The 55,754-nt window shown below is 70.5% G+C and carries 55 protein-coding genes and 1 riboswitch (1 of these 56 running past the window's edge); of the genes, 28 read left to right on the forward strand and 27 right to left on the reverse strand.

Going from position 1 to position 55,754, the window contains the following annotated elements:
* Nucleotides 1-207: 207 nt before the first annotated feature.
* Nucleotides 208-366: riboswitch (cobalamin riboswitch) on the forward strand.
* A 28-nt stretch (nt 367-394) separates the two neighbouring features.
* From ACFFQA_RS11190 to ACFFQA_RS11210, 5 genes are read left to right on the forward strand one after another with little or no spacing between them, the layout of a single operon-like run.
* Nucleotides 395-1,363, forward strand: coding sequence for an ABC transporter substrate-binding protein (locus tag ACFFQA_RS11190; protein WP_377851703.1), 969 nt, complete (start codon nt 395-397; stop codon nt 1,361-1,363).
* Complete coding sequence (locus tag ACFFQA_RS11195) at nt 1,360-2,409, forward strand: FecCD family ABC transporter permease (RefSeq protein WP_377851704.1); 1,050 nt, start codon at nt 1,360-1,362, stop codon at nt 2,407-2,409. The genes ACFFQA_RS11190 and ACFFQA_RS11195 overlap by 4 nt, the downstream gene beginning before the upstream one ends.
* Nucleotides 2,406-3,164 (forward strand): ABC transporter ATP-binding protein, encoded by a 759-nt coding sequence (locus ACFFQA_RS11200; protein ID WP_377851705.1) that lies wholly within the window; start codon nt 2,406-2,408, stop codon nt 3,162-3,164. The genes ACFFQA_RS11195 and ACFFQA_RS11200 overlap by 4 nt, the downstream gene beginning before the upstream one ends.
* Entirely contained in the window at nt 3,161-3,853 is a 693-nt protein-coding gene (locus ACFFQA_RS11205) for a hypothetical protein (protein WP_377851706.1), read from the forward strand. The genes ACFFQA_RS11200 and ACFFQA_RS11205 overlap by 4 nt, the downstream gene beginning before the upstream one ends.
* A 41-nt stretch (nt 3,854-3,894) precedes the next feature.
* The gene (locus tag ACFFQA_RS11210) at nt 3,895-5,529 is read left to right on the forward strand and encodes an ABC-F family ATP-binding cassette domain-containing protein (RefSeq protein ID WP_377851707.1); all 1,635 of its coding nucleotides are present in this window, start codon (nt 3,895-3,897) and stop codon (nt 5,527-5,529) included.
* Between the two features lie 47 nt (nt 5,530-5,576).
* Here the strand turns inward: ACFFQA_RS11210 and ACFFQA_RS11215 are convergent, their stop codons facing one another.
* Nucleotides 5,577-7,079 (reverse strand): glutamate-cysteine ligase family protein, encoded by a 1,503-nt coding sequence (locus ACFFQA_RS11215; RefSeq protein ID WP_377851708.1) that lies wholly within the window; start codon nt 7,077-7,079, stop codon nt 5,577-5,579.
* Nucleotides 7,080-7,297: 218 nt separating this feature from the next.
* Here ACFFQA_RS11215 and ACFFQA_RS11220 point away from each other — a divergent pair, with 218 nt between their 5' ends.
* The gene (locus tag ACFFQA_RS11220) at nt 7,298-8,152 is read left to right on the forward strand and encodes a TrmH family RNA methyltransferase (RefSeq protein ID WP_377851709.1); all 855 of its coding nucleotides are present in this window, start codon (nt 7,298-7,300) and stop codon (nt 8,150-8,152) included.
* Nucleotides 8,153-8,210: 58 nt separating this feature from the next.
* The gene (locus ACFFQA_RS11225) at nt 8,211-8,807 is read left to right on the forward strand and encodes a DUF2537 domain-containing protein (RefSeq protein WP_377851710.1); all 597 of its coding nucleotides are present in this window, start codon (nt 8,211-8,213) and stop codon (nt 8,805-8,807) included.
* Nucleotides 8,808-8,900: 93 nt separating this feature from the next.
* Here ACFFQA_RS11225 and ACFFQA_RS11230 read toward each other — a convergent pair whose 3' ends face one another.
* Together ACFFQA_RS11230 and ACFFQA_RS11235 are read right to left on the reverse strand one after the other, a co-directional pair.
* The gene (locus ACFFQA_RS11230) at nt 8,901-10,673 is read right to left on the reverse strand and encodes an ABC transporter ATP-binding protein (RefSeq protein ID WP_377851711.1); all 1,773 of its coding nucleotides are present in this window, start codon (nt 10,671-10,673) and stop codon (nt 8,901-8,903) included.
* Nucleotides 10,670-12,451, reverse strand: coding sequence for an ABC transporter ATP-binding protein (locus ACFFQA_RS11235; protein ID WP_377851712.1), 1,782 nt, complete (start codon nt 12,449-12,451; stop codon nt 10,670-10,672). The genes ACFFQA_RS11230 and ACFFQA_RS11235 overlap by 4 nt, the downstream gene beginning before the upstream one ends.
* Before the next feature lie 187 nt (nt 12,452-12,638).
* Between ACFFQA_RS11235 and ACFFQA_RS11240 the strand changes: the two genes are divergently transcribed.
* Together ACFFQA_RS11240 and ACFFQA_RS11245 are read left to right on the forward strand one after the other, a co-directional pair.
* Complete coding sequence (locus tag ACFFQA_RS11240; protein WP_377851713.1) at nt 12,639-12,836, forward strand: hypothetical protein; 198 nt, start codon at nt 12,639-12,641, stop codon at nt 12,834-12,836.
* A gap of 129 nt (nt 12,837-12,965) precedes the next feature.
* Nucleotides 12,966-13,418: a MarR family winged helix-turn-helix transcriptional regulator gene (locus ACFFQA_RS11245; protein ID WP_377851714.1), complete on the forward strand. Its 453-nt coding sequence runs from the start codon at nt 12,966-12,968 to the stop codon at nt 13,416-13,418.
* A 110-nt stretch (nt 13,419-13,528) separates the two neighbouring features.
* On the opposite strand, the gene sepH is transcribed toward ACFFQA_RS11245, so the two are convergent.
* The 6 genes from sepH to ACFFQA_RS11275 all read right to left on the reverse strand — a co-directional run bounded on the left by sepH (nt 13,529) and on the right by ACFFQA_RS11275 (nt 20,107).
* Nucleotides 13,529-14,467 carry a septation protein SepH gene (gene sepH, locus ACFFQA_RS11250; protein ID WP_377851715.1) on the reverse strand — a complete coding sequence of 313 codons (939 nt, stop codon included), beginning with the start codon at nt 14,465-14,467 and terminating at the stop codon, nt 13,529-13,531.
* A gap of 219 nt (nt 14,468-14,686) precedes the next feature.
* A complete protein-coding gene (serC, locus tag ACFFQA_RS11255) occupies nt 14,687-15,823 on the reverse strand; it encodes a phosphoserine transaminase (RefSeq protein ID WP_377851716.1) in 1,137 nt (378 codons plus the stop codon).
* A 114-nt stretch (nt 15,824-15,937) separates the two neighbouring features.
* A complete protein-coding gene (locus ACFFQA_RS11260; RefSeq protein ID WP_377851717.1) occupies nt 15,938-16,693 on the reverse strand; it encodes an alpha/beta fold hydrolase in 756 nt (251 codons plus the stop codon).
* Nucleotides 16,694-16,746: 53 nt separating this feature from the next.
* Nucleotides 16,747-17,367, reverse strand: a complete 621-nt coding sequence (locus ACFFQA_RS11265; RefSeq protein ID WP_377852246.1) for a response regulator — start codon at nt 17,365-17,367, stop codon at nt 16,747-16,749.
* Nucleotides 17,368-17,375: 8 nt separating this feature from the next.
* Entirely contained in the window at nt 17,376-18,629 is a 1,254-nt protein-coding gene (locus ACFFQA_RS11270) for a sensor histidine kinase (RefSeq protein ID WP_377851718.1), read from the reverse strand.
* Between the two features lie 344 nt (nt 18,630-18,973).
* Complete coding sequence (locus ACFFQA_RS11275) at nt 18,974-20,107, reverse strand: citrate synthase 2 (protein ID WP_377851719.1); 1,134 nt, start codon at nt 20,105-20,107, stop codon at nt 18,974-18,976.
* A gap of 236 nt (nt 20,108-20,343) precedes the next feature.
* On the opposite strand from ACFFQA_RS11275, the gene pdxH reads away from it, so the two are divergent.
* On the forward strand, nt 20,344-20,997 hold the full coding sequence (pdxH, locus tag ACFFQA_RS11280; protein ID WP_377851720.1) for a pyridoxamine 5'-phosphate oxidase: 654 nt from the start codon (nt 20,344-20,346) through the stop codon (nt 20,995-20,997).
* A 109-nt stretch (nt 20,998-21,106) separates the two neighbouring features.
* Nucleotides 21,107-22,432 (forward strand): MFS transporter, encoded by a 1,326-nt coding sequence (locus tag ACFFQA_RS11285; RefSeq protein ID WP_377851721.1) that lies wholly within the window; start codon nt 21,107-21,109, stop codon nt 22,430-22,432.
* On the opposite strand, the gene ACFFQA_RS11290 is transcribed toward ACFFQA_RS11285, so the two are convergent.
* The gene (locus ACFFQA_RS11290; protein ID WP_377851722.1) at nt 22,404-23,300 is read right to left on the reverse strand and encodes an arginase family protein; all 897 of its coding nucleotides are present in this window, start codon (nt 23,298-23,300) and stop codon (nt 22,404-22,406) included. The two genes, ACFFQA_RS11285 and ACFFQA_RS11290, sit on opposite strands and share 29 nt — an antisense overlap.
* Nucleotides 23,301-23,326: 26 nt before the next feature.
* Entirely contained in the window at nt 23,327-23,548 is a 222-nt protein-coding gene (locus tag ACFFQA_RS11295) for a hypothetical protein (RefSeq protein WP_377851723.1), read from the reverse strand.
* A gap of 36 nt (nt 23,549-23,584) precedes the next feature.
* On the opposite strand from ACFFQA_RS11295, the gene ACFFQA_RS11300 reads away from it, so the two are divergent.
* From ACFFQA_RS11300 to ACFFQA_RS11335, 8 genes are all read left to right on the forward strand, one after another.
* Nucleotides 23,585-23,914, forward strand: a complete 330-nt coding sequence (locus ACFFQA_RS11300) for a DUF2975 domain-containing protein (protein ID WP_377851724.1) — start codon at nt 23,585-23,587, stop codon at nt 23,912-23,914.
* The gene (locus tag ACFFQA_RS11305) at nt 23,915-24,142 is read left to right on the forward strand and encodes a helix-turn-helix domain-containing protein (protein WP_377851725.1); all 228 of its coding nucleotides are present in this window, start codon (nt 23,915-23,917) and stop codon (nt 24,140-24,142) included.
* Between the two features lie 99 nt (nt 24,143-24,241).
* The gene (locus ACFFQA_RS11310; RefSeq protein WP_377851726.1) at nt 24,242-25,633 is read left to right on the forward strand and encodes an APC family permease; all 1,392 of its coding nucleotides are present in this window, start codon (nt 24,242-24,244) and stop codon (nt 25,631-25,633) included.
* A 27-nt stretch (nt 25,634-25,660) separates the two neighbouring features.
* Entirely contained in the window at nt 25,661-26,578 is a 918-nt protein-coding gene (locus tag ACFFQA_RS11315) for an aldose 1-epimerase family protein (RefSeq protein WP_377851727.1), read from the forward strand.
* 75 nt (nt 26,579-26,653) lie between these two features.
* Complete coding sequence (locus ACFFQA_RS11320; protein ID WP_377851728.1) at nt 26,654-27,871, forward strand: amidohydrolase; 1,218 nt, start codon at nt 26,654-26,656, stop codon at nt 27,869-27,871.
* Nucleotides 27,868-28,806 (forward strand): carbohydrate kinase family protein, encoded by a 939-nt coding sequence (locus tag ACFFQA_RS11325; protein WP_377851729.1) that lies wholly within the window; start codon nt 27,868-27,870, stop codon nt 28,804-28,806. The genes ACFFQA_RS11320 and ACFFQA_RS11325 overlap by 4 nt, the downstream gene beginning before the upstream one ends.
* A gap of 468 nt (nt 28,807-29,274) precedes the next feature.
* The gene (locus ACFFQA_RS11330; protein WP_377851730.1) at nt 29,275-30,606 is read left to right on the forward strand and encodes a citrate synthase; all 1,332 of its coding nucleotides are present in this window, start codon (nt 29,275-29,277) and stop codon (nt 30,604-30,606) included.
* 75 nt (nt 30,607-30,681) lie between these two features.
* The gene (locus tag ACFFQA_RS11335) at nt 30,682-32,028 is read left to right on the forward strand and encodes a cryptochrome/photolyase family protein (RefSeq protein ID WP_377851731.1); all 1,347 of its coding nucleotides are present in this window, start codon (nt 30,682-30,684) and stop codon (nt 32,026-32,028) included.
* Between the two features lie 41 nt (nt 32,029-32,069).
* Here ACFFQA_RS11335 and ACFFQA_RS11340 read toward each other — a convergent pair whose 3' ends face one another.
* Both ACFFQA_RS11340 and ACFFQA_RS11345 read right to left on the reverse strand, forming a co-directional pair.
* Nucleotides 32,070-33,272: an ABC transporter permease gene (locus tag ACFFQA_RS11340; RefSeq protein ID WP_377851732.1), complete on the reverse strand. Its 1,203-nt coding sequence runs from the start codon at nt 33,270-33,272 to the stop codon at nt 32,070-32,072.
* Nucleotides 33,269-34,180, reverse strand: coding sequence for an ABC transporter ATP-binding protein (locus ACFFQA_RS11345; RefSeq protein ID WP_377851733.1), 912 nt, complete (start codon nt 34,178-34,180; stop codon nt 33,269-33,271). The genes ACFFQA_RS11340 and ACFFQA_RS11345 overlap by 4 nt, the downstream gene beginning before the upstream one ends.
* A gap of 142 nt (nt 34,181-34,322) precedes the next feature.
* On the opposite strand from ACFFQA_RS11345, the gene ACFFQA_RS11350 reads away from it, so the two are divergent.
* Nucleotides 34,323-34,820: an FBP domain-containing protein gene (locus tag ACFFQA_RS11350; protein WP_377851734.1), complete on the forward strand. Its 498-nt coding sequence runs from the start codon at nt 34,323-34,325 to the stop codon at nt 34,818-34,820.
* Here the strand turns inward: ACFFQA_RS11350 and ACFFQA_RS11355 are convergent.
* Entirely contained in the window at nt 34,817-36,397 is a 1,581-nt protein-coding gene (locus ACFFQA_RS11355; RefSeq protein WP_377851735.1) for a glycerol-3-phosphate dehydrogenase/oxidase, read from the reverse strand. The genes ACFFQA_RS11350 and ACFFQA_RS11355 overlap by 4 nt on opposite strands.
* Nucleotides 36,394-37,005: a TetR/AcrR family transcriptional regulator gene (locus tag ACFFQA_RS11360; RefSeq protein WP_377851736.1), complete on the reverse strand. Its 612-nt coding sequence runs from the start codon at nt 37,003-37,005 to the stop codon at nt 36,394-36,396. The genes ACFFQA_RS11355 and ACFFQA_RS11360 overlap by 4 nt, the downstream gene beginning before the upstream one ends.
* A gap of 16 nt (nt 37,006-37,021) precedes the next feature.
* On the opposite strand from ACFFQA_RS11360, the gene ACFFQA_RS11365 reads away from it, so the two are divergent.
* Nucleotides 37,022-38,677, forward strand: coding sequence for an FAD-binding oxidoreductase (locus tag ACFFQA_RS11365; RefSeq protein ID WP_377851737.1), 1,656 nt, complete (start codon nt 37,022-37,024; stop codon nt 38,675-38,677).
* Here ACFFQA_RS11365 and ACFFQA_RS11370 read toward each other — a convergent pair.
* A complete protein-coding gene (locus tag ACFFQA_RS11370) occupies nt 38,634-39,158 on the reverse strand; it encodes a VanZ family protein (protein ID WP_377851738.1) in 525 nt (174 codons plus the stop codon). The genes ACFFQA_RS11365 and ACFFQA_RS11370 overlap by 44 nt on opposite strands.
* A 37-nt stretch (nt 39,159-39,195) precedes the next feature.
* Between ACFFQA_RS11370 and ACFFQA_RS11375 the strand changes: the two genes are divergently transcribed.
* Nucleotides 39,196-40,398, forward strand: coding sequence for an amidohydrolase (locus ACFFQA_RS11375; RefSeq protein ID WP_377851739.1), 1,203 nt, complete (start codon nt 39,196-39,198; stop codon nt 40,396-40,398).
* A gap of 47 nt (nt 40,399-40,445) precedes the next feature.
* A complete protein-coding gene (locus tag ACFFQA_RS11380) occupies nt 40,446-41,348 on the forward strand; it encodes a GNAT family N-acetyltransferase (RefSeq protein ID WP_377851740.1) in 903 nt (300 codons plus the stop codon).
* 539 nt (nt 41,349-41,887) lie between these two features.
* On the opposite strand, the gene ACFFQA_RS11385 is transcribed toward ACFFQA_RS11380, so the two are convergent.
* The 4 genes from ACFFQA_RS11385 to ACFFQA_RS11400 form a co-directional block, all read right to left on the reverse strand.
* The gene (locus ACFFQA_RS11385) at nt 41,888-42,268 is read right to left on the reverse strand and encodes a hypothetical protein (RefSeq protein WP_377851741.1); all 381 of its coding nucleotides are present in this window, start codon (nt 42,266-42,268) and stop codon (nt 41,888-41,890) included.
* Nucleotides 42,265-45,054 carry an FtsK/SpoIIIE domain-containing protein gene (locus tag ACFFQA_RS11390; protein ID WP_377851742.1) on the reverse strand — a complete coding sequence of 930 codons (2,790 nt, stop codon included), beginning with the start codon at nt 45,052-45,054 and terminating at the stop codon, nt 42,265-42,267. The genes ACFFQA_RS11385 and ACFFQA_RS11390 overlap by 4 nt, the downstream gene beginning before the upstream one ends.
* Nucleotides 45,055-45,119: 65 nt before the next feature.
* Nucleotides 45,120-45,368, reverse strand: a complete 249-nt coding sequence (locus ACFFQA_RS11395) for a hypothetical protein (RefSeq protein WP_377851743.1) — start codon at nt 45,366-45,368, stop codon at nt 45,120-45,122.
* A gap of 7 nt (nt 45,369-45,375) precedes the next feature.
* On the reverse strand, nt 45,376-45,636 hold the full coding sequence (locus ACFFQA_RS11400; protein ID WP_377851744.1) for a hypothetical protein: 261 nt from the start codon (nt 45,634-45,636) through the stop codon (nt 45,376-45,378).
* A gap of 370 nt (nt 45,637-46,006) precedes the next feature.
* Between ACFFQA_RS11400 and ACFFQA_RS11405 the strand changes: the two genes are divergently transcribed.
* Nucleotides 46,007-47,749 carry a M14 family zinc carboxypeptidase gene (locus ACFFQA_RS11405; RefSeq protein ID WP_377851745.1) on the forward strand — a complete coding sequence of 581 codons (1,743 nt, stop codon included), beginning with the start codon at nt 46,007-46,009 and terminating at the stop codon, nt 47,747-47,749.
* Nucleotides 47,750-48,044: 295 nt separating this feature from the next.
* Here the strand turns inward: ACFFQA_RS11405 and ACFFQA_RS11410 are convergent, their stop codons facing one another.
* From ACFFQA_RS11410 to ACFFQA_RS11420, 3 genes are all read right to left on the reverse strand, one after another.
* Complete coding sequence (locus tag ACFFQA_RS11410) at nt 48,045-48,875, reverse strand: hypothetical protein (protein ID WP_377851746.1); 831 nt, start codon at nt 48,873-48,875, stop codon at nt 48,045-48,047.
* A gap of 69 nt (nt 48,876-48,944) precedes the next feature.
* Complete coding sequence (ahpD, locus tag ACFFQA_RS11415) at nt 48,945-49,481, reverse strand: alkylhydroperoxidase, AhpD family (protein ID WP_377851747.1); 537 nt, start codon at nt 49,479-49,481, stop codon at nt 48,945-48,947.
* Nucleotides 49,481-50,035, reverse strand: coding sequence for a peroxiredoxin (locus ACFFQA_RS11420; protein WP_377851748.1), 555 nt, complete (start codon nt 50,033-50,035; stop codon nt 49,481-49,483). Before ACFFQA_RS11420 ends, ahpD begins: the two co-directional genes overlap by 1 nt.
* A gap of 93 nt (nt 50,036-50,128) precedes the next feature.
* Between ACFFQA_RS11420 and ACFFQA_RS11425 the strand changes: the two genes are divergently transcribed.
* Nucleotides 50,129-51,124, forward strand: a complete 996-nt coding sequence (locus ACFFQA_RS11425; protein ID WP_377851749.1) for a hydrogen peroxide-inducible genes activator — start codon at nt 50,129-50,131, stop codon at nt 51,122-51,124.
* On the opposite strand, the gene ACFFQA_RS11430 is transcribed toward ACFFQA_RS11425, so the two are convergent.
* Complete coding sequence (locus ACFFQA_RS11430) at nt 51,057-51,518, reverse strand: hypothetical protein (protein ID WP_377851751.1); 462 nt, start codon at nt 51,516-51,518, stop codon at nt 51,057-51,059. The genes ACFFQA_RS11425 and ACFFQA_RS11430 overlap by 68 nt on opposite strands.
* A gap of 27 nt (nt 51,519-51,545) precedes the next feature.
* Between ACFFQA_RS11430 and ACFFQA_RS11435 the strand changes: the two genes are divergently transcribed.
* The 3 genes from ACFFQA_RS11435 (at nt 51,546) to ACFFQA_RS11445 (ending at nt 53,871) form a co-directional block, all read left to right on the forward strand.
* Nucleotides 51,546-51,830, forward strand: a complete 285-nt coding sequence (locus ACFFQA_RS11435) for a hypothetical protein (protein ID WP_377851753.1) — start codon at nt 51,546-51,548, stop codon at nt 51,828-51,830.
* Nucleotides 51,831-52,205: 375 nt separating this feature from the next.
* On the forward strand, nt 52,206-52,790 hold the full coding sequence (locus ACFFQA_RS11440; protein ID WP_377851754.1) for an RNA polymerase sigma factor: 585 nt from the start codon (nt 52,206-52,208) through the stop codon (nt 52,788-52,790).
* Nucleotides 52,783-53,871, forward strand: coding sequence for a CU044_5270 family protein (locus tag ACFFQA_RS11445; protein ID WP_377851755.1), 1,089 nt, complete (start codon nt 52,783-52,785; stop codon nt 53,869-53,871). The genes ACFFQA_RS11440 and ACFFQA_RS11445 overlap by 8 nt, the downstream gene beginning before the upstream one ends.
* Nucleotides 53,872-53,942: 71 nt before the next feature.
* Here the strand turns inward: ACFFQA_RS11445 and ACFFQA_RS11450 are convergent, their stop codons facing one another.
* The 3 genes from ACFFQA_RS11450 to ACFFQA_RS11460 form a co-directional block, all read right to left on the reverse strand.
* On the reverse strand, nt 53,943-54,734 hold the full coding sequence (locus ACFFQA_RS11450) for a transporter substrate-binding domain-containing protein (RefSeq protein WP_377851756.1): 792 nt from the start codon (nt 54,732-54,734) through the stop codon (nt 53,943-53,945).
* A 31-nt stretch (nt 54,735-54,765) separates the two neighbouring features.
* Entirely contained in the window at nt 54,766-55,392 is a 627-nt protein-coding gene (locus tag ACFFQA_RS11455) for a DUF4232 domain-containing protein (protein ID WP_377851757.1), read from the reverse strand.
* Between the two features lie 71 nt (nt 55,393-55,463).
* Nucleotides 55,464-55,754, reverse strand: the 3' portion of a protein-coding gene (locus tag ACFFQA_RS11460) for a gamma-glutamylcyclotransferase family protein (protein WP_377851758.1). The gene runs 762 nt beyond the window's last position; 291 of the gene's 1,053 nt are visible here — the last part of the coding sequence; its start codon lies off the right edge, out of view — the gene reads right to left on this strand; it ends in the stop codon at nt 55,464-55,466.

Here is a 55,754-nt window from a genome sequence, read left to right on the forward strand (position 1 = left end):
CGCCGATGATGGCGGGTTCCAGGGCTGAGTAGTCGTAGTCCAACTCCGGCAGAACGTACTGCGCCACGGTGGCCTCCGTTGTGCTTCGCTGTTGCCAGTCTCTCTTAACTGCAACTTACTTGCATCTGGATCGGCATCGCGCGGTGGGGCTAAACACGCCTGCGGCGGGAACAGCGGTCGTGCCGCTGGTCACGACTTTGTCCAGAGGTTTGACCACCTCGCCCCGGCTCGGGGAGCATCCGCTACGACAACCGAAAACACGTCTCCGGCAGGGGAAGACCGGTCGAAGTCCGGCGCTGACCCGCAACGGTGGGCCGCTGTGTCACAGCGGCAAGCCCGAACACCTGCCTGAGCACGTCCGGCTCGTACTCCGTCGAGGTCTACGGAAGGTGCCATGACCAGGTCTTATCAGCGCGCGCTCTGTGGTGTTGCGCTCGTTGCCGTGCTCGCGGCGTGCGCGGGGCAGCCACCCTCGGCGCCCACCCCGGCCGCCACCGAGGTGACCAGTTGCGGGCGGGCGCAGTCCTTCCCGACGCCGCCCAAGCGGATCCTCAGCCTGAACCAGCACGCCACCGAGATCCTGGTCGCGCTCGGCCTGACCGACCGGATCGTGGGGACCGCGTACCCGGACACGCCGGACGTGCCCGCCTCGATCGCCGCTGACTACCGGCGGGTCAAGCTGGTCGCGGAGAAGTACCCGTCGGCGGAGCAGGTGCTCGAAGCCGAGCCGGACGTCGTCGTCGGCGGGTATGCCAGCGCGTTCTCGGAGAAGGACGGTCGCGGCCGGGAGGCGTTGGAGCGCAAGGGAATTCGCACGCTGCTGCTCGCCGAGTCGTGCTCGACCGGCCCCATCGGGATCAGCACCTACACCGATGACCTCGTGTTGTTCGGCAAGGCGTTCGGGGTCGCTGACCGCGCGGCGAAGCTCGCCGAGGAGACGACGCGACGGGTGGACGCGGTCTCCGCCAAGCTCAAGGGCGTCGAGCCGGTTCCGGTGTTCTTCTACGACAGCGGCGAGAAGGTCGCGTTCACCGTCGGCGGCCACGGACTCGGCAACGACATCGCCAAGCGCACGGGTGGCGGCAACATCTTCGCCGACCTGCCCAAGGTCTTCGGTGACGCGAGCTGGGAGCAGGTCGCAGAGCGCGCTCCCAAGGCCGTGGTGCTGGTCGACTACCTCGGTGCCGGTGGGGTGGACGGCAAACGCACGTTCCTGCAAGGGCATCCGCTGGTCGCGAAGACTCCCGGTGTCGCGCAGGGCAGGTACGTCACGCTCACCCTGCCCGACCTCATCGAGGGCATCCGGCTGGCCGACGCGGTGGAGAAGCTCGCACGCGGTCTGCACCCCGGCGTCTCCTGGTGACAGTCCTGATCGGAGTGGCGCGACGTCGGCCGCCACTGCTGTTCACGCTGCTCGGGCTCGCCGTGGCGCTGGTGTCCGTGTGCGTGCTCGCGGTGTCCTTCGGGTCCGTGTGGCTGCCGTTCGGGCAGGTCTGGGGCATCCTCGCCGAGCCGATCGCGCCATGGCTCGTCGAGGTGACGTGGAGCCCGGTGCGCGCGTCGATCGTGTGGGACTCGCGCCTGCCCCGGGTGGCGATGGCGGTGGTGGTCGGAGCGGCGCTCGCGTTGTCCGGGGCCATCGCGCAGATCGTCACCCGCAACCCGCTGGCCGACCCCTACCTGCTCGGTGTCTCTCAGGGCGCGGGGCTGACGGTGTCGCTGATGATGGTGCTCGGAGTCGGCGTGCTCGGCTTCGTCGCGCTTCCCTCGGTGGCCTTCATCGGAGCGCTCGCGGCGCTGCTGGCGGTGCTCGCGGTGGCTGGGCGTTCCGGCTCCGTCAGCGTGCTGGTGCTCGCAGGGCTCGCGGTCGGTCAGGTCTGCGGTGCCGGGCTCTCGCTCGTGCTTTTCCTGCACGCCAAGGGTGATCAGGCCAAGCAGGTGTTGTTCTGGCTCGCGGGCGGAATGGGCGACGCGCGGTGGGACGCGTTGGCGATCCCGGCTGTTGTGCTCGTCCTGGCTGTCGTCGGCGGGATCGCGGCCGGGCGCCGGATCAACCTGCTGCACGCCGAGGACGACGCCGCGACCGCGCTCGGCGTGAACCCGCGCCGGTTCCGGTTGGTCATGCTGGTCGGAGTCTCGCTGCTGGCGGGCACGTCCGTGGCCGTGGCGGGCGGGATCGGTTTCGTCGGACTGGTCGTGCCGCACGCGGCGACCTTCCTGGTGGGCTCGGACGCGCGTCGTCTGTTGCCGGTCTCCGCCTTGCTGGGAGCGGTCTTCCTCGTCGCGGCCGACCTGCTCGGTCGGGTGCTCGCGGCTCCGTCGGAGCTGCCCGCCGGTGTGATCACGTCCGCGATCGGCGGCCCGCTGTTCATCCTGATGCTGCTGCGGTCCAGGCGGAGGATGAGGTGAGTCTTCGCGTCGAAGGTCTTCGCGTCCGGATCGGGAACCGGGCGATCGTCGACGGTGTCGACCTCGGGGTCGTGCCCGGCGAAGTCCTGGGGCTGGTCGGTCCGAACGGCAGCGGCAAGACAACGTTGCTGCGCACGCTCTACCGCGCGATCACGCCCGTGGCGGGATCTGTGCACCTTGGACAGTCCACAGTGGATGAGTATCCGCGAAGGGAGCTGGCCCGGCGGCTGTCGGCGAGCACCCAGGAGCCCGAGCACGCTGCCTCGCTGACCGTGAGCGAGGTGGTCGAGCAGGGGCGGGTGTGCCATCGCGGCTGGCTGGAGCCGATGCGCGCTGAGGACACCGAAGCGGTCGACGAGGCCGTTCGGTCCGCGGGGCTCGCCGAGTTGCGTGACCGCGATGTCCGCACTCTGTCGGGAGGCGAGCGACAGCGCGTGTCGATCGCTCGCGCGCTCGCGGTGCGGCCCGAAGTTCTCGTGCTCGACGAGCCCACGAACCACCTTGATCTGCGGCATCAGCTCGGAGTGCTGGGCTTGTTGCGCGAGCTCGCCGCCGACGGGCTCGCGGTTCTGCTGACGCTGCACGACCTTCGGCTCGCGGTGTCGTACTGCGACCGGCTCGCTGTGCTGGACGCGGGAAAGGTCGTCGCGGTCGGGCCACCGGCCGAGGTGCTGGACGAGAAGCTGCTGGCCGATGTCTTCGGTGTGCGCGGACGGATTCGAGAGTCCACTTTGGACATCATGGGGCCGGTATGAGCGAGCTGTTCGCGGCGTGCTGCCCGGAGGCGGAGGTCGTCATCGGACCGGCTCCGCCCGACGCGGTTCGCTGCGCGGATCTGGTCTACCGGCCGGACGTGCTGCGCTCGCTCGTCGACACGGAAGAGCGTTCGAGCGGGCACATCCTCAGGGCCTCGGCAGCGCGCACCTTTCTGTCCTGTTATGCGATTCGGTTGTGCCAGACAACCGTGTTGCCAACGATCATCGGTGACGTGCTTGTGCACCCGGACGGCGTCGCGCTGCGGGGCGACGGTCACGGCTTCGGTGTTGTTCACGTCGACCCAGAAGCGATTCAGCCGGTTCCGGAGTTCGCCAGTGGTCTGGTGATCGCGGCGGGCAGGGTGCTCGAAGGACATCTTCGCGCACTGGCGACGAGCCTTGCGGTGGAGCCGGGATGCGCGTGGAGCCCGTTGGCCGGGCAGATCGGCTTCGGGCTCGGCACCGCGATGGCACGGGCCCGCGCGCCCAAGGAGAAGCTGCTCGAAGCGCACCGCCTGCTGCTCGGGCACGTGCCGTGGCTCGCGGGGACCGGCCGGCTGCTCGAATCGTCCACACAGGACAAGCTGGTGTTCCTGCGGTCGAAGTGCTGCCTGTGGTGGACCATTCCGGTCGAGGACGAATGCCGCAGCTGCCCACGTCGCAGCGATGAGGAGCGGATCGCGCGATAATCCGGTTGCCGAGCGCGACCACCTGGTGCACCGTGGACCGGGTGTCCGTTCTGGTAGCGCGCGGTGTTTCGCTGTCATTCGGCCAAAGAACAGTTCTCGCGGAGGTAGATCTCGATGTCGCTGCTGGTGATCGAGTAGGGCTCATCGCCCCCAACGGAGTCGGCAAGTCCACGCTGCTGCGCGTGCTCGCCGGTGAGCTCCAGCCCGATGAGGGCACCGTCCGCACCCATCCGCCCGGTGCCGCGGTGGCGTACCTGACCCAGGAAACCGACCTCCGGCAGGGCGAGTCGCTGCGAGACCACCTCGCGCGCCGAACCGGTGTTGGCCGTGCGGAGCGCGAGCTGCAACGCGCGGCCGAGCTGCTGGCGGAAGACCCGTCGGGAAACGAGTACGCCGAGGCGTTCGACCGGTGGACCGCGCTGGGGGCCGCCGACTTCGACGAGCGCGCCGAGGCGGTGTGCCAACGGCTCGGGCTCCCGGCGGACCTGCTCGACGGTCGAGGCGCTGACGAGCTCTCCGGCGGTCAGGCCGCGCGGCTGCGACTGGCGTCGGTGCTGCTCGTGCGCGCCGACGCGGTGCTCCTTGACGAGCCGACGAACGACTTGGACACCAACGGTCTGGAACTCCTCGAACAGCACGTGGTCGGGAGTCGGGCCGCGACGGTGCTGGTCAGCCATGATCGTGAGTTCCTCGCCCGTACCGTGACCGCTGTTGGTGAGCTGGACGAGTTCACCAACGGCCTGACGGTGTTCGGCGGCGGCTGGGAGTCCTATGTGGACGAAAGGATCAGCGCCGATCGCCACGCGCGCGAGGCGTACGAGCAGTACGCGACCAAGCGGGACGCGCTGGTTCAACGCTCTCGCAAGGCAAAGGAGTGGTCGCGGACCGGGATGCGGCGCGCCACGAGCGCGAAGGCGCTCAACGACGAGCCGGACCGCAACGCCCGGACGGGGCGGAAGCTGGCCGCGCAGAACATCGCCGCGAAGGCCACCCTGGCGGAACGCCAGCTGGACCGGTTGGAGGAGGTGGAAGAGCCTCGCGAGGCATGGGAGCTGCGGCTCACACTGCCGTCGGCGGGACGGGGCAGCGACGTCGTGTTCACGTTGCGCGAGGCGGTCGTGCGGCGAGGCGAGGTCACCCTCGGGCCGATCGACCTCACCATCGGAGCCGGTGAGCGCTGGCGCGTCGTCGGTCCCAACGGCTCGGGCAAGTCCACGTTGATCGCGGCGCTGCTGGGCAGGCTGCCCCTGGTCTCCGGGGCGCGCGGCGGCGGGGCCAACGTGGTGGTCGGCGAGGTCGACCAGCTGCGCGAGTCCTTCGCCACCGACGAGCCGACGCTGGGCGTGGTCGCCTCGGCAGCCGGCCTGTCCGATGTGGACGCTCGAACGCTGCTGGCGAAGTTCCGGGTGGGGGCGGACGCGGTGCTGCGCCCGGCCCGCACGCTGTCGCCGGGCGAACGCACTCGTGCGGGACTGGCGGTCCTGCAGGCGCGGGGGACCACGTGCCTGGTGCTGGACGAGCCGACCAACCACCTGGACCTCCCGGCGATCGAACAGCTGGAGCAGGCCCTGGCGGACTACCCGGGAACGCTCATCCTGGTTACCCACGACCGCCGCCTGGCCAGCAAGATCCACACCGACCACGTGCTCGACATCACCGCGCTCCACGCCACCTGACTCGGCCCCGACGCGCATGCCGCGTCAGGGGCGTCAGGGGTGTGGGGTCACTGGCCGCCGAGAGGCCAGGTGTGGACCGGTTCTCCGCCGTGCATCAGCTCGATGTAGCGCTGGAGCATCCCGGTGATCGCCGCGTCCCGGTCAAGGCCGCGTTCTTCGAGCCTGGCAACCGTTTCGCGCTGCCAGGAGGCTCCGGTTCGGCGGGTCACGCAGCGCTGCTCGATGATGCCGAGGTAGCGCTCGCGGGCGTCGTCGGAGACACCGCAGGCGCGCAGGCCCTCGTGCGCCATGGGGAGCAGCCGCCGCAGGACCAGCTCGTCCGGGGGGATCCAGCCGATGCCGGGCCAGTACAGCTGGGCCTGCATGCCGTGCCGGGCGCCGGTGTAGAAGTTCTCCTCCGCCGCCTGGAAGGACATCTGGCTCCAGATCGGCCGCTCCTGCTCGCACAGCGCCCGTTGTGCGCCGTAGAAGAAGGCCGCGTTGGCCAGCACGTCCACCACCGTGGGGCCCGCCGGCAGCACGCGGTTCTCCACCCGCAGGTGCGGCACGCCGTCGACGATGTCGTAGACCGGGCGGTTCCAGCGCCAGATCGTCCCGTTGTGCAGGCGGAGCTCGCCGAGCTGGGGCGCGCGACCCGCTTCGATCGCCTCCAGCGGGTCCTCGTCCTCGGTCTCCGGCAACAGAGCGGGGAAGTACCTCGCGTTCTCCTCGAACAGGTCGAATATCGAGGTGATCCACCGCTCGCCGAACCACACGCGCGGGCGGACGCCCTGGTTCTTCAGCTCCTGCGGGCGGGTGTCGGTTGCCTGCTCGAACATGGGGATCCGGGTTTCCTGCCACAGCGCCTTGCCGAGCAGGAACGGCGAGTTCGCCGCGAGCGCGACCTGGACGCCCGCAAGGCACTGGGCCGCGTTCCAGTGCGCCGCGAAGTCGTCCGGGTCCACCTGCAGGTGCAGCTGCACCGAGGTGCAGGAGGACTCCGGCAGGATCGAGTCCGCGTAGCTGCGCAGGCGTTCCCCCGCCCGGCCGGGCATCGGCACGCCCTCCATGTCCAGCAGCATGTCCTCGCCCCGCTCGTCGAGGATCTGCTTGTTGAGCACGCTGTAGCGCGGGTTCGTCGACAGGAATCTTCGGTCGAAGTGCTCGGCTCTCAGCGTCGGCAGCATGCCGATCATCACCAGCCCGGCACCCGCGTCGTGCGCCTTGACGTCCGCGGAGTCCAGGACCGTCCTCAGGTCGTCCTCCAGCTCCAGCGCCTCGTCCCCGGCCAGTGGCCTGGGCGGGACGTTGATCTCCAGGTTGTACTGGCCGAGCTCGGTGGTGAAGAGCGGATCCGAGATCTTCTCGAGTACCACCGCGTTCAGCATCGCGGGACTGAGCGCCTGGTCCACCAGGTTCAGCTCGATCTCCAAGCCCATCTGCTGGCGGGGAAAGGAGAAGTGGTTCTCGGCGAGCATCCGGGCGAGGGCGTCCAGGCACCGCTGGACCTTCTCCCGGTAGCGCTGCCGGTCTTCCCTGCTGAACGTTCGATTCGACACGTCCCTACCCATGCCGCCCTCCCGTGCGGTCGGCTGGTTTCTGCGGGCACACCAGCGGCAAAGCGAACGCCCACCGTGGCATAGCGATTCCCGTGTCACCAGCGGCCAAACCGGTGCTCTCTGTCACATCGACATGACATTGGGTGACAAGGTGCAGGTCAAGGAAGTGCAAAGCGCAGATTGTTACTGGACGGTGTAGTCCATCATCTGGGAACCGGCAGAATGGGCCGGTGGCCAACGTGATCACCATCGAGGACCCGGCCGACCCGAGGCTTGCGGACTTCCGCGACCTGTCCACGGCCGACCGCCGACCCGACCGCCCCGGCGGCCGGGGACTGGTGATCGCCGAGGGTGTCGTGGTGGTCGAGCGCCTGCTCGCCTCGCCCTACCCCGTGCGGGCGCTGCTGGGCGTCGCCAGGCGGATCGAGGCGCTGGCCGACCGGCTCGCCCCGCTGGACGTGCCCGCCTACGTGGCCACCGCCGAGGTGATGGCCGAGGTGGTCGGCTTCCACCTGAACCGGGGTGTGCTGGCCAGTGCCGACCGCGCGGTGCTGCCGTCGGCGACCGAGCTGGCCGCCTCCTCGCGCAGGCTGGCCGTGCTGGAGGGTGTCGGCGACCACGAGAACCTGGGTTCGTTGTTCCGCAACGCCGCCGCGCTCGGGCTGGACGGGCTGCTGCTCGGGCCGGGCTGCTCCGACCCGCTGTACCGGCGCAGTGTCCGGGTGTCCATGGGGCACGTGCTCCGCGTTCCCTTCGCCACCCTTGACGAGTGGCCGGGTGGGTTGAACATGTTGCGGGACAAAGGGTTCACCATCGCGGCGCTGACGCCGAGGGCGAGCGCGGTCCCGCTCGCGGAAGCCGGGCTCGGCGAGGGCGGGGCCGCGCTGCTGCTCGGCTCGGAGGGGCCGGGGCTGACGGAGGAGGCGATCGAGGCCGCCGACGTCGTGGTCCGCATCCCGATGTCCGGCCAGGTCGACTCGCTCAACGTCGCCACCGCGGCCGCGATCGCCTTCTACGAGCTCGGTGTCGGCAGAAACCACGACACGTCAAGGAAAACTGACCCGACGGCCGACGCGGCCCGCTGACCGGCGAAGAGTCGTCGAGACGAGAACGTTCCCACGAATAGCCCTAAGATCCTTCGCCGTGGAGCTGCGCGCGCACCAGGGGCGAGCGGTCCTCGTCCGGTCCGGGGACGAGGGGCGCGAGGTCGACCCCGCCGACCTCGCGCTGCCTGCCGCCCTGGTCGCGGCGCTGCACGAGTGGGCGAACGTCGCCATGCAGATTTCCCTTCCCCAGCAGGACAAGAGCAGCCCGGCGCTGGAGCTGATCACGCATCGGGGCCGGTTGCTGGCAGGCAGGCTGGCCGCGCTGCTCGGCGTGCCCGTCGGCTACCGCGACCCGGTCGGCGGCGGCACCGAGCTGGTCGAGGTCCCGCGCCCCCGCGTCGCGGTCGCGCCGCCCCCGCCGCCGATCGGTGAACCGACGCCGTGGGCGACGGGCCTGACCGTGAGCCTGTTCGTCGCCGTGCTGGTGCTGTGCGTGATCATCGCACTGTCCAGCGGGCTGGCCGAGGCGAGCCTGTGGTTCGCCTTCGGGGCCAACGCGCTGGTCGCCGCGGGCCTGGCGCCCTCGATCTGGTTGTCCAGGTCCGTTCCGGTCTGGCGCTGGGTCGCACTCGGCACCACGGCGGGACTGCTCGCGGCCTGGGCGGCGCTGACGCTCGGGCTGCTCTTCGGCTAGCTCGCGCCGGGTCCGCGTGGGCCTGGCTGGCGCGGTCAGGAGGGGTGCCCGGGATGGTGAGGTGGTGGCACCACTTGCGGGACATGGCCCAGCTCACGCCAGCGAGGTGGTCCACGCCGTGTGCAGCGCGGCGAACTCGCCGCCGTTGCTCAGCAGTTCCTCCGGGGAACCGTCCTCGGTGACCACGCCCTTGTCCATCACCAGCACCCGGTCGGCGATCAGCACCGTGGACAGCCGGTGCGCGATGATCACCGCGGTCCGGTCGCGCAGCACGGTCTCCAGCGCGTCCTGCACGGCCCTTTCGGTTGGAATGTCCAAACTGGACGTTGCCTCGTCGAGGATCAGCACGGCCGGATCGGCGAGGAACGCCCGCGCGAACGCGACGAGCTGGCGCTGCCCGGCCGAGAGCCTGCTCCCGTGCTTGTGCACGTCGGTGTCGTAGCCCCTGGGCAGCGCGGAGATGAACTCGTGCGCACCCACCGCGCGCGCCGCGGCCTCGATCTCCGAGCGCTCGGCCGACGGCTTGCCCAGCGCGATGTTCTCGGCGACCGAACCGGTGAACAGGAACGACTCCTGGGTCACCATCACGATCGCCGCGCGCAGGTCGTCCTCGCCGAGCCGCCGGAGGTCGATGCCGTCGAGCGAGACCACGCCGGTGGCCGGGTCGTAGAACCTGGCGAACAGCTTGACCAGCGAGGACTTTCCCGCTCCTGTCGCGCCGACCACCGCGATGGTCTGTCCGGCCGGCACGTGCAGGTCCAGCTCCGCCAGCACGACCGGCGTCCGCTCGGAGTACCGGAAGGACACCGACGACATCCGCAGCTCACCCCGTGCCTCGCCCAGCGGTGTCGGCCGCGCGGGCTCGGGAACGCTCGGATCCTGGGCCAGCACCCCGGAGATCTTCTCCAGCGCCGCCGTCGCCGAGGCGTAGGTGTTGAGGAAGTTGCCGATCTGGTCGAGCGGGTCGTAGAACCGCCGCACGTAGATCAGGAACGCGGCGAGCACACCGACCGCGATCTCGTTCTCCGAGACCATCCAGGCACCGAGCGCGAGCACCGCGACGAACGACAGCGTGCCGACCACCCGCAGCACCACCAGGTACGCGCCCAGCACCGTCGTGGACCGGTTCTGCGCCAGCCGGTATCCGTCGTTGTGCTCGTCGAGGACCTTCGCGTTGCGCGCCTCGCGGCGGTACGCCTGCACCGCGCGGACCCCGGTCATCGTCTCGGTGAAGTGCGTGATCACCTTGGCGATCTCGGTCCTGGTGCGGCGGTAGCTCTTGGCCGACTCCCGCCGGAAGACCACCGTGGCGACGACCAGCGGCACGAACCCGGCGAGCACGATCAGCGCCAGCCGGTAGTCCAGCGCGAGCATCAGCGCCGTCACGCCGATGATCGTCAGCACCGAGGAGATCAGCCCGTCGAGCCCCTCGTCGATCAGGTCGCTGAGCGTGTCGATGTCGCTGGTGGCGCGCGCGATCATCTTGCCGGAGGTGTAGGACTGGTGGAACGACAGGGAAAGCCGCTGGGAGTGGGTGAACAGCCTGCCCCGCAGGTCGATCAGCACGCTCTGGCCGACCCCGCCGGAGACCAGCAGGAAGCCCCAGCGCAGACCGGCGGTGAGCAGCGCGCTCACCGCGTACCCCGCGACGAACCACACCATCGGCACCGGGTCGCCCTTGACCGCCGCCGGGATGCCGCTGTCCAGCGCGCCCGCGATCAGCAGCGGGCCCGCGAGGTGCGCGGCGTTCTCCCCGAGCACGAGCAGCATCGCGAGCGCGGCGCTGGCCCGGTGCGGGCGGAGCAGCGAGCCGAGCAGTCTCCTGGCCCTGCCGGGCTCGGCCTCGATCTCCAATGGGCGCGTCATCGCGCCGTCACCTCCATGCCGTTCACCGGCTCTGTGTCCATAGTGGACAGAAGTGTGCGGTAGACCGCCGAGGACGCCAGCAGTTCGCGGTGCGTCCCCGTGGCGACGATCCGGCCCTCGTCCAGCACCGCGACCCGGTCGGCGAGCTGCACGGTGCTCGGCCGGTGCGCGACCACGAGCGCGGTGACCCCGCGCAGCACGCGGCGCAGCGCCTGCTCGACCTCGGCCTCGGTGTGCACGTCGAGCGCGGACAGCGGGTCGTCCAGCACCAGCACCGCGGGGCGGCCGATCACCGCGCGGGCCAGGGCGAGCCGCTGCCGCTGGCCACCGGACAGCGACAACCCCTGCTCGCCGATGGGCGTGTCCAGGCCCTGTGGCAGCGCGTCGACGAACTCCTCGGCGTTGGCCACCCGCAACGCCTCGCGGACCTGCTCCTCGGTGGTCGGCCTGGCCGTGCCCATCGCCACGTTCTCCCGCACGGTCGCGGAGAACAGCACGGCCTCCTCGAACGCGACCGAGACCTGGCCACGCAGGTCGTGCAGCGCGAGCTCCCGGATGTCCACGCCGTCCAAGGTGATCCGCCCGGCCGACACGTCGTAGAAGCGCGGCACCAACGACGTCAGCGTGGTCTTGCCGCACCCGGTCGACCCGACGAGGGCGACGGTCTCCCCGGGACGCAGCACGAGGTCCACTTCGGACAGAACGTCCTTCTCGGCGTCGGGGTAGCGCATGCGCACACCCTCGAAGCGCAGCTCACCGCGCACCGGGTTCGGCAACGGCTTGGGCCTGGCGGGATCGGTCACCGTCGCCGCCGCGTCGGCCACCTCACCGAAGCGCTCGCAGGCGGCAGCCGAGGTGTTGAGCTCGGCGAGGAACCAGCCCAGCGACTCCACCGGCCAGGAGAGGTAGGTGGTGAGCGTGATCGCGGCGATCAGGGTGCCCAGGGTGAGGCTGCCGTCCGCGATGCCGAACGCGCCCGCTGCCAGCAGGGCGGCGATGGCGAGGCCGGGCAGCACGATGATCGTCGCCCACAGCGTCGCGAGGATGGACACCTTGCGCAGACCGGTCTGACGCAGCTCCTCCGCCTGGACGAGGTAGTGCGCGCGGAGGTGCCTGCCCCTGCCGAACGCCTTGAGCACCCGGATGCCCAGCACCGACTCCTCGACCGTGGTGGCCAGGTCGCCGGTCTGGTCCTGGGCGCGCCGCGCCACCACGCGGTAGCGGTTCTCGTAGAAGTAGTTGCTCACCATCACCGGCAGCAGGCAGACCGTCACCACCAGGCCGAGCACGGGGGAGAGCGTGTACATCACGCCCAGCCCCACGACGATCGTGGTCGTGTTGGTCACCAGGTAGATCACGGTGAAGGTCATGAAGCGGCGCACCGTCGCCACGTCGTCCACGCCCCTGGACAGCAGCTGCCCTGACTGCCACTGGTCGTGGAAGCTCAATGGCAGGCGTTGCAGGTGCGCGTAGAGCGCCGCGCGCATCCGTGCCTCGGACCTGGTGTTCGCCGGTCCGGCCAGCTGCCTGCGGGCCCACAGCAGCAGCGCCTCGGCGAAACCGAGTGCGAGCACGCCGAGCACCAGCCAGACCAGGGTGCCGATGTCACCGGTGCGCACCGGGCCGTCGATGATCCGCTGCGTCACCAGGGGGATCACCAGGCCCGAGAGCATCGCGCCCAGTGCGCAGAGCCCGGCCGCGACGAGGGGCAGGCGGGCGGCTCGGTAGTAGGGAAGAAGTCGGCGTAGCTCCCTCAGTGTCGATCCCCGATCGTCCACCGGTCGTCCCCCTTGATTCGCGCCGGAACTCTCGACGCTACGACCACCGTCGCGGTGTGGTCATCTGGTTTTCCGGCTTACGCATAACCCATTTGCCGAACAGGGGGGTGTCCCGCGCGGCCGATCGGAGCATGATCGAGGTGTGACGCGCGCACATTCACCGCGATTTCTGCGCACCGTTCCGACGATGGCCTTTCCCTCGGGACGGATACTCGCCGTACTGGCCGGCCGGGTGTACCTGCTGGCCTCGGACGGCTGGGACCCGCTCGCGAGTCCCCGCCCGCATTCCGCGCGGCCACTCAAGCGCGCCGACGCCGAAGCGCTCTGTCGACAACTCGGTCATCCGATCACGGTGCTGGATAGCGTTCCGGAAGCCGACTACTAGTCCTGGTCGTCCGACGCAATACGTAGCCGGGGCATGGCGAAGTAGCCCTGCAGTTGGAGGCGGAAGCGGGTCAACTGCGGTGAACTGGTGGTGACGTTTCCATAACGACCTCAGAAGGTGAGTGAGTCGGTGTTCGCACAACGAGCCATGCCGGTGTTGTTGCCGCCGATCCCGGCGGACCGAGAGCTGTGGTCCACCCTCACAGCCTTGTTCGGCCAGGTCGAGGCCGCGCTGGAGCGGGCATTGCAGCGGGGCTACGGCCTGAGCCTGTCGGAGTACCGCGCGGTGTGCGCTCTCGCCGAGAGCGACCAGGGCTACCTGCGCATGCAGGACCTCGCCGACGCGGTCGGGCTGAACCAGAGCTCCATCAGCAGGCTCGTCGCGCGGCTGGAGCGCTCCGGCCTGACCAGTCGCAGGCTCTGCGAGACCGACCGCAGGGGAGTCTGCACCGAGGTCACCGAACGCGGCCGGTCGGTCTGCGAGCGGGCCGTGCTGACCTACGAGGTCGTGCTCACCGCCGAGCTGGACCGCGCCGCCGCCGAGCCGCGCTTCGCCGACATGGTCGACCGCATCCGCGGCTGAGACCCACCCGCCGAGACCCGCCGAGACACGACGCGGCCCCCGCCGGAACCCGGCAGGGGCCGTACATCGTGGCTTCCCGGTCTTCTCACCGGACCCCGGTCGTCGCGGCCTCAGCCGCGCTGCGACCGGACGCCGAGCAGCACGTCCTCCCACGAGGGGACGATCGGGTGGTTCTTCCTCCCCTTGCGCGCCGCGGGCTCCGACCTGCGGTCGACGTCCGACTCCTGCTCGTCGATCTCGGTGGTGACCACCGCGTCCTGCTCGCCCGGCTCCGGGGCGCCCGGGTCGAGCTCGGCGGGCAGCGGCTCCGGCTGGTAACGCCCGTGACCGTTACCGGCCTCGTGCGGTGCCGCCTGCGCCGTCGGGTCCGCCGCCGGCGGCAGCTGCTCCTGCTGCGGGAGCTGCTCGTCGAGCTCCAGCGCCTGCCGTGCCAGCTGGGTCACCGGCCGGACCGTGCGCAGCGAGCGGTTGGGTGTCGGGTCGATCAGGTCGGCGGCGTGCTCGTCCAGCGGCGTGACCGTGCCGCCGTGCGCGCCGGGGTGGAAGATCCAGTGCGCCCTGATGTCCGAGCGCCCGGCCCGCCACAGCAGCTGGACGACCCACTTGCCGTCCTCGCCGCGCCAGGAGTCCCAGCTGCCCGACTCGTAGTCCTGACCGCGCAGCCCGAAGGCGTGCGCGACGACCTCGCCGAGGGTCTGCACGTCCGGGCCGTCCTCGCGCACCGGGTGGGCCCGCTGGGCGATCTCCGCCGTGCGCGAGCGCTCCAGCAGGACGGGGTAGGCGAAGCGCTCGACGCGCTGCGGGTCCATGCCCGCCGACGCGGCCAGCTGCTCGATCGACTCGCCGCCGCGGATGCGGGCCTGGATCTCCCGCGGCCGCAGCTGGCTCTCCAGCTCGATCTGGGCCTGGCCGAGCTTGGGCAGGTCCCCCCGCGCGGCGGCGCGCAGCCGGTCGTCTGCGGGCAGCGTGAAGCGCTCACCACGTTCCGCGTCCTCCAGCACGACGGTCTGGCCGTCCTCGCCGAGCCCGACGACTCGCAGCGCTCGCATCACTGCCTCCCCGATGTACTTCACCTCGCTGGAGGTCACGGTATGTCGGCGTGCCTACTTGACGGGTTAGGCGCGCCGACACTCATTCCGGTTCCCCATGCGATCTTGCCCGAAGCGGTGCCGGTTTCGCATCTGTGATCTTGTCACGAAGCGGAGCCGAAACGACCGCGCCGTGAACACTGCGTGATCATGACGCGGTCGCCCGCAACGGCAGGGTGCTCAGCCGAGCCGCTCCACAACCCAGTCGACGCACTGGGTGAGCGAGGTCACATCGTCCGGCTCGATGGCCGGGAACATGGCGACCCGCAGCTGGTTGCGGCCGAGCTTGCGGTACGGCTCCACGTCCACGACACCGTTGGCCCGCAGCACCTTGGCCACCGCGGAGGCGTCCACCGAGTCGACGAAGTCGATGGTGCCGACCACCCGCGAGCGCTTGGCGGGGTCGGCGACGAACGGCGTGGCGAACTGCGAGGCCTCGGCCCAGTCGTAGAGCCGCGAGGAGGAGTCGGCGGTCCGCGCGGTGACCCAGTCGAGGCCGCCGTTGCCGAGCATCCACTCGATCTGGTCGGCCAGCAGGAACAGCGTGGCGACCGACGGGGTGTTGTAGGTCTGGTCCTTGACGGAGTTGTCCAGCGCGGTGGTCAGCGACAGGAACTCCGGGATCCAGCGGTCCGACGCGCCGATCTCGGCGACCCGCTCCAGTGCGGCCGGGCTCATCAGCGACAGCCACAGCCCGCCGTCGGAGGCGAAGGACTTCTGCGGCGCGAAGTAGTAGACGTCGAAGTCCTCTGCCCGCACCGGCAGGCCGCCGGCGCCGGAGGTGGCGTCGATCGCCACCAGCGCGCCCTCGCTGTTGGCGGGGCGGGTCACCGGCACCATGACGCCGGTGGAGGTCTCGTTGTGCGCCCAGCCGATCAGGTCGACGCCCTCGTGGGCCACCGTCTCGGGGGCGTCGCCCGGCTCGGCCTTGACCACGACCGGGTCGGCGAGGAACGGCGCGCCCTTGGTGACCGTGGCGAACTTCGCGGAGAACTCGCCGTAGGTGAAGTGCTGGGAGCGCTCGCGCACCAGGCCGAACGCGGCGGCGTCCCAGAACGCCGTGGTGCCACCGTTGCCGAGCACCACCTCGTAGCCCTCGGGCAGCGAGAACAGCTCGCGCAGCCCGGCGCGGACCCGCCCGACCAGCGACTTGACCGGCTTCTGGCGGTGCGAGGTGCCGAGCACCGCGCCACCCTCGCTCGCGAGGCGGGCCAGCTGCTCGGGACGGATCTTGGACGGGCCGCAGCCGAAGCGTCCGTCCGAGGGCTTCAGCTCGGCGGGCAGCTTGAGGGTCGCGGGATCAGCCGTCTGGGTCATTACGGCGCCTCCGGAAGGCGGTGTCGGGGTCTGGCCTGACCGGCGCCGTTGCCGGGAGGCATCAGTGTTGCAGCCCGATGACGTGCGTGTGACCACCGGGTGGCCATCCCCACGTCAGCGGCTCGGCCGGGTCATCGTGAGGGACAGCGCGAAGTCCCGCAGGACTTTCGTGTAGTCGGGTGCGCGGTCCCAGTTCGCCATGTGCCCGGCTCCGGCCAGCACGCGCACGGCGGCCTGCGGCGCCGCGGCCAGCAGCCGGTGCTCCATCCGCCGGTTCATCCGGTCCTCGGCGCCGTTGAGCACCAGCGTCGGACCGCCGTAGCGGCGCAGGGCGGGCAGGTAGTCGACCCCGGCCAGCTCGCGCAGGATCTCCGGGCCCGCCTGCGGGCGCACGCCCACCTCCAGCACGGCGGCGGAGACCTCACGGCCCGCCTGCTCGGCGAAGCGCTTCGCGGCGGCCCGTCGCACCCTGCGGTCACCGGCCAGCCGGAAGACCAGGCTCAGCACGGCCGCGTTGATCCGGCAGCGCCAGCCGACCCAGCCGGTGTGGTCGCCGGAGGCGCCGGTGACCACCAGCCCGGCGACCCGCTCCGGGTGGCGCCCGGCGAAGCTCATCGCCACGTGCCCGCCGAGCGAGAGGCCGACCACCAGCGCGGGCCGGTCCAGCCGCACCTTGGCGACCTCGGCGACCGCCTCGTCCATCCGGAACCGCCCCGAGGCGAGCGGGCCGTGTCCCGGCAGGTCGAGTGTGATGACCCGGAATTCCTTCTCCAGCTCGGCGACCTGGGACAACCACATTTTCCGGTTCACACCCGCGCCGTGCAGGAGCACGATCGGCAGGGCGTCCTCCGGTCCGCTGGCCTCAATCATGGAATTCACTTCCCCGATTCCTGCTCCGGGAAAACCATTCCGTGATGGTCCGTTCAGTCGAACAGGCCGCGTTCCATCGCCGTGGTCACCGCGGCGGTGCGGTCGGAGACATCGAGCTTGGCGAAAACGCGAAGAAGGTGCGTTTTCACCGTGGCCTCGCTGATGAACAGCTCCTTGCCGATCTCGCCGTTGCTCAGCCCGCGTTTGACCTGACGCAGCACCTCGATCTCGCGCGCGGAAAGGCTCGGGGCCTGGCCGCCGCGCACCTGGCTGAACAACTTGGCGGCGACCGACGGTGTGAGCACCGTCTCACCGCGCCCCGCGGCCCTGATCGCGTGCAGCAGATCCCCGCGCGAGGTGTCCTTCAACAGGTACCCGGAGGCCCCCGCCTCCACCGCGCGGAGGATGTCGCTGTCGGTCTCGTACGTCGTGAGGACCACGACCCGGCTGTCAGGACACTCCGAACGGATGCGTGCGGTGGCGGTGACCCCGTCTCCCCCCGGCATCCGCAGGTCCATCAGGACGACGTGCGGCCGGTGCGCCACGGTCATCGCCAGCGCCTCGGGGCCGGAGGCGGCCTCGGCGACCACCGCCAGGTCCTGCTCGGCGTTGAGCATCCCGCGCAGCCCTTCGCGCACAACGGGATGGTCGTCGACCAACAGGATCTTGATCACTGGATCGCTCATACCGGTACCGCCACCTTCACCACCGTGCCTTCTCCGGGCGCGCTGCTCACCGCGAACGCGCCGCCGACCTGTTCGGTGCGGCCCTCAAGCCCTGGCAGCCCGAAGCCCTTCGGCTGGCTCGCCGGGTCGAACCCCGTTCCGTCGTCGGCGATCCGCAGCAGCACCGCCTCGTCGGTGAACTCCAGCGACACCGCGACCGAGCTCGCGTTGGCGTGCTTGCGCACGTTGTTCAGCGCCTCCTGCGTCGCGCGCAGCAGCACCACCTCGATGTCGGTGGCCAGCCGCCTCGGCTCGCCGGTGACCACGCACTCCGCCGGGACGTCCAGCTCGTGGCCGACCCGCTCGACCAGCCTGCGCAGCGCCTCGACCAACGACGAGGTCAGCAACGGCGCGGGGGTCAGCGCGCCGACCAGCGCCCGTGCCTCGTCCAGGTTCTCCCGCGCGGTGCGCACCGCGAGCCCGAGGTGCCGCCGTGCCAGCCGCTGGTCGACCGCACTGTCCATTTCGGACTCAGCGGCCTGCACCAGCGTCACGATGCTGGTGAACCCCTGCGCCAGGGTGTCGTGGATCTCGCCGGCCAGCCGCTCCCGCTCCGCCGAGACGCCCGCCTCGTGCGACAGCCGCGCCACCTCGGCGCGCGAGCTCTCCAGCTGCGCGATCAGCCGCTCGCGCTCGGCGTTCTCCGCGGCCGTCCGGTCCAGCCAGAAACCGAACGCCACCGAGTAGAAGGCGGTCATCAACGCGAAGATCCCGTAGGCCGCGACGGTCTGCCACAGCTCGCCGTCCAGGACCAGCACGACGACCGCGCTGAGGTCCAACGCGAGGATCATCACCGCGGCCAGCCCCAGCCGCACCGACATGAACAGCTGCGGGCCGAGCACGAACACGATCGAGCTCGCGTCCAGTGCCGCGGCCACCGCGGGGGCGTAGAGCACGGTGATGCCGACGACGTAGACGACGCCGAGCCAGCGCGGGCCCTTCCGCCCCATCGCCGCCCTGCCGACCAGGCAGTACCAGGCGGCGATCGCGAACAGCAACGCGATCGCCCTGTGCTTGTCGGAGTGGACGTTGTCCCGCCCGAGCAGGATGGTGACGACGGTCAGCACCAGGAACACGGCGAAAACCGCGTCCCAGACGGGAAAGACCCGCAGCAACGCGTTGTCCTGCCGGGCGGGGACGCGGTGCGTGCTGACCACACTGACCAGGTTCCGCCCGAGCCGCGTCCGCAGCGGTGTCTTCGGAGCCGTCATCGCCCGACCCGGGAGCCGGACGACCGACCACGCCGACAGCACGCACGATCATCCGGGCGCTTCGAGCGGGAGAGCCGCGCCGTTGTGACCGTGCCCGCGCGGACCGCATGTCCTCCTTGTGTCCCGCGCGTGCCGCCGACCCTGTTCGCCCGGCTCCCGGAGCCCCCTCCGCCGTCGACAGCAACGGCGGCCGTGAACGGGAGCGCGGTCTCGGCATGGGCTGTGCCGAGGGACTCGTTCCCGTTCATGCCCCGATGCTGCCGGTGCGGACCGGTGCCCCGCGACGAACGAGTGGTGGAACCGGCTGTCCACCGGCCGGTTGATGCGGCGCGGGCCATCGCGGCTCAGACGGAGGTGACGGTGGCCCAGCCCTCGACGTCCTCGGGAGAGCGCGGGTCGGGGCCGACGTACTGCGCGGACGGCCGGACCAGCTTGCCGGTGCGCTTCTGCTCCATGATGTGTGCGCACCAGCCCGCGGTCCGCGCGCAGGTGAACATCGCGGGCATCATGTGCGGCGGCACCTGGGCGAAGTCCAGGATCACCGCCGCCCAGAACTCCACGTTGGTCTCGATCGCGCGGTCCGGCCGCCGCTCGCGCAGTTCGGCCAGCGCGGCCTGCTCCAGTGCGGCCGCGGCCTCGTACCGCTGAGCCCCCAGCTCCTGACACGTCCGGCGCAGCACCCGTGCCCTCGGGTCCTCGGCGCGGTAGACGCGGTGCCCGAAACCCATCAGCCGTTCCTTGCGGTCGAGGATGCCGGTGACCACGCCGCGCGCGTCGCCGGTCCGCTCGACCTCCTCGATCATCGGCAGCACCCTGGCCGGGGCGCCGCCGTGCAGCGGGCCGGACATCGCGCCGATCGCGCCGGAGAGCGAGGCGGCGACGTCGGCGCCGGTGGAGGCGATCACGCGCGCCGTGAAGGTGGAGGCGTTGAGGCCGTGCTCGGCGGCGGAGACCCAGTAGGCGTCGATCGCCTTGACGTGGGCGGGGTCCGGTTCGCCGCGCCAGCGGGTCATGAAGCGCTCGGTGATCGTGCGGCACTCGTCGATGCGGTCCTGCGGGACGGCGGGGATGCCGATGCCGCGCGCGGACTGGGCCACATAGGACAGTGCCATCACCGAGGCGCGGGCGAGCTCCTCGCGCGCGGTCTCGTCGGAGATGTCCAGCAGCGGGCGGTATCCCCAGATCGGCGCGACCATCGCCAGCGCCGCCTGCACGTCGACGCGGACGTCGCCGGTGTGCACCGGGATGGGGAACGGCTCGGCCGGCGGGAGCCCCGCGCCGAAGCGGCCGTCGACGAGCAGCGCCCACACGTCGCCGAAGGTGACGCGGCCCGCGAGCTCCTCGATGTCCACGCCCCGGTAGCGCAGCGCGCCGCCGTCGCGGTCGGGCTCCGCGATCTCCGTGCGGAAGGCGACTACGCCTTCGAGGCCCGGTCGGAACCCGTTGTCGTGGTTCGCATCCTGCACCGCGTTGTGCATAGGTTCGCCTCCTGAGCCGTCTTCGACGGCAAGCCTCTTTAGTGGCCCCCGGGTGTGCTTTACAAGGTGGCCTTCTATCTGTTTCGGTGCAGTAACCCTCCTCCCCAACACTCGGTGGCAGCAATCACCTCGTGCGGTGGCGTGCATCACCGGCCAGGCGGTTTCGAAAAGTGTGCCGAGGCCGTACGGTCCGCTCTCACGGGCTTGGTCGGCCAGCAATTCCGGGAGGGAACGTCATGCCGGACGTGAACATCGCACTGCCAGCCATGAGGGTGTCCTACGAGGCCGGCGTGCTGGACGAGTCCTCGCTGGCCGGAACATGGCATGAGCAGCTGCGCCTGTGGCTTGACGAGGCGATCGAGGCCAAGATCCCCGAGCCCAACGCGATGGTGCTGGCCACCGCCGACCGAGAAGGCCGCCCCTCCTCACGCACGGTGCTCCTTAAAGGACTCGATGACCGAGGAGTGGTGTTCTTCACCAACTACACCTCGAACAAGAGTCACGATCTGTTGGCGACGCGGTACGCCTCCGCCACTTTCCCGTGGTTCTCGATGCAACGTCAGGTGAGCATCCGCGGCGGAGTGGAAAAGGTGAACGCCGCGGAGACCGCCGAGTACTGGAACAGCCGCCCGCGTGGTTCGCAGCTCGGCGCGTGGGCATCGCCGCAGTCCCGGGTGGTCACCGGCCGCAACACGCTGAACTCCGCGCTGAACTCGGTACGCAGGCGCTTCGCCGAGTCCGAGCAGATCCCGGTTCCGCCGCACTGGGGCGGCTGGCGGATCCGGCCGGAGATCGTGGAGTTCTGGCAGGGCCGCGAGGACCGGATGCACGACCGGCTGCGCTTCCGCGACAACCGCGACGGGTGGAAGGTCGAGCGGCTGGCGCCCTGAGCCCTTACGTCCTTGGTGTCGGGGGTTTGCCGGGACCCGGCCGCGCACTTCTGTCGGGTAACCGACAAATGCGTTCCCATGTCAGCTGATGCTTACCTAGCCTCAGTGCGTGGATGACGCGGCCGGTTCCCAACCCCAGAGCTCCGAGACCATCGATCCGCCCGCCCGCCGGGGGCGGCTGCGCCGGATCGTGATCGACACCGAACCGCTGCGCATCCCCGCGTTCCGGCGGCTGTGGCTGTCCGGCGTGGTCACCGCGGTGGGCAGCCAGCTCGGCACGGTCGCGGTGCCCAAGCAGCTCTACGACCTCACCGGCTCCTCGGCCTGGGTCGGGCTCGCGGGCGCCTTCGCCGTGGTCCCGCTGATCGTCTTCGGACTGTGGGGCGGCGCCATCGCCGACGCGGTCGACCGCCGCAAGCTGCTTCTGGTGACAAACGTTGGCGTCGCGCTGACCTCGGTGTTGCTCTGGGCCCAGGCGGCGACCGAGCTCAACTCGCCGTGGGTCGTGCTGGTGCTCCTCGGCATGCAGCAGGCGTTCTTCGCGGTGAACATGCCGACCCGCAGCGCGGTGATCGCCCGGCTGATCCCGGTGCACCTGATGCCATCGGCCCAGGCGCTGAGCTCGACCACGTTCTCCCTGTCCGCGGTCTTCGGTCCGCTGCTGGCGGGCGCGCTGCTGCCGATCGTCGGTGTGTCGGCGCTGTTCCTGATCGACGCCGTCGCCCTGACCGCCACCCTGTGGGCGGTCTACCGGCTGCCGCCGCTGCCGCCGCTCACCGACTCGACCTCGCGCCGTGCCGGGCTGCGCGAGGTGGTCGACGGCTTCCGGTACGTGGCGACCCGCAGCGTCCTGCTGGCCTCGTTCCTGCTCGACATCATCGCGATGGTGGCCGGGATGCCCCGTGCGCTGTTCCCGGAGATGGCCGAGCGCACCTTCGGCGACCCGCCCGGAGGTGGTTCGGCGCTGGGGCTGCTCTACGCGGCCATTCCGCTGGGTGCGGGGGTCTGCGGCCTCTTCTCCGGGTGGCTGATGCGGGTCCAGCGGCACGGCGTCGCGATCGCGTTCTCCGTCGTCGCGTGGGGCGTGGCGGTGATCGGGTTCGGCCTGTCGGGCTCGGTGTGGTGGGCCGTCGCCTTCCTGGCCCTCGCCGGTGCCGCGGACATGGTGTCGATGGTCTTCCGGGGTGCGATGCTCCAGGCCGCGGTCACCGACGAGATGCGCGGCCGGATGCAGGGCATGTTCACGGTCGTGGTCGCGGGCGGCCCGCGCGTGGCGGACATGCTGCACGGCGCCGCCGGAGCCTCGGTCGGCGCCGGTGTCGCGGCGGCGGGAGGAGGCGCCCTGGTGGTGGTCCTGACCGTCGTCGCCGTCGTGTTGCTGCCCGCGTTCTGGCGCTACGTCGCTCCTAGAGCAGAGGCGCCAGCCCAGAGGTGAGGGTCGCGACGAGGGCGGCGGCCAGGGTGCCGTCCGGGTCCAGATCCGGGTCGAACACGGTGACCTCCAGTCCCAGGCAGGTGGGGGCCGAGGTCAGTCCGGCCAGCAGCTCCGCCAGCTCGGCGTGGTCCAGGCCGCCCGGGTCCGGGCTGTCCACCGCGGGCATGATCGCCGCGTCGAGCACGTCGACGTCCAGGTGCACCCAGAACCCGTCCAGCCGGTCGAGCCGTTCCCGAGCCCACCGTGCGGTCTCGCCGGTGCCCGCCGCCTTGGTCGCTGCGGCGGTGCGGACCAGGATCTCGGTGCCCGCGAGCTCGTCGAGCGCCTCGTCGTCCTCCCGGATTCCGAGCAGCACCACGGTGTCGTCGGCGAACAGCGGCCCCTTGTCGTCCACATCGGACAGATCGGCTTGGCCGCGGCCGGTCGCCAGCGCCAGTGCCTCGCCCGCAGCCGCGCCCACGTGCTCGGAGTTGCCGGGGTGCCGGAAGTCGGAGTGCCCGTCCAGGTAGACCAGCCCGGCGCGGCCGACGTGACGGCGCGCCGCCGCTCCCGTGCCGAGCAGGATGCCGCAGTCGCCGCCCAGGACCACCGGGAACAGGCCGGAGTCGAGCAGCCTGCCCACGCGCTCCGCCAGCCGCTCGGCGTAGGCGGCGATCAGGGGCGCGTGGAAGACGCCGTCGCCCGGCTGCCAGTCCTCGCGGTCGTAGCGCGGCGCGACAAGGTGCCCTGCGTCGACCGCGCCGAGCTTGGACAGCAGTCCGGCCTCCCGCAGTGCGCCGGGGGCCTTGGCGGTTCCCGGCACCGTTCCCGGCTTCGGCGGGCGCAGGCCGAGGTTCGACGGGGCGTCCAGCGCGGCGATGGGCTTCATGCGAACCACCGTAGCAGTAACAGTGGTTACTGGCCGATCATCCAGCTGCTGCTGGTGTTCTGGGCCTTCGGCGGCGCTGTCGCCGTAGTCGCCGCCGTGTTCGGCTCCGGGTCGTTCCTCTTCTTCGGCACGGACCAGCTCTGCGTCGAGACCGGCGGCGTCACCGGCGTCGAGGTGCCCGTCAGGGACCTGCGACCCGGCGCCAGCGCGTTCAGCAGCGAGATCCGGTTCTGCGCGAGTCCCGTCACCGGGGGGGGCAGCGCTTCGTGTGGGGACTGGCGAACGTGCCCAGCCTGATCGTGCGGCTCATCGCGCTGCTGCTCGGTCTGCGCCTGGTGAGCGGCATTCGGGACGGCGGCCTGCACACGTCGTCCACGGTGCGACGCCTGCGGGTGCTCGGCTGGCTGCTGCTGCTCGGGTGCGTCGCGGTGAGCCTGGTCGAGGCCTTCGCCCGCAGCGGCTTCCTGGCGACCTTGTTCCCCGCGGGTGCGCCCTGGTTCGAGCAGTGGGACTTCCCGCTGTGGGCGGTCGTCCTCGGTTGTGTGCTGCTGTCCTTCGCGAAGATCATCCGTATCGGCAGCGAGATGCGGGAAGACCTCGAAGGGACTGTGTAGATGCCACCGGCGGACACCGACGCGAACGGAGTCCGCGTGCACCTCGACCGGCTGCTCGCCGAGCGGGGGGTGACGCTGACCGAGCTGTCCGAGCGGGTCGGGGTGACCCAGGCGAACCTGTCGATCCTGAAGAACGGACGGGCGAGGGCGATCAGGTTCAGCACGCTGGCGCGGCTGTGCGAGGTGCTCGACTGCCAGCCGGGCGACCTGCTCAGCCACGGCGGCTGATTCGAAAACTTTTTGCCGGGTAACCATTTGACCTAGCTGGGAGCGCGCCTGGCGCGGTCAGCTTCTTCTCCGCAACGTGACCAGGCACACTCTGTGGTCATGTCCGAGACGACGTCGCCCAGCCCGGCCGCCGCTGCCGCCGACGGCCAACCGGAGCTGAAGCGGGCCATTGGCTCGAAACTGCTGTTGTTCTTCGTGATCGGTGACATCCTGGGTACCGGCGTCTACGCGCTCACCGGGACCGTCTCCGGCAAGGTCGGAGGGGCGCTGTGGGTGCCCTTCCTCATCGCTTTCGCGGTGGCCTTCCTCACCGCGTTCAGCTACCTGGAGCTTGTTGGTAAATATCCGAAAGCGGCGGGTGCGGCCCTCTACACCAACCGCGCCTTCAAGATGCCGTTCCTGACGTTCATGGTCGCGTTCGCGGTCATGTGCTCCGGCATCACCTCGGCCTCCTCGGCCGCGGTCGCCTTCGGTGGCACCTACCTCAAGGAGTTCGTCACCGCTCCGACGACGATCGTCGCGATCGGCTTCCTCGCGCTGCTCGCCTTCATCAACTTCCGCGGCGTCGGCGAGTCGGTGAAGGCCAACGTGGTGCTGACGCTGATCGAGCTGTCCGGCCTGGTGATCATCATCGCCATCGGTGTGTTCGCCGTGGTCAACGGCCAGGGCGACCCGAGCCGCCTGGTGGAGTTCAACACCGCCGACCAGTCCGCGTGGATCGCGATCACCTCCGCGACCTCGCTGGCGTTCTTCGCGATGGTGGGCTTCGAGGACTCGGTCAACATGGCCGAGGAGTGCAAGGACCCGGTCCGGATCTTCCCGCGCTCGATGCTGATGGGCATGGGCGTCGCGGGCTCGATCTACCTGCTGGTCGCGATCACCTCCTCGCTGCTGGTCAGCAGCGAGGACCTGAAGAACGCGGGCTCCAAGGCGCTGCTCACCGTCGTCCAGGTCGGCGCCCCGGCGTTCCCGCTGGCGCTGTTCGCCTTCATCGGCCTGTTCGCGGTCGCCAACTCGGCGCTGATCAACATGCTGATGGCCAGCCGCCTCGTCTACGGCATGGCCAACGAGAAGATCATCCCGATGCCGTTCGCCAAGGTGCACCAGACGCGGCGCACCCCGTGGATCGCCATCGTGTTCACCAGCCTGATCGCGGTCGGGCTGGTCTCGACCATGGACATCAGCGTGCTCGGCGGCACCACCGCCCTGCTGCTGCTGGCGGTGTTCACCATCGTCAACATCGCCTGCTTGGTGCTGCGCAAGGAGACGGTCGAGCACAAGCACTTCAGGGCGCCGACGATCGTCCCGATCCTGGGCGCGATCACCTGCGCGTACCTGGCGCTGCCGTTCTCCGGCCGGGCATCGACCGACTACGTGCTCGCGGGCGTGCTGCTCGGCATCGGCCTGGTGCTCTGGGTGGTCAACTGGCTGTTCTTCCGGCGCAAGGAGGGCATCAAGGCGGACTTCGACCCCGCCGCGCTCAGCAAGTAGCACTGAATCGTTCCGTAGGCTGCCCCCATGGGAGCGGGGCGGCCTACGGGCGAGCAGTTCGAGATCACCAACGGCGCGGCACGGGTGGTCGTCACCGAGGTCGGTGCGAGTCTTCGGGTGTTCGAGGTCGGCGGCGTGCCGTACGTGACCACCTACCCCGAGACCGACGCGCCGCCGCTGTCCGCGGGCCTGGTGCTCGCACCGTGGCCGAACCGGGTGCGCGACGGCCAGTGGAGCTTCTACGGCGAGCCGCAGCAGCTGGAGCTGTCCGAGTCCCCGCGCAGGGTGGCCATCCACGGCCTGACCCGCACGATCGGGTGGCAGGTGCTGGAGCGCTCGACCGAGGCGATCACCCTGGGCGTGCTGATCGAGAGCCAGCCCGGCTGGCCGGTGCCGCTGCGCACGAGCGTCCGCTACGCCCTCGACGCCGACGGCGGCCTGACCGTCACGCACACCGTGCTCAACGTCGGCGACCGCACGACCCCGTTCGGCGTCGGCGTCCACCCCTACCCGCGCGCGGGCCACGCCGCCGCCTACGAGTGCACCCTCCAGCTCGCCGCGACGACCAATCTCCCGGTCGACCCGGAGCGCCTGCTGCCCAACGGTCCGGTGGCCCCGCTCGCCGGTGAGGACTTCGACTTCCGGGAGCCGCGCGAGCTCGACGGGATGCTGCTCGACCACACCTACGGCGGGTGCGTCCCCGAGGAGGACGGGATCATCCGGCACCGCCTCGTCGGCCCGGACACCGGCGTGGAGATCTGGGCGGAGCCGGACTTCGGCTGGGTCCAGGTGTACTCGACGACGGGCTTCCCCGGAGCCTCCTCCGCGATCGCCGTCGAGCCGATGACCTGCCCGACGAACGCGCTCAACTCCGGCATCGACCTGCGCGAGCTGGCGCCGGGGGAGAGCTGGGCCGGGAGCTGGGGACTGCGCCCGATGTCCTGAGCGCGGGTGCCCGCTTGGCCGGAACGAGCCAGACCGGGTTTCTCCAGCCGGTGGAAGCGATTACCGTCCCGAGCCGTGGATGTCGCGATCACAGGTGGATACGTCGTGCCCGTCGATGGGGACCCCATCGAGGGCGGAACCGTGCTGGTCCAGGACGGCCGGATCACCGCGGTCGGAGCGGACGCCGACGTGGAGGTGCCCGACGGCATCCCCGTCGTCGACGCCTCCGGCTCGTGGGTGCTGCCCGGCTTCGTCGAGGCCCACGCGCACATGGGTGTGCACGAGGAGGCCGAGGGCTGGGCGGGCCAGGACACGAACGAGATGACCGACCCGGTCGGGGCCAGGATGCGCGCGCTGGACGCCATCAACCCGGCCGACATGGGCTTCGCCGACGCGCTGGTCGGCGGCGTCACCACGGCGGTCGTCAAGCCCGGCTCCGGCAACCCGATCGGCGGCCAGACGGTCGCGCTGAAGTGCTGGGGCCGCACGGTCGACGAGATGCTGATGGTCGAGCCGGTCAGCGTGAAGAGCGCGCTCGGCGAGAACCCGAAGCGGGTCTACGGCGACAAGAAGACGCTGCCGTCGACCCGTCAGGGCGTCGCCGCGGTGATCCGCGACGCGCTGACCAAGGCCCAGGACTACCGCGCCAAGCGGGCGCACGCCGCCGAGGAGAACAAGCCCTTCGACCGGGACACCACGATGGAGGTCCTGGTCCGGGTGCTCGACGGCGAGCTGCCGTGGTGCCAGCACACCCACCGCCTCGACGACATCGCGACGGCGATCCGGCTGGCCGACGAGTTCGGCTACCGGCTGGTGATCAACCACGGCACCGAGGGCCACCTGATCGCCGACGTGCTCGCCGAGCGGGACATCCCGGTGATCATCGGCCCGCTGCTGACCTCGCGGTCCAAGGTGGAGCTGCGCAACCGCTCGCTGCGCAACCCCGGGCTGCTGGCCAAGGCGGGCGTGCGGATCGCGATCACCACCGACCACCCGGTCGTCCCGATCAACTTCCTGGTCCACCAGGCGACGCTGTCGGTCAAGGAGGGCCTCGACCCCGACGTGGCGCTGCGGTCGATCACCACCAACCCGGCGAAGATCCTCGGCCTCGACGACCGGGTCGGCGCGCTCAAGCCCGGACTGGACGGCGACGTGGTGATCTGGTCCGGTGACCCGCTTGACGTGATGAGCCGCGCGTTGCAGGTCTTCATCCAGGGGCGCGAGGTCTACCACTACGACTCCGACCGCGGTGAGGGCGTCGTCGCCGACCCGTTCCGCAGGAGCGCGCCGTGATCGTGGTGGGCGGCGAGGCCCTCGTCGACCTCGTGCCCTCACCGTCCGGGGAGTCCACTGTGGAGGGACTGCCCGCCCTGCTGCCCAGGCTCGGCGGCGGCCCTTACAACGTCGCGGTCGCACTGGGGCGGCTCGGCAGCCGGGTGTCCTTCCTGTCCAGGGTGTCCACCGACTTCTTCGGCGACGCACTCGTCGGAAGGCTCAGCGAGTCCAAAGTGGACACATCGCTGCTTGCGCGTGGCGCCGAGCCGACCACGCTGGCGGTCGTCGGCCTGGCCGAGGACGGCTCCGCGCGCTACTCCTTCCACGTGGAGGGCACCGCCGACCGGCTGGTCGGCGACCCGGGGCCGCTGCCTGCCGAGGTCAGGGCGGTCTCCCTCGGCACGCTCGGCATGGTGCTGGAGCCCGGCGCGTCCGCCTACGAGGCGGTGCTGCGGCGGGAGGCCGGGCTCGGGCGGTTCACCATGCTCGACCCGAACATCCGCTCCGCGCTGATCACCGACCCGGACGCCTACCGGGAGCGGTTCCTGTCGTGGTTGCCGCACGTCGGCCTGCTCAAGCTCTCCGTGGAGGACGCCGCCTGGCTGGCCGACGCCGAGGATCCCTGGCCGGCGATCCGCGAGTGGGTCGCCAAGGGGCCCGCCGGCGTCGTGCTCACCCTCGGCGGGGAAGGCCTGGCGGTGCTCACCGGGCGCGGTGGTCTGGTGCGGGTGCCCGCCCACCGGGTCGAGGTGGTTGACACCATCGGCGCGGGCGACACGGTGCACGCGGCGGTGCTCGGCTGGCTCGACCGCAACGACGCGCTTTCGATGGAATCGGTCCGGGAATTGCCCGACGAATCGTGGCGGAGCGCGCTGGAATTCGCCGCGCGAGCCGCCGCGATCACCTGTTCCAGGGCGGGCGCGGAACCGCCGTGGGCGGATGAGCTGAATTAGCGAATGGACGTATTGCGGGGCCGGGCCGCCGTCCGGCGCGTCCGGCTCCGCTACGTTCCGCAGTCGGCTGGATACGGCAGGTAATCACTTCGGCGGCCGCACCTTTGCTCCGACAGCGGCAAAGTAGCCCAGATGGCTCAATCGTCCCGACACCGTCGGGTAAACCTCCGGTCGAGCGTTCGTCGCGGATTGGTCCGCTCCGTCTGCGCTCGTCACGAGCCCCTGACCGGTACAGATACCGTTCAGTAACCGTAAAGGGAGTGGTGCAAGCCACGAAATGCCGGCCGCCAGACCGTACAAGCGTTATGTGATACCTGTCCCAACTGTGCCGAGGGGGTAAGTCCGTGGCTGCACAACGGGCGGATCGCCTACTAGCTTGGACCCGACAGGACCCCAACGAGGCGGTGCTGCGGGCGGACATCCCGACCGTTCTCCACCCGTCCTCGTCCGAGCGTGAGAGGGACTCGCATGCCCGACGCGACGACCGCGCCTGACCAGGCGGCCACTTCGGCTGAAGCCACAACCGTCGCGCTGCGCCACCCGGGCGGCGAGCACGAGATGGGCCTGGTGCCGGCCAGCGAAGGCTCATCAGGGATCGACCTCGGCAAGCTGCTCGCGAAGACCGGCCTGGTCACCCTGGACACCGGTTTCGTCAACACCGCCTCCTGCTCTTCGGAGATCACCTACATCGACGGTGACGCGGGCATCCTGCGCTACCGCGGGTACCCGATCGAGCAGCTGGCGGAGAAGTCCACCTTCGTCGAGGTCAGCTACCTGCTCATCCACGGCGAGCTGCCGACCAAGGCCCAGCTCGACGACTTCACCACCAAGATCAGCAGGCACACCCTGCTGCACGAGGACCTGAAGCGCTTCTTCGACGGCTTCCCGCGCGACGCGCACCCGATGCCGGTGCTGTCCTCCGCGGTCTCCGCGCTGTCCACCTTCTACCAGGACAGCCTGAACCCGTTCGACGACCAGCAGGTCGAGATGTCGACCATCCGCCTGCTGGCGAAGCTGCCCACCATCGCCGCCTACGCGTACAAGAAGTCCGCGGGCCAGCCGTTCCTCTACCCGGACAACTCCCTCGGGCTGGTGGAGAACTTCCTGCGGATGACCTTTGGTCTGCCCGCCGAGCCCTACGAGGTCGACCCGGCGCTGACCAAGGCGCTCGACCTGCTGTTCATCCTGCACGCCGACCACGAGCAGAACTGCTCGACCTCGACGGTGCGCATGGTCGGCTCCTCGGAGGCCAACCTCTTCGCGAGCATCTCCGCGGGCATCAACGCGCTGTTCGGCCCGCTGCACGGCGGCGCCAACCAGGCCGTGCTGGAGATGCTGGAGAGCATCAAGGCCGACGGCGGCGACGTCGACAAGTTCGTGGAGCGGGTGAAGAACAAGGAGGCGGGCGTCCGCCTGATGGGCTTCGGCCACCGCGTCTACAAGAACTACGACCCGCGCGCGGCGATCATCAAGAAGACCGCGGACGAGGTGCTGCAGAAGCTCGGCGGTGACGACCAGCTGCTGGAGATCGCCAAGCGGCTGGAGGAGAAGGCGCTCGCCGACGAGTACTTCATCTCCCGCAAGCTCTACCCGAACGTGGACTTCTACACCGGCCTGATCTACCGCGCCATGGGCTTCCCGACGCGGATGTTCACGGTGCTGTTCGCCCTGGGCCGCCTCCCCGGCTGGATCGCCCACTGGCGCGAGATGATGAAGGACCCGGCCACCAAGATCGGCCGTCCCCGGCAGATCTACGTCGGCCCCACCGAGCGCGACTTCGTCGAGATCGACAAGCGCTGACCCCGCTTTCCTGACCGCCCCGGCGCACCCGCGCCGGGGCGGTTCCTTGTGGGGCGGGCTGGGTACGGTTCGAGGGTGACTACGTCGATCTTGTGGTTCCGGCGGGACCTGCGGCTCGGGGACCATCCGGCGTTGGCCGAGGCCGGGCGCGCCGCCGACCGCGTGCTGGCGCTCTACGTGCTCGACCCGCGGTTGCTCGGACCGTCCGGGGCGCCGCGGCGGACCTTTCTCTACCGGTGCCTGCGTGAGCTGAACGACCAGTTGGACGGGCGGCTGCTTGTGCTGCGCGGTGATCCCATCGACGTGGTCGCGCGCGTGGTGCGCGAGTTCGGGGCCGACAGCGTCCACGTCTCCGCCGACGCCGGGCCGTACGGGCGCGAGCGGGACGCGTTGGTGGAGAAGGCGATCGACGTCGACTTCGTCCGCACCGGGTCGCCTTACGCGATCACGCCAGGGCGGGTGCTGAAGGGCGACGGGACTCCGTTCAAGGTGTTCACGCCGTTCTACCGTGCGTGGACCGAGCACGGGTGGCGCGGCCCCGCGAGGACTTCGGCGTCCACTGTGGATTGGGTTGATCCGTCGCGAATGGACGGTGTCGCCATTCCCGATGACGAGGACCTCGGCGGGATGGAGATCCCTGCCGCTGGTGAGGATGCCGCACGGAAGGCTTGGCGGGAGTTCCGGAAGGTGCGCGCGGAGTACGCCGAGCACCGCGACCGGCCCGATCTGCCGGGCACCAGCCGGATTTCTCCTTACCTGCGCTGGGGGTGCGTGCACCCGCGCACGTTGCTCGCCGACCTCGGGCCGGACGACGAGGCATATCGGCGGGAGCTGGCGTTCCGGGACTTCTACGCCGACGTGCTGTGGCACCGTCCGGAGAGCGCGCGGAAGAACTACGACCGCAAGTTCGACGCCCTGCCCCACGACAGCGGGGAGAAGGCCGACGAGCTGTTCGAGGCCTGGTGCGCCGGGAAGACCGGGTTCCCCATCGTCGACGCGGGGATGCGGCAGCTGCTCGCCGAAGGGTGGATGCACAACCGGGTGCGGATGATCGTCGCCAGCTTCCTGGCGAAGGACCTGCACCTGTGGTGGCGGCGCGGTGCCACGCACTTCATGCGGTACCTGGTGGACGGAGACCTCGCGTCCAACCAGCACGGGTGGCAGTGGACCGCCGGCTCCGGAACGGACGCGTCGCCGTACTTCCGGGTGTTCAACCCGATCACGCAGGGGGAGAAGTTCGACCCCAACGGCGACTACGTCCGCAGGTACGTCCCGGAGCTGCGCGAGGTCGCGGGGAAGCGCGTGCACCAGCCGTGGAAGCTCGACGGTGGGGTTCCCGCCGGTTACCCGGCGCCGATCGTGGATCACGCCGAGGAACGGCTGGAAGCCTTGCGGCGCTACGACATTGTGAAGGGGACGTAGCAGTGGGGGGGCACCGTTGACGGTGCCCCCCCCACTCCGTTTCAGCTGGCGCGCAGGGCGTCGCGGAGCTTGACGCGGCTGCCGGTGCGCAGGACGGCGTTGCCGAACACGCGGCCCGCCAACCAGATCAGCCCGGCGAGCGCGGCCACCGCGAGCACGATCGAGACGATCACCTGCCATGCGGGCGCGACCCCGAGCGCGGCGCGCGCGGGCATCACGATCGGGGAGAACGGCGGGATGAACGACAGCACTTCGAGCAGCTTGCTCTCCGGGTCGCGCGGGATCGTGATGAACGTCAGCACGAACGGGATGATCGCCGAGAACATCAGCGGCTGGACCACGGCGTTGATGTCCTCCTGGCGGGACACCAGGGAACCCGCCATCGCGAACATCACCGCGTAGAGGAAGAAGCCGAGGAAGTACCACACCACCGCGGACAGCACGGTCATCAGCACCGCGCCCTGCGGCAGCGTCAGCACGCCGAGCTGGATCGCCGCGGTGAGGCCGACCGCGGCGACGATGCCCATCTGGAGCAGGCCGACCAGGCCGATGCCGAGCACCTTGCCCGCCAGCAGCTGCCACGGCCGCACCGAGGACAGCAGCAGTTCGATCACGCGGCTGGACTTCTCCTCGACCACGCCCTGCGCGACCGCCATGCCGAACATCAGCAGGGAGCCGTAGAGCAGGAACGTGATTCCCATGGCCACGCCCAGCCGCTCACCGCGCTCCGGGTCGTCCGGCTCGATGGTGCGCACCTCGAACTTGGCGCCGGCGACGCTGGCGCGCACCGCGTTGGGGTCGAGCCCGGCCTCGGCCAGCTCGGCGTCGAGGGCCTGCTGGCGCACGAGGCTTTCCAGCGCCGCGCGGACCTGGGTGCCGAGGTCCTTCTTCACCAGCACCTGGAGCTGGTCGGTCGCGCCGCTGACCAGGACGTCGATCTCGCCCTCGGTCACCTGGCGCTCACCGGTGGCCACGTCGGGCACGGTGGTCACCGAGACGTCCTCGCCGAGGGACCTCGCCGACGCCTTCAGGGGCTCGGCGAGCACGTTCGCCTGACCGGTCATGCCGACCGTGGTCCGCGACATGCTCTGGCCGACGAAGAACATCACGCCGACGTAGGCGGCGATCACGATGATGATCGCCAGCGTGCCGATCACGAACGCCTTTGACCGCACGCGGGTGTTCAGCTCGCGTCTGGCGACCAGCCAGACGCCGCGCGGGGCGGAAACGGTTGTCTTGCTCATGCCGCGCGCTCCTCGGTGACCACGTTGCGGAACAGTTCGGTCAGGGTCGGCCGGAGCCTGGCGAACTCGTGCACCGGCCCGGTCTCCAGCGCGGCGCGCAGCACCACCTGGTCGTCGGCGCCCTCGGCGAGCTCCAGCACCGTGCGGCCGTCGACGTGGCTGAGCATCGTCACGCCGGGCAGCTGGTCGGCCCAGCCGTAGCCGGCCAGCGGCGCGTGCACCTCCAGACGGATGTTGCCGCTGTCGCGCAGCTCCTCAACGGTGCCGTTGGCGACCATTCGTCCACTTCGGACAATTCCGACGCGGTCGCACAGCCGCTCGACCAGGTCCAGCTGGTGGCTGGAGAAGACCACCGGAACCCCGGAGTCGCACTTGTCCCGCAGCACCTGGCTCATCACGTCCACGGCGACCGGGTCGAGGCCGGAGAACGGCTCGTCGAGCACCAGCACCTCGGGGTCGTGGGCCAGCGCCGCCGCGAGCTGGACCCGCTGCTGGTTGCCGAGGGAGAGCTTCTGCACCTCCTCGTCGCGCCGCGCGGTGAGCCCGAGCCGCTCGGTCCACTCGTCGGCGGCCCTGCGCGCGGCCGCGGTGGTCATGCCGTGCAGCTCGGAGAGGTAGACCAGCTGCTCGACCACCTTCATCTTCGGGTAGAGGCCGCGCTCCTCCGGCATGTAGCCGAAGTGCCGCCTGGTCTCGAAAGTGATCGGCTCGCCGTTCCAGCGGATCTCGCCGGAGTCGGCGGAGAGCACGCCGAGCGCGATCCGCATCGTGGTGGTCTTGCCGGCGCCGTTGCTGCCGACGAAGCCGAACATCTCGCCTGCACGGACCGAGAAGCTCATGTCCTGCAATGCCACGACGGAGCCGTAGCTCTTGGAGATCCGATCGATCTCCAGCACCGCGTCAGACACGGTGTTCTCCCTCCGGTGGGCGGTGGTCCTGGTGCGGAGTCTTTCAACTTTCCACTCGTGAAGACAAAGAAACGCGCGGTTTCCGTGCCTAGCTCACAGATATCCGGTGGCCGTGCCCGCCGCCGCCGTTTACCGTCGTGCTGTGGAGCCGCTGAGCCAGGCCGAGATCCGGTCATCCTTCGTGAACTGTTCCAAGGGTGAGGCCAAAGGCGTGACTCTGCCCGCCAGGGTGGAGACAATCCCCTGGGCGGACATCGACTTCCTCGGCTGGCGCGACCCGAAGGCGACCGGCAGGGGCTACCTGGTGCTGCGGCACGAGGGCGCCGCGGTCGGCCTCTCGTTGCGCGCGACGACCCCGCCGAGGAGCAGGCTGCGCTCGTCGCTGTGCAACTTCTGCATGACCGCCCATGCGGCAGCCGACATCGCGCTGTTCTCCGCACGGCGCGCCGGGGCCGCCGGGAAGGCGGGCAACACGCTCGGCGTCTACCTCTGCGCGGACCTCGCATGCTGCCTCTACGTGAGGCGCAAGCTCGTTCCTGAGGTGCCGCAGCCCAGCGAGACGCTCTCCGTAGAGGAGCGCGTCGCCCGGATGGAGCTCAACCTGCACCGCTTCGTCGCGGACGTGCTCAGCGCGCCCTAGACGCCTTCCAATGCCCTGCGCACCAGGGACTCCACGCCGTCCTTCGCGGCGGCCCGGTCGGCGGGGACCAGGCCGACACGGGTGCGGCGGTCGAGCACGTCGTCGGCGTTGAGCGCACCCTCGTGCCGCACCGACCACACCACCTCGGCGGCGCTGACCCCGGCCGCCACCTCCTCGGCCAGCTCCCCGTCGAACTCGGTGAGCGCGTTGATCCGGGGCGCCTCCGCGCCGTACCGGGCGACGAGCGTCGCCGGTGCATCCACAATGGACAAGTAGGCCGCCGGTGCGGAACCGACGAGCGGTATCCGGGTCGTCCGCGACTCGCCGCAGTGCAGATCTCGTTGCCGCGCAACGGCGTCCACCGCGTCCGCGGCCATCCTCCGGTAGGTCGTCAGCTTGCCGCCCACGACCGTCACCACACCGTCCCGCGAGGTGAGCACGGCGTGCTTGCGGGAGATGTCGGCGGTCTTGGCGTCGGCGGAGTCGATCAGCGGCCGCATCCCGGCGAAGGAGCCGATCACGTGCTCACGGCCGATCGGCCGCTCCAGCACCGACGAGGCGACACCGAGCAGGAAGTCCACATCGGACTCGGGCACCTCCGGCACGTCGGGCACGGGGGAGGACACCGGCTCGTCGGTGAGCCCGAGGTAGACCCGCCCATCGGCCTGCGGCAGCACCAGTACGTACCGGTTGCGCTCGCCGGGGACCGGCACGGTCAACGCGGTCCCGGTGATGCCGAGGTCAGCGGCGGAGAGCACGAGGTGCGAACCCCGTGAAGGCCGCAGCCGCACACCGTCGACAACCTGGTCGGCCCACACCCCAGCGGCGTTGACCACCGCCTTGGCGCGGATGTCGAAGGACGCTCCGGTCAGCTCGTCGCGCACCTGCGCGCCGTCACCGGTCACGCTCACCGCGCGGACCCTGGTCAGGATGCGTGCGCCGAACCCCGCCGCCGTCCGCGCCAGTGTCACGACGAGGCGGGCGTCGTCGACGAGCTGACCGTCGAAGGACAGCAGGCCACCGCGCAGCCCCGCCCGCCGCAGGCCGGGAGCAAGCGCCACTGCCTCGGCGATGGGAACGCGGCGTGGTCCCGGCAGCACGGAGCTCGGTGTGCGGGCAGCTCTCCGTAGTGCGTCGCCTGCGAGGAGTCCGGCGTGCAACACCGACTCGGAGGCGCGGGAAATCCCGCCGCCGGAACGAGTTCTGGCGTGCAGCGGGATCAGCTGGGGAAGCGCGCGCACCAGGTGCGGAGCCGTCCGCGTCATCAGCAGCCCGCGCTCCACAGCGCTTTCGTGGGCGAGGCCGACCTCTCCGTGCGCCAGGTAGCGCAAGCCGCCGTGCACGAGCTTGCTCGACCAGCGGGACGTGCCGAACGCGAGGTCGTGCGCCTCGACGAGCGCGACGGAGAGCCCCCGGGACGCGGCGTCGAGAGCGGTCCCGGCTCCGGTCACCCCGCCGCCGATCACGAGCACGTCCACGACCTCTCCGCCCGCGAGCGCTTCGAGCTCCTTGGCGCGTCGCCCGGCGTTGAGGGAGGTGGCTCGCAACGAGCCCGAGGGAAGTGGGGTCGCGGTCATGGGCTGACCTCCGGTGAGAGCGAAGCATCGAGTGTGTGCGCCAGCTCGGCGAACAGGGCCTCCTCGGCGAGGTCCGAGGTGGCCGGGCGCAGCGAGAGCACCACGCCCTGGGCGATCAGCATCAGCATCCGGACCTGCGCCGCCGCGTCGCCCGGCCGGATCGAGTCGTCGGCGTGCCCGGCAAGCACCTGCTCGTGCAAGAACTGCTCGGCGATCCGCTGCGTGCTGCCCAACCGCTCGAACACGTAGGGGATGAGCAGCTGCGGATCGACTTCGAGGACAGTGCGCAGCAGCGGGTTGGCGCTGAGCAGCCGCACCCCTTCGACCACGCACTCCACCAACCGCCGTCGCGTGGTTCCTCGGCCGTTCCCCCGAACGGCGACCTCGCCGAGCAGGGTGCCGAACTCCCTGGTCATGAGGGCTGCCAGCAAGGTCGTCACGTCGGGGAAGCGGCGGTAGAGCGTCATCCGGCTGACCCCCGCCCGCCGAGCCACCTCGCTCAGCGTGGTGCGGCGGACGCCCGTCGCCAGGACGCAGTCGCGGGCCGCGTCCAGCACCGTGGCGTCGTGGACTCGGTTCGCCGGAACCCTGTGACACTCGGAGGTCATGTGTAACACTGTAGCCGTGACCCAGCGCATCGACCACACCCTTCGCGGGAGCTGGACCTCGGCCCCCGCCTCCGAAGCGCACCTGCCGCCGCACGCGCTGCGTTGGTTGCGCGCCCGCACCGGCCTCGGTGCCGCGATCACGCCGGAGGCTCCCGGCTCCGTGCTCGCGGTGTCGGACTCGCGGCTCGCGCCGGACGCGCGGACGGCGCTCGCCGAGGTCGTCGGCGACGCACAGGTGCTGGTCGATCGCGAAGCTCGCCTCGGGCGTGCGGGTGGTCTGTCCTATGTGGACCTGATGCGCCGCCGCGGAGCCGGAGAGCTCGCGATCCCGGATGCCGTTGTGCTGCCCGCAGATCCCGAGCAGGTGCAGCGGGTGCTCGAAACCTGTGTGGAGCACGACGTCGCAGTGGTGCCCTTCGGCGGTGGGACCTCGGTTGTCGGCGGCGTGAACGCGTTGCGCGGCACCAAGTCCGCCGTGATCGCGCTCGACCTGGTCCGGCTCGACCAGCTCGTGTCGGTTGACCCGGTATCGCGCACAGCCGTGTTCCGCGCCGGAGTTCGCGCGCCCGACGCCGAGCGGTTGCTCGCCGCGCACGGTGTGACCCTCGGCCACTTCCCGCAGTCCTTCGAGCGCGCGACCCTCGGCGGCTTCGCCGTGACGCGGTCCTCCGGCCAGGCTTCAGCCGGGTACGGGCGTTTCGAGGAGATGGTTGTCGGCGTACGGATGGCCACGCCGCAAGGGGAGATGCGGCTCGGCGGCGTCCCGGCATCGGCCGCGGGGCCGGATCTGAAGCGGTTGGTCATCGGCAGTGAGGGACTGTTCGGTGTTGTCACTGAGTTGACCTTGAGGGTGCGACCGGTTCCCCGCGTCAAGCACTACGAGGGGTTCGTCCTCGACGGTTGGGAGCGAGGAGCGGACGCGGTTCGCGCGCTGGCGCAGAGCAGGACGCTCGCCGACATCACCAGGCTGTCCGATGTGGACGAAACCGAGGTGTCGTTCGAGCTCTCCGGCGGCTGGAAGGTCAAGGGGCTCAAGGCGTACCTGCGTGCTCGTGGGATCTCGCAGCCCTGCATGCTGATCCTCGGGTGGGAGGTCGGTTCGCCGCGCGAGCTGGCTACTCGCCGCGCTGCCGCCCTGCACAAGCTGCGGCGGTTCCGCCCGGTCGGACTCGGTCGTGCTCTTGGCGAGACGTGGCGCAAGGGGCGCTTCGGTGGCCCTCGTCAGCGGGATGTGCTGCTCGACGTGGGCGTGTGCGTCGAGACGCTGGAGACGGCGGCGACCTGGTCCAACCTGACGGCGCTCCGCACCGCTGTGAAGGGAGCGCTCGTCGATTCCCTTGGTACGGCTGGGAGTCGTCCCGTGGTCATGTGCCACATCTCCCACGCCTATGAGACCGGGGCGTCGCTGTACTTCACGACGCTGGCGCCACGCTCCGCCGAGGACCCGCTCGGCCAGTGGCAGCGTGCCAAGGTCGCGGCGTGCGAGGCGATCGTCGGCCACAGCGGCACGATCAGCCACCACCACGCGGTCGGTGTGGACCACGCGCCCTGGCTCGGGGCGGAGATCGGTGATCTGGGACTTGAGGTGCTGCGCGCGGTGAAACAGCGGCTCGACCCGACCGGCGTGCTCAACCCGGGGAAACTGGTCGGCGACGCAGAACCGCGCCCGTGAGCACCGCGGCGACCACGCCGCCCAACGCGTTGGCGAGGTAGTCGGCGGTCGAGCACACGCGACCGGGGATCTGGCTCTGCGTGATCTCGATCAGGCCCGGGAGCGCGAGCGCCAGCAGCGCGCCGTACGAGGTGCGCCTCGTGGCGAGCACGACCGCGACCACCACCGGCGCGAGCATGAGGATGTTCAGCGAGTTCTCCAGGTCGCCTGCGAGCTGGGCGATCGCGTGCCGCAACGTGTAAGGGCGCAGCGGCAGGCATTCCAGCAACGTCGGCGGTCGACGTTGGAGGCCGGGGCCGAACGTGAGGGCCAGCGTCGAGCTGAGCAGCAGCAACGACGTCAGCGTCCACCCGGCGTGCCAGCCGGTGCGCGCGACGAGCGGGCGCCAGAGCAGCAGGCTCACCGCGCCGCCGAGTAAGAGACCCAGCCCGGTCCACCAGGAGATCGGGACATAAACCTGGAACAGGTACACGTGATCCATGGTGCCCCTCGGCAGGTAGCGGGATAGTGTGGCCTGGGTGACCGGTGATCTCCTGATCCGCTCGGTGCGCCCCTGGCCCCACTCCGCTGGCGCGCCCGAGACCGATGTGCTTTGCCAGGGCGGCCTCATCGCCGCGATCCAGCCGAACATCCCCGCCCCCGACGGGGTCGCCGTCGTCGACGGGCGCGGCGGTGTGCTCCTGCCCGCGTTCGCCGACGCGCACGCCCACCTGGACTCCACCCGGCTCGGCCTGCCGTTCCGCGAACACACGGCGGGGCCCGGGCTCGCCGGTCTCATCGCCAACGACCGCGCGAACTGGCGGTCGGCGGAGAAGAGCGTCGCGGAGCGGGCGACCTACACCCTCGGCCGCACGATCGCGGCGGGTGCGACCGTGGTCCGCAGCCACGCGCAGATCGACAGCGACTCGGGGCTTGAGCGCCTGGAAGGCGTGCTCGCCGCCAAGGCCGCCCACGCCAACCGGGCTTCTGTGCAGGTCGTGGCGTTCCCGCAGTGCGGAATCCTGCGCGACCCCGGCACCGAGGACCTGCTCGACCAGGCCCTCCGGTCGGGCGCGGACCTGGTGGGCGGGCTCGATCCCGCGGGCTACGACCGCGATCCGGTGCGCCACCTCGACGTGGTGTTCGGCCTCGCCGAGCGGCACCAGCGCGGTGTGGACATCCACCTGCACGACTCCGGTGAGCTGGGCGCGTTCCAGATCGAGCTGATCTGCGAGCGCACCGCGGCGCTGGGCATGTCCGGCCAGGTGACGATCAGCCACTGCTTCGCGTTGTCCACAGTGGACTCTGATCGGCAGGTCGCGCTGATCGACCTGTTGGCCGCCAACGACATCGCGGTGACCACTGTGGCCAGTGGCCGGGCGAACCCGCTGCCGTTGCGGCGCCTGCGCAGGGCAGGTGTCCGGCTCGGGCTCGGCCAGGACGGCATCCGCGACTACTGGTCGCCCTACGGCAACGCGGACATGCTCGACCGGGCCTGGCAGTTGGCTTTCCGCAACGGTTTCCGGGCCGACGACGAGATCGAGATGTGCGTTGACATCGCGACGAGGGGAGGCGCTCACGCGTTGGGCGTCGACCGGCACGGGATGATCGAGGGCGATCCAGCCGATCTCGTCGTGGTTCCCGGTGACTCGGTCGCGGCGGCCGTGATGGACCGCGAGGTGCGCTCCCTGGTGGTTCGCGCGGGCGTGCTGGTCGCCGCCAACGGCGAGCTGTACTCCTAGCCGGAAATTGCCGCGACAGCACGGACACCGCGCGGTAGGAAATCACGGTGACCAGTGATGACGTCGTCCGGGAGCACTTCGCGCGAGTGACCGCGCTCGACCCGTTGTTCCCCGTGCTGGAGCCTCCGGAGGGCTCCGAACGCATCGAGGTCCCTGGCGCGGTGGGTTTCCACACCACTGACCTCACCAGTCCGGGCACCGCGCTCTGGGCTGCTGCGCGCAGGCACACCCTCCGCGTCCGGCTCGGCGGCAAAGGCGCGCCGGAGCCGTTGGGCGCGCTGCTGGACGCGTGGGAAACCCACCTCGTGGACAAGTGCACGCGAGGCGACCGGGACGAGTCCGCGGTCGTCAACTGGCCGAGCCGGGACAGCGACGCGGTGCGGGAACTGGTGTTCCACGGCTTCGCGACCGCCACGGTTATCGCCGTCCGTCCTGCCGGGCGGCCGATTCCGCACGTGACGACGTCGCACACGATTCGCCCGGCAGAGCCGCGTGACATCGAAGTGCTCACCGACCTGGCGGTGTCGCTGCACAACCATGACGCGCGCTACGGCATGGTGACCGAGCGGCCGAACGCGCGGGAGCTGCTCGCCGAGGAGGTCAAGGAGTCCGTCGAAGCCGCCGACGGTCTGACCGTGGTCGCCGAGCGCGACGGCGAGGTGATCGGGTTCGTCGATGCCGAGGTGGGCGAGCGGGCGAGCTGGGCGCAGCCGATGGTCGCCGCGTCCCCGACGGCCTACCTCGGCAAGCTCTTCGTCAGGCCAGGCGCGCGATCCGGCGGAGTCGCGACTGCCATGGTCGCCGAGGTGCACGCCAAGCTGGACGCGATGGGTGTGCCGGTCACGCTGATGGAACACGTGCTGCACAACGAGTTCTCGACGCCGTTCTGGTACCGGCAGGGTTATCGTCCACTGTGGACGATCTGGCAACGCAGACCCGCCGTGCGCTAGGCGAAACCCCCGTCGTCGCCCACTCCCTCGCCGACGACGCGACGCCCCCACCCCGGAACCCGCCACCCGCGCGCCCCTCTTTTCGCGTTTTGTCACCTTGATGCGAAAAGAGAGCGCTCTCTTGAACAAGAAGGTGACAAAACGCGAAAACCCCGACCACGCCGGCCAGCCCACGCGTGCACGGGAGCGCGGGGGTACGGGGGTGGCGGGGTTGCGGAGGGGGCGGGGGTGTGGAGGCGGTGGGGACGCAGGGGGCGGCGCGGTGCCGGGGTGGTCCGCCAATTCGAAGGGCCGGCGGGAGGGCTTAGGTCGTGCCCTGCGAGCGGTAACGCACCTCGCCGCACCTCGCCATCCCCTGGCGCCCTCACCCGCGTGCCCTTCGTTTCGCGTTTTGTCACCTTAATGCGAAATGGGAGCGCTCTTTTGCGCAAGAAGGTGACAAAACGCGAAAAATACGACCACGCCGACCAGCCCACGCGTGCACGGGGGGACGGGGGTGGCGCCGCCTTGGGGGATCGGGACGACTTGCAGGGCAGGAGCTAGTCCCGCTTGCCGCGCCGCAGCAGGGTTCGCTTGGCCAGCACCTCTTCCAGCGCCTGTCGGGTGCGCTCGACCTCGCCGTCGAAGTGGTTCTGGTCGGCGGCGGGCACGGACTCGGCGGGCTTGGGCAGCGGCTTGATCGTCAGCCACCGCTCGTCCCACAGCGCTTCGACCGCGGACTCCCACTGGGTCTCCACGCTCATCCGCACCAGCCGTTCGCGGTCGGCGGCGCGCGCCAGCCGCTCGCCGTTCTGCTCGACCTCCAGCTCCAGCCGCCGCGCGCGTTCCTTGTCGTGCGTCCGCGTGCGCTGCACCGCCTCGTCCACCCGACCGGTGATCTCGCGGTACCGCTGGCTCGCCGACAGGCCTTCGCCGCTCACGGCTGCTCGCCCCCCGTCATCGCGCCCGACACGTCGAAGGGAATCACGACCTCGGGCTTGGCGTGTTCGAACCGGTCGAAGAACAGGCCACGACGCGGCCTGGGCGCCCAGCTGATGATCTGCCCGGCCGCCAGGCTGGACAGCTCCTGGCCGTGCACGTCCAGCGCCACCCAGCTGCCGATGTCGTCCAGCGCGCCGCCGATCAGCGAGCCCTTGAGCCGCTGGGCGCTGCGCCACCAGCCGATCACATGGGTGCCGTGCTCCGGGCCGTGCTTGAGCACGAGCTTCATCACGTCCAAACCGGACTGGCGGGTCGTCGGGTTCTTCTGCTCCAGCAATGGATACGCCGCGTCGATCGCGTAGAGCAGCACGTAGTGCGGGCGCGCGGCCTCGGTGCTGGTCCCCGACAGCCGCGCGTTCAGCCCCTCGGCGATCGCGTCCAGCTTCGCCCGGATGCCGTCGAGGTTGATCTCCTCGACGCCGTGCCCTGCGGCTCTCAGCTCCGCGGCCAGCTGGTGCGCGCCGGCTGCCGCGTCCTCGGTCAGGTACGCGAGGGTGAAGTCCGCCTCGCCCGGCGCGTGCTGCCGGGACAGCGACAGCGCCGCCGCGCCGAGCACTCCGGTCGCGTCGCGCAGCACCGAGCCGATCGCGGCGATGTTGCGGCCTGGCGAGCGGACGAGCCGGACCTTCGCCGCGCTGCCGCTCACGTCGATGACCTGGCCCAGCAGCGCGGTCGGCACCCCGCCGCCGGGGCGCAGCTCGGTGAAGTCGTCCACAGTGGACAGCTGAGGCACCTTCTCGCCGTCGAAGAGCAGCGGCTCCGACAGCCCTTCGGGTCTGCGCTGCCACAGTTCGAGCTGGAGCGCGTCGAAGGTGCCCTTGCTCGTCGCGTCCGGGACCCTGGCGATCTCGTTGCCGTGCCGCACACCGGAGTCGTGGTTGAGCACCGCGTGCCTGCGCGGCACCTCCATGGCGGCCAGGTTGGTCTCGGCGAGCACCCGCCGCGCTTTGGGCAGCGCCACCCGCAGCACGAACTGCTCGAAGATCGCGGGCTTGCCCCAGAACGCCTCGATGCCCGACACGTCCTGGCTGGACAGCACCAGGTGGATGCCCTGCGACCGGCCGCGCCGCGCCACGTCCTCAAGCAGCCCGACCGCGCGGTTGGTCACCGCGTCGCGCTCGGCGAAGAGGTACTGGAACTCGTCGATCACCGCGACGATCCTCGGCCAGCGGCCGCCGGGGTCCTCGGCGCGCAGCTCCTCCAGCTTGGTGACCTCGTGGTGCTTGGCCGCGTCCGCCCGCCGCCGCATCTCGTCGGCGAGGAACTTCAGCAGCGCCAGCCCGAACTCGCGGTCGGCGTTGACGTTCACCCCGACCAGCCGCGCGTGCGGCAGCCAGCTCGGGTCCTTGCGCCCCGGGGTGAACTGCGCGAAGGACACGCCCTCCTTGAAGTCGAGCAGGTAGAGCTCCAGCTCGTCTGGGGAGTAGCGGGCCACCAGCGCGCCGAGCATCGCGTAGAGGAAGTTGGTCTTGCCGGAACCGCTCGGCCCGCCGACGAGCACGTGCGGGGAGGCGTCGCCGATGATCATCGAGACCGGCTCGCCCTCGTGGTAGCCGACCGGCGCCTCCAGCCCGGCGGAGGACGCGGAGCTCCACCGCACGTCCGGCAGCAGGTCGTCGAAGGTGCAGACCCGGCTGCGCCGCTCCAGCAGCGCCTCGGAGATCGCGCCGCACGCCCTGGTGACCTGTTCGCGGGGCAGTTGCGGGTCGAGCGTGACCGACGCGTGCTGCCCCGTCATCGAGCTCCGGATGACCCCGTCCTTGCCGACCCTGATGGTTTCGAGCGGCGAGTTCACGGTGATCGGCAGATCGACCAGGATCAGCTGGATGCCGCAGGCCAAACCGTTGCGGGCGATGCGCTGCAGCTTCTGCTGGAGCTGCTCCTCCAGCGCGGTGCGGTTGCCGAAGAGCACGGCGACCCGCCACGGCTCGGTGCGCTTGCCGGTCGCGTCGGCCACCGCGCGCAGCGACGGTCTGCCGTCGACGAGGACGCTGGTGTGGATGCGGCGGATGTGCTCGGCGAACTCGTCGAGCAGCTCGTGCAGCCGCGCCGGGTCGTGCACGGTCAGCAGGCCCGCGCGCGCGAGCGGGTAGAGGCCGGGCAGCGCGCCGGTGAGCTGGGCGACGTCCCAGACGTGCAGCTGGACCGCCCCTGCCTGGAAGAAGCTGATCAGCCGCAGCAGCAACGCCTCGACGGTGGCCTCGATCTGCGCGCGGGTCTCCGGCGTCGAGCTGAACGACAGGTGCGACTCGTCCAGCAACGGGACGGCGGCGGGGAACTCCTCGCGCTCCGGGGCGCGGTCGATCACGGCGGAGCCGATCCGCCACAGCCCCGGCACGTCCCCGCTGCCGTCGCGCTGGCCCGCGTGGCCGAGCCAGGTCTGCCACGGCTCCCCGGCGGGGCCGGGGGCGGTCTCGGCGACCAGCCGGTGCAGCTCCAGCGGCCCCTGGCCGGTCCAGCCGGTGAAGATGTCCTGGTGCTCGTCGAGCGCGTGCTGGACGACCGGCTTGAGCAGCGGGTTGTCCAGGCAGCGGCGGAAGGCGGGGTCGTCGACCGCGGCCGTCACCCCGGTCTGGCGCAGCCAGAGCTCGAACATGCTGCGGGCATGGGCCACCGCGGCCCGCGAGTGGTCCCGGGCGGCCGCGCCGAGGGCCAAGCCCACGGTCTCGCGGAACTCCTCGAACGCGTGCTCGATCTTCTTGCGGCGTTCGGTCCGCTTGTTCAACGCTCACCCCACGGCGTTGTTGATGTACCCATGATCAAGTTATCAACGGTGTACCACCCAGGCCGTCACAGGGCCGAGGAGAAGCTCTCCACCGCGTCCGAGCCCTCCGCGAGAGCGGCGAGCACCCGCTCCAGCATGTCAGTAGCCTTCGCCAGCTCCGGCGGCACCAGTGAACCCTGGTGGTCGCGGGAGAGGTCGTCGAGCACCTCGTGCGTCTCGGTCAGCCGTTCCCGAGCGCCGCGCGCGTGGTGACCGGCCGCGCCGAGGTGCTGGAGCACCACCTCGAACGCGGCCCTCAACTCGGCGATGGACACGGGTGGCTTACAGCCGGTTCGCGTAGTCCTCGGCGGTGGAGATCGCCTGGGTCACGCCGTTCTGCACGTTGCCGAGGTCCTCAAGCATCTGGGTGAACATGCCCTGGATCTTCTCGGCGTCGTCCTGCGCGCTGCCCTCGGCGGCTTGGACGAACGCGGTCTGCGCCTCTTCGATGGCGGAGGCGGCCTGCTGCAGGGCTGCGATGCTCTCGTTCGCCTTCTCGGTGGCCAGGCTGATTCCCGCTCGAACCTGCTCGACGCTTGCCATGTCGCTTCAGCCCTTTCCAACACGTCGTGCACTGCGGCCGACTCCTGTGGGCCCCACGGCCGCACTCCGAAAGTAATACCGGTCCGGTGTCCGCGCGCAAGCACGAGGGAACAAGATCGGCTGATCGGGCGTCCAGGGCCGATGCCGTCGCCCCCACCAGTGGATCTTCCGTTCGGATGGGAGCCGTCCGGCGCAAGCCGGTGATCGAATGACGCGTATAGGCAAAGTGACGAAAATAAGTAACTCACCCTCTGGTGCCGCCGTGGCCGGCCCGCTGTCTGTGGAGGCAGTGGGCCGTCTGGCGGATTGTCGGTGCTCCTCGACCGGCAACAGGATCTCCTGGTCGAACCTGACGGAAGGGGCTCCCTCCATGCCAAGACGCCCAGGTCGTCTCCGCAGCGCAGTGGCCGTCACCGCGGCCGCGCTGACGGTGGCCGCCCTCGCGCCGAACTCCGCGACCGCGGTCCCCGGCGCCGAGCAACCCCAGGTCCTCCACGTGACCGCGCCCGGCCAGGATGCGGCGGCCCTCGCCCAGCGGCTCGCGGCGAGCGGCTTCGACGTGGTCTCCAGGCAGGGAACCGAGGTCCAGGTCCTCGGCACGGCGGAGACGAAGGCGGAGCTCGCTGCACAGGGCGCACGGGTCCTGCGCACGGCCCCGGCAGCGGGCGCGGTGGTTGCCCCTGCCGCGTACCCGAAGCCGAAACTGTTGGCGGACAAGGACTATCCGACGCACTACGGCGGCTACCGCACGGTCGAGGGCTTCCACTCCTTCACCCGCGACGTCGCCGCGGCGTACCCGGCCCTGGCGCGGCGCGTGGAGTACGGCGACTCGTGGAAGAAGACCCAGGACCCCGGTGCGGGTAACACGCTCGAAGCGTTGTGCCTCACCGCCAACGCCGCCGCGGGCTGCAAGACCGATCCGAACTCGGCGAAACCCCGGTTCCTGTTGATGGCGCAGATCCACGCGCGCGAACTGACCACCAGTGAGCTGGCGTGGCGCTACATCACCAAGCTCGTCGACGGCTACACCACCGACGCCGAGGTCACCGCGCTGCTGGACGGCACGGAGATCTGGGTCGTGCCGCAGGTGAACCCCGACGGCATCCAGTGGGTCGAAGAGGGCCTGAAGACCGGAACCGGGTCGACCAGCACGGCCTGGCAGCGCAAGAACATCAACAACACCAACGGGAACGAGCCCTGCCGCGGCGGCTCCTCCTCGCAGTACGGCATCGACCTCAACCGCAACTGGGACTCCAACTGGGGCAAGGCAGGCACGTCGACCGGAACCTGCAACCAGGTCTACAAAGGACCGAAGGCGGCATCGGAGCCAGAGGTCACGCAGCTCGCGACGCTGTTCACCAAGCTCTTCGCCGACCAGCGCGGCCCGGCGCCGACCGATCCCGCACCGCTGACCACCCGCGGCGCGATGATCACCCTGCACACGTACTCCAACCTGGTTTTGTTCCCCTGGGGCTACGACGGGAACACCAAGGCCCCCAACGACTCCGGCCTCCGCTCGATGGCGTTCCGGATGAACCACTACAACGGCTACGACGCGGGCCAGCCGGGTGAGGTCCTCTACGACGCCTCGGGCACCACGGACGACTGGGCCTACGACAAGCTCGGCATCGCCTCCTTCACCTACGAGATCGGCCCGCCGTCGGGCGAGTGCTCCGGCTTCCACCCGGCCTACACCTGCCAGGACCGCTTCTGGAAGGAGAACGAGAACGCGTTGCTGTACGCGGCGAAGGTCGCGTCCAAGCCCTACGTCGCGGCTCAGGGACCGACGGTGTCGCAGATCGTCGTCCAGCGGGCCCGGAGTGAGTTCGCCTCCTTCACGGCGAAGGCGGACGACGACGCGTACGGCCGAGCGGGAGTCGGTCGCCCGGCGGCGCAGAACGTGACCGCGGCGGAGGTCTACCTCGACAAGGCCCCGTGGGCGGGCGGAACACCCCAGGTCCTTGAGGTCCGGGGCACGGGTGCGACGGTGGAGATCGGCGGCGTGGTCCCGACGGCGTCGTTGGGCAGCTCGAAGCGCCTGGCCTATGTCCGCGCCCAGGACGCGGCTGGCAACTGGGGCCCGATCACCGCGACCTGGCTCCCCGCGCGGTAACGCCGCATTTCTCTGACCATCCACCCCGGCTAGCCCACTCACCTTGAACAGGTGGCGGGCTAGCCGGGGTCGGGTCTAAAACGGGGGAGCAGGATCCGCTACCGGCTCAGGCTCCCGGACATAAGTGCGTCCCATCGGAGTGGTCCAAATATGGACACCGCCGGGGAGTTGGGTTCGTTTCCACCGGGTGCGTGAGTGTGGTGCGAGGGGCCTAGCGAGCGGCGGGCATGCCGAGAAGGCGCCAGGCGGCTCAGGCCCGTCCAGCGCGAAAGGGTGCTCCCGAACGAAACGGGACTCAGGGGGCCGAGGTGGGGGTGCGGGGGAGCGGTTCCACTGCCAGCTGGAGGGCGGCGATGCCGTTGGCGGGGGCCGTGGCGGCGATCCAGGTGATCGCTCCGGCTTCGCCCTCCCACAGCATGTCCCAGCCCTCGCGGCCCAGCGGGCGCACCACGTCCTGGAGCACCTGGGCGTTGTCGCAGACCACCGGGCCGAGGTTGATGTCCACCCGGCGCAGTCCCGGTTCGCTCTCCGCGCACTCCACGACCTGGGCGGTGCGCGCGAGGCGGCTGGCCACCGCCCGCGCCTGCCACTGGGCGTTCGCGGGGCTGTCCGTCGCCACGTCCACCGACAGCCACAGCACGTGGGTCACGTCCGGGGCCTCGAAGTCCCACGGCGCCTCGGTGGTCGGCTGCTCGCTCTCGTCGGGGTCCTCGCCGCCTTCCACGACGAACTCGCCGGTCAGCGGGTTGCCGCCGACCCAGGCCTCCACCAGCAGCCGCTCGCAGCCGGGGACCAGGCGGCCGACCGCGGCGGGCTCGTCGAGCACGGTCCACGCCGTCGGCAGCTCGCAGGCCACCTGCGGGGTGCCGAACTCCGGGCCGAGCTCGCGGACGAACCTGCGGACCGCCCTGGCCAGGGTGGCCGTGACGTGCTCGGAGACCCGCTCCGAGCTCGGCTGGCTGATCGTCACCGACCAGCAGCCCGGTTCCTCGTCGGAGCAGTCGCCCGCCTCCACGATCCGACCGCCGACGCGGTTGACCAGCTCACGACAGGCCTCGCGGGCCTGCCGTTCGTTCTCGGCGCCGACCACCACGGTGATCAGCAGCTCCAGCTCGTCGTCCACCATCGTGGGAGCCATTGTGGCGCAGACGTGTGAAGGGCCGGTCGACGACCGGCCCTTCACCGCTTCCGTGCCTCAGACCTGGGCCAGAGCGCGCTCCGCCTCCAGGGTGACCGCGGCCCCGTGCACGACCGCCGCGATGCGCAGCGCCTCGTGGACCGTCTCGCGCGACAGGCCCGCCTTGCGCAGCGCCTTCTCGTGCGACTCCAGGCAGATCCCGCAGCCGGTGACCGCGGAGACCGCCAGGCACCACAGCTCGAAGTCGACCTTGTCGACGCCGGGGTTGCCGATCACCTGCATGCGCAGCCGCGCGGGCAGGTTGGTGTACTCCTCGTCGCCGATCAGGTGCTTGGAGCGGTAGTAGATGTTGTTCATCGCCATGATCGACGCGGCCGCCTTCGCGGCGGTGACGACCTCGGCGGGAACGTGCTCGCTCGCGGCTTCCACCAGCTCGCGCAGCACCTCGGCGTTGCGCGCGGCCACCGCGACCGCGACCGCGGTGCCCCACAGCTGCTGCTTGGGCAGCGTCGAGGTGCCGATCACCGAGCCGAGGTTCAGCTTGGTGTCCTTGGCGTAGTCCGGCATCGCCGCCTTGAGCGCGTCCAGCGACATCAGGCGCCGGCCAGCAGCTTGTTGGCGTCCAGGGTGGACTCGCCCTTGTTCCAGTTGCACGGGCACAGCTCGTCGGTCTGCAGCGCGTCGAGCACCCGCAGGACCTCCTCGACGTTGCGGCCGACGGAGCCCGCGGTGACCATCGCGAACTGGATCTCGTTGTCCGGGTCGACGATGAAGGTGGCCCGCTGGGCGACACCGTCCGCGCCGAGCACGCCGCACGCCTCGGACAGCTCTCGCTTGATGTCGCTCATCATCGGGAACGGCAGGTCGCGCAGGTCCGCGTGGTTCTTGCGCCAGGCGTGGTGCACGAACTCCGAGTCGACGGAGACGCCGAGCACCTGCGCGTCACGGTCGGCGAAGTCGTCGTTGAGGCGGCCGAACGCGGCGATCTCGGTCGGGCAGACGAACGTGAAGTCCTTGGGCCAGAAGAAGACCACGCGCCACTTGCCCTGGTGGGACTTGTGGTCGATGGTCTCGAACGCGTTCTCCGGGTCCAGCGACACGCAAGAGGTCAGCGCGTACTCCGGGAACTGCTGGCCGACAGTCAGCAACTTCGTGCTCCTTGATCGTTGGGTCGTCGCGCACATCCTGGACGGCAGGCCGATTCATCGAGAAATCAGCACCATTTCTTAGACTTATAGGCCATGCCGATCAATCCGGGCGAGCCGTCGCTCGCGCAGCTGCGCGCCTTCCTCGCCGTCGCGGAGTATCTGCACTTCAGCCAGGCCGCGTCCGCCCTGGGGGTGAGCCAGCCCACGCTCTCCGCCGCGGTGGCGGGCTGCGAGGAGGCGCTCGGCGCGCGGCTTGTGGAACGCACCACACGGAGGGTCGTGCTCACCCCAACAGGGGACAGGCTGCTGCCGCACGCCCGCCGGGTGCTCGACGCCATGGAGGCCCTCACCGACCAGGCCGCCGAAGCCGCGACGCCGTTCTCCGGCAAGCTCCGCCTCGGCATCATCCCGACGGTCGCCCCGTACCTGCTGCCGACCGCGCTCCGGGCGCTGCGCCGCGCCTATCCCTTGCTGGACACGGAAGTGCACGAGGAGCGCACCGCGAGGCTGGTTGAGGGCATCGGCAGCGGCAGGCTCGACGTCGCCGTGCTCGCCCTGCCCGCCGAGGGGCGTGGCCTGACCGAGCGCCCGCTCTACGACGAGGACTTCGTGCTGGTGGTCCCCAAAGGCGGCTCGGTCACCGAGGGGCCGGTCCCGGTCACGATGCTGCGCGAGCTGGACGTGCTGCTGCTGGAGGAAGGCCACTGCCTGCGCGACCAGGCGCTCGACGTCTGCCACGAGGTCGGCGCGGCGGTGGCCGAGATGACCAGGGCGGTCAGCCTCACCACGCTCGTGCAGCTCGTGGTCGCGGACATGGGGACCACCTTGCTGCCGGAGACCGCCGTGTCACTGGAAGCACGTCGCGCGGGGTTGTCCGTGCTGCGCTTCGAGGCTCCTGCTCCCGGTAGGCGGATCGGCCTGGTGCACCGGTCGAGTGCGGGGCGGGCGGGTGAGTACGCCGAGATCGCCGAGGAGCTGCGCCGCGTCATCCGCGTCCGCCGCCTGCCGGTCCGACCGGCGCTCAGTCCACCAGCCGCACCAGTTGCACGGCTCGGTCAGCTGTCCACCACAGCTCCGTCCCGCCGCTGATCACAATGCGAACCACACCACCTCCGTGCAGGCCCACGTCGACGAGGCGGGCGACGGGCCCGATCTCCCCGTGCAGCCGCACGTCCTGCCCCGGCGCGAGCCGGTACGCGGGACAAGCGCCGAGGTTCTGCGCCCGCGAAGCCGGGAAGAGCACTGCGGTGAACAGCTTCCACAACCCGTAGCCCGTGGCCGCGGTGAACAACGGCAGCACGCCGACGCTGCTCCACGGCGCGGTGACGAAGGGGACGAGGAAGAACGCGAGCCCCAGCAGCACACCGGAACTGATCTGTCGATCACCGATCACGAGCCAGCCGGTGGTCCGCACGGTTCCGTCCGGGAGCAGGCCGCGCGGCGGGGCGGAGTTCAGCCGGGCCGCGTTCACAACTGCCGCCACCGTGGCTTCGGCTCACCGGGTTTCTTCATGCACAGCAACGCTTTGCCTTCGACGCTCAGCCCGAAGTCGCCCTCCCTGGGGCACACCGCTCCCGGTGTCGCGAAGAAGGAGTTCGTGGTCGTGGGCGGTTTCGGTGGCGGCTGCGTGGTGCGCGGAGGCGGGGCGCTGCTCTTCTTGGGCGGCGCGACCGGTTTGGGTTTGGTGGTCGTGGGCTCCGGGGGTGGCGGCGTGGTGGTCGTCTCCGTGGTCGTGGTGGTCGTCGCCGTCGGAGTGGTCGCCACGGCCGGGCTGCTGGGTGCCGGAGGCGGCTGAGCCGCCGGGACAGGGGCCGGGACGGGACGGACCGCCGCGCCGACACCGCCGAGAGTGCCCAGGCTGAGCGCGGCCCCGCCGACGGCGGCGCCGAGCCGCTGCCATCCCGGTGCCGCCCACCACCACCGGCGGACCGACCCTCCGAACATTCTTCACACTCCAGCCCACGGCGACGGGTCACTGCCCGCCGCGGCGGGCCGCACAACTATTACCGGCAGCGCCGGTGTGACCCAAGAGGGTGGCAGCACCGGCGCGACCTGCGGACAACCGGGTGTGATGTGGCTGTGATCACACTCTCGGAACGGGTTCGAAGGGCTCGGGCAGGTACCTGATGTGCGAACAGTCGCGCCACCGGCGCAATCGAAGGGGTCCGGAGTGAGGCGACCGGACCCGGCAGCGGCCCTCGGCGCGCTCTACGACGACAGTGCCCGCCAGCTGCACCGCTACCTGGCCAGGCGGGTCGGCACCGAAGCCGCCGACGACCTGGTCGCCGAGACGTTCCTGCTGCTGTGGCAGCGGCGGGAGGAGATCGAGTTCGACGCGGACTCGACGCGGGCCTGGATGTACGGGGCCGCGTCGAACCTGGTGCGGCGGCACGCCCGGTCCGAGGAACGGCGGATGCGGGCGTGGACGCGGGACGGCGCTCGGCGTGCGGAGACCGAGGACATCGGTGAGCGGGCGGTGTCCGTCGCGGACGCCGACGCCGTGTCCGAGCACCTCGCGTCGATGCTCGCCGAGCTGCCGCTCCGTGACCGGGACGTGTTGCTGATGTCGGCGTGGACGGACCTCACGCCCTCCGAGATCGCCGAGGCGCTCGGCATGCACCCCGTCACGGTTCGCACGTCGCTGCACCGCATCCGGAGACGGATGCGCAAGCAGCTCTCGAACCGGATGGACGCCAGGAGTCTTAGCCGCGCCGTTCGCGCGCAGCGCGGGGAACGGGAGGACGGACATGCGTGACGAAGAACTGGACCGGGCGCTGGACGCGGGCCTCGACCGCCTCGCGGACGTGCCGGACATGACCGAGAGCGCGTTCCAGTCCGGTCGCGCGCGGTTGTTCGCCGCCATGAGTGAGAGCACCACGACACCGGAGGACGAGTTGACGATCACCCAGGACGCCCCCGCCGTCACCACCGAGAAGAGCGCGCCGAGCAGGAAGCCGCGCCGCTGGCTGGCCGCTGCCGCCGCGGTCGGGGTGCTCACGGCCGGTGGCCTGCTCTCGCAGGCGATCGGCTTCGACAGCGCGGGTGAGGCGCACGCGGAGGCAGTCGCGAAGCTCAACAAGGCCGCGGACCTGGCCGCCGTGAACACCGATCTCCAGGTCGGGCCGGGCCAGTACCTGTACCGGGCGCTGCTCTTCGACGGCATCTCCACCTACAGCGAGGGCACCGCCTCCCACGGCGCGGGCATCCAGGAGACGTGGATTCCGGGCGACCGTGGCGCCGACTGGCTGGAGCGGCGCGCGGACATCGGTGAGCCGGCGTGGGTGCCGGGTCTGGAAGGAAGCGGAAAACCCGCGGGGACGCCGAAGGGACTGCTCGGCGAGTGGCGGGCCAAGTGCGGCAACTTCTCCTACTTCGCCAAGGGCAGTGAGAGGTCCTGCGACAAGGGCGACTGGTACAACCCGACGCCGGAGTTCCTCGCGAGCCTGCCGAAGGACCCCCAGCAGCTCTACCAGCGGCTCGTCGCGGAGCACCCCCACGGTGACGCGGCGGTCGTGACGGGCGTCGGTTCGCTCCTCGGCACCGGCCGAGTCCCCGCGGACGTCCGCGCCGCGCTCTACCGCGCGCTGGCACTCGTGCCGAGCATGACCACCACCGCTGATGTCGCCAATCTGGACGGGCGCAAGGGAACCGCGCTCGGCGTGCGTTCCGGCAAGGAGTTCCGCGAGATCATCATCGATCCGGCGACCGGCCAGTACATCGGTGAGCGCTCCGTGGTCGCCGAGGCCGACGGCGGTCTGCAGCCCGGCACGGTCCGCACCTCCAGCGCTCTGCGCACGGGCGTGGTCGCCGACGCCGGGACCCCGCCTGCCAAGTAGGCGTGGCACACTTGGTGGATCGCGTCGCATCGGGGGCGGCGCGATCCACCTTTCCTTGTGCCACAAGGGGTTCAGCCGAGCCAGGGCTTGGCGATCCGCTCGTAGGTGCCGTCGTGCAGCGCCAGGTTGAGCCACTGGTCGACCCACTGCTGGAAGACGACATCGCCGAGCGGGACCAGATAGGCCTTCTCCGAGAAGGTGAACGGCTTCTCCGGGTGCACCGAGCACAGCGCGGGGCGCAGCTTGGCCTGCCACCGCGTCTCCGCGGCGTCGGTGATCATCAGATCCACCCGGCCCGCCTCGATCTCCTCGAAGATCGTGTTGTTGTCCGGGTGCCCGACGACGGTGGCCTGCTTCAGGTTGGCGCGGGCGAACTGCTCGTTGGTGCCGCCGGGGTTGACGATCGCGCGCACCCCCGGCTTGTCGATCTGCTCAAGGGTCTGGAAGCGGCCGACGTTCTCGCAGCGGGTGATCGGCGTCTTGCCGTCGACCACGTACGCCTTGGTGTAGAAGGCGTGCCGGGCGCGCTCCAGGGTGATCGACACCCCGCCGACCGCGATGTCGCAGCCGCGACGGAAGTCGTCGACGAGGGTCTTCCACGTGGTCGGCACGATCGTCATCCGCACGCCGAGGCGCTTGGCGAGATCACCGGCCATGTCCAGGTCGATCCCGCTCCACGCCCCGGTCGCGGGGTCGCGGTAGGTGAAGGGCCGGTAGTCGCCGGTGCTGCACACGCGGAGCTCACCACGCTTGCCGACCTCGTCGAGCCGGGTGCCCGCACCCTGTTCGTCGGGGCTCGCGCAGGAGACCGACCCGAGCGCGAGCACGGACACCACCGCGATCAGAACCGCCTTGGCACGCATGGGCTGCACCCTAATGCCGAGGCGCCCTTGATCAGATGCGGAAGTACGCGGTGCCGTCGATCTTTCCGCCGTTGCAGACGAATCCGTTCGACCACGGCACGATGAACTGCTGGGTGTCGTCCGGCGGCGTCACCGCGAGCACGTCCGCGGTCGGGGCGCACGGCCCGTCCGTCGGTTCGTTGCCCGCGGGCATCGGACTCCAGTGCAGCTTCTTGCCCGCCTTCTGCCCCGGCGGCAGCATGACCGTCTTCGGGCCGGGGTCCGCGCTGCGTTCCGCCCTTGTCGGCACGGCCTCGCCGTCGTTGCGGCGCAGCTCCATGCCGCCGTAGCCGAAGAGCGTGCAGAGCTTGCCGCTCTTGTTCGTCACCACGAGCGTCGCGTAGCGCTGACCGGCGCCGGCGTCGCTGTCCTTGATCTCGCCACGCAGGTCGGCGGCCGTACACCGCGTCGTCGCGGGCTTGGCGCCCTCCGGATGCGGCTCGCCCGGAGCGACCTTCGGGGGTTCCGGTGTGGCCGGAGGCGGGACGCTGGAGGTCGTCGACGGTGTTGCCGCGAGCGGGTTCGGGGCCGCGGGTTGCGCTGGCGGTGGTGTGCCGCACGCGGTGATCGCCACGAGGAGCACGGCGCTGCCGGCGACTGCCTGTCCGATACGACGCATCTCTAGGACCTCCCTGTCAAGGAGTACCCGGTCATGTCCCGTTTTACACCGGAACGGAGCAGGCGGCCCGCCTAGATCAGCCACCCCGACGCAAGTTCCACCATCCCGCTGACCGGGGCCGTCCAAACATAGGTCCACGCCGTCAGCCCGTTGTCCACGGCAACCCGGATGCGGCGGTAGTCCTCGCCCTCGTACTCGTCGAGCACACGCAGTCCGGCAGCGGGATCGCGCAGCTCCAGCACACGTCCAGGCACTCCGGAGCCGTCACCGAGGTGCAGCGCGGGATAGCCGAGTCCGGTGTCGTACAGCTTCCCTGACAGGCGCCCCGCCGTCCCCGCGCCGCTGACCAGGGGCTCGATCAG

Source organism: Allokutzneria oryzae, from assembly GCF_042429765.1.
GTDB lineage: Bacteria > Actinomycetota > Actinomycetes > Mycobacteriales > Pseudonocardiaceae > Allokutzneria > Allokutzneria oryzae.

What these genes read in the sequence shown, in the direction of transcription:
- ACFFQA_RS11305 (WP_377851725.1), top strand. Translation starts at nt 23,915, where the DNA reads ATGCCACCGGCGGACACCGACGCGAACGGAGTCCGCGTGCACCTCGAC.
- ACFFQA_RS11270 (WP_377851718.1), bottom strand. Translation starts at nt 18,629, where the DNA reads ATGACGGCTCCGAAGACACCGCTGCGGACGCGGCTCGGGCGGAACCTG.
- ACFFQA_RS11435 (WP_377851753.1), top strand. Translation starts at nt 51,546, where the DNA reads ATGCACAGCAACGCTTTGCCTTCGACGCTCAGCCCGAAGTCGCCCTCC.
- ACFFQA_RS11340 (WP_377851732.1), bottom strand. Translation starts at nt 33,272, where the DNA reads ATGAGCAAGACAACCGTTTCCGCCCCGCGCGGCGTCTGGCTGGTCGCC.
- ACFFQA_RS11215 (WP_377851708.1), bottom strand. Translation starts at nt 7,079, where the DNA reads ATGGGTAGGGACGTGTCGAATCGAACGTTCAGCAGGGAAGACCGGCAG.
- ACFFQA_RS11360 (WP_377851736.1), bottom strand. Translation starts at nt 37,005, where the DNA reads ATGACCTCCGAGTGTCACAGGGTTCCGGCGAACCGAGTCCACGACGCC.
- ACFFQA_RS11400 (WP_377851744.1), bottom strand. Translation starts at nt 45,636, where the DNA reads ATGGCAAGCGTCGAGCAGGTTCGAGCGGGAATCAGCCTGGCCACCGAG.
- ACFFQA_RS11315 (WP_377851727.1), top strand. Translation starts at nt 25,661, where the DNA reads ATGGGAGCGGGGCGGCCTACGGGCGAGCAGTTCGAGATCACCAACGGC.
- pdxH (WP_377851720.1), top strand. Translation starts at nt 20,344, where the DNA reads ATGCCGGACGTGAACATCGCACTGCCAGCCATGAGGGTGTCCTACGAG.
- ACFFQA_RS11355 (WP_377851735.1), bottom strand. Translation starts at nt 36,397, where the DNA reads ATGACCGCGACCCCACTTCCCTCGGGCTCGTTGCGAGCCACCTCCCTC.
- ACFFQA_RS11410 (WP_377851746.1), bottom strand. Translation starts at nt 48,875, where the DNA reads ATGGTGGACGACGAGCTGGAGCTGCTGATCACCGTGGTGGTCGGCGCC.
- ACFFQA_RS11330 (WP_377851730.1), top strand. Translation starts at nt 29,275, where the DNA reads ATGCCCGACGCGACGACCGCGCCTGACCAGGCGGCCACTTCGGCTGAA.
- ACFFQA_RS11370 (WP_377851738.1), bottom strand. Translation starts at nt 39,158, where the DNA reads ATGGATCACGTGTACCTGTTCCAGGTTTATGTCCCGATCTCCTGGTGG.
- ACFFQA_RS11450 (WP_377851756.1), bottom strand. Translation starts at nt 54,734, where the DNA reads ATGCGTGCCAAGGCGGTTCTGATCGCGGTGGTGTCCGTGCTCGCGCTC.
- ACFFQA_RS11260 (WP_377851717.1), bottom strand. Translation starts at nt 16,693, where the DNA reads ATGATTGAGGCCAGCGGACCGGAGGACGCCCTGCCGATCGTGCTCCTG.
- ACFFQA_RS11275 (WP_377851719.1), bottom strand. Translation starts at nt 20,107, where the DNA reads ATGCACAACGCGGTGCAGGATGCGAACCACGACAACGGGTTCCGACCG.
- ACFFQA_RS11190 (WP_377851703.1), top strand. Translation starts at nt 395, where the DNA reads ATGACCAGGTCTTATCAGCGCGCGCTCTGTGGTGTTGCGCTCGTTGCC.
- ACFFQA_RS11205 (WP_377851706.1), top strand. Translation starts at nt 3,161, where the DNA reads ATGAGCGAGCTGTTCGCGGCGTGCTGCCCGGAGGCGGAGGTCGTCATC.
- ACFFQA_RS11310 (WP_377851726.1), top strand. Translation starts at nt 24,242, where the DNA reads ATGTCCGAGACGACGTCGCCCAGCCCGGCCGCCGCTGCCGCCGACGGC.
- ACFFQA_RS11405 (WP_377851745.1), top strand. Translation starts at nt 46,007, where the DNA reads ATGCCAAGACGCCCAGGTCGTCTCCGCAGCGCAGTGGCCGTCACCGCG.
- sepH (WP_377851715.1), bottom strand. Translation starts at nt 14,467, where the DNA reads ATGCGAGCGCTGCGAGTCGTCGGGCTCGGCGAGGACGGCCAGACCGTC.
- ACFFQA_RS11425 (WP_377851749.1), top strand. Translation starts at nt 50,129, where the DNA reads ATGCCGATCAATCCGGGCGAGCCGTCGCTCGCGCAGCTGCGCGCCTTC.
- ACFFQA_RS11455 (WP_377851757.1), bottom strand. Translation starts at nt 55,392, where the DNA reads ATGCGTCGTATCGGACAGGCAGTCGCCGGCAGCGCCGTGCTCCTCGTG.
- ACFFQA_RS11230 (WP_377851711.1), bottom strand. Translation starts at nt 10,673, where the DNA reads ATGACGCGCCCATTGGAGATCGAGGCCGAGCCCGGCAGGGCCAGGAGA.
- ACFFQA_RS11445 (WP_377851755.1), top strand. Translation starts at nt 52,783, where the DNA reads ATGCGTGACGAAGAACTGGACCGGGCGCTGGACGCGGGCCTCGACCGC.
- ahpD (WP_377851747.1), bottom strand. Translation starts at nt 49,481, where the DNA reads ATGTCGCTGGACGCGCTCAAGGCGGCGATGCCGGACTACGCCAAGGAC.
- ACFFQA_RS11290 (WP_377851722.1), bottom strand. Translation starts at nt 23,300, where the DNA reads ATGAAGCCCATCGCCGCGCTGGACGCCCCGTCGAACCTCGGCCTGCGC.
- serC (WP_377851716.1), bottom strand. Translation starts at nt 15,823, where the DNA reads ATGACCCAGACGGCTGATCCCGCGACCCTCAAGCTGCCCGCCGAGCTG.
- ACFFQA_RS11240 (WP_377851713.1), top strand. Translation starts at nt 12,639, where the DNA reads ATGGCCTTTCCCTCGGGACGGATACTCGCCGTACTGGCCGGCCGGGTG.